Annotated in this window: 47 protein-coding genes (2 of these 47 cut by a window edge); 21 read left to right on the top strand and 26 right to left on the bottom strand. The window is 69.8% G+C overall.

Annotated features, from left to right (window positions below; genetic code table 11):
* Positions 1–765: the 5' portion of a CoA transferase gene (locus E4622_RS11565; RefSeq protein ID WP_134740324.1), read on the bottom strand. Its footprint begins 435 nt before the window's first position; 765 of the gene's 1,200 nt are visible here — the first part of the coding sequence; its start codon is at positions 763–765; its stop codon lies beyond the left edge, outside the window.
* Between the two features lie 189 nt (positions 766–954).
* Here E4622_RS11565 and E4622_RS11570 point away from each other — a divergent pair, with 189 nt between their 5' ends.
* Positions 955–1,635: a GntR family transcriptional regulator gene (locus E4622_RS11570; RefSeq protein ID WP_134740325.1), complete on the top strand. Its 681-nt coding sequence runs from the start codon at positions 955–957 to the stop codon at positions 1,633–1,635.
* A gap of 10 nt (positions 1,636–1,645) precedes the next feature.
* Positions 1,646–2,284, top strand: coding sequence for a DUF2461 domain-containing protein (locus E4622_RS11575; RefSeq protein WP_134740326.1), 639 nt, complete (start codon positions 1,646–1,648; stop codon positions 2,282–2,284).
* Here the strand turns inward: E4622_RS11575 and E4622_RS11580 are convergent, their stop codons facing one another.
* The 3 genes from E4622_RS11580 to E4622_RS11590 form a co-directional block, all read right to left on the bottom strand.
* Entirely contained in the window at positions 2,285–3,058 is a 774-nt protein-coding gene (locus E4622_RS11580; protein ID WP_134740327.1) for a hypothetical protein, read from the bottom strand.
* On the bottom strand, positions 3,055–3,540 hold the full coding sequence (locus tag E4622_RS11585; RefSeq protein WP_134740328.1) for a SigE family RNA polymerase sigma factor: 486 nt from the start codon (positions 3,538–3,540) through the stop codon (positions 3,055–3,057). The genes E4622_RS11580 and E4622_RS11585 overlap by 4 nt, the downstream gene beginning before the upstream one ends.
* Before the next feature lie 213 nt (positions 3,541–3,753).
* On the bottom strand, positions 3,754–4,206 hold the full coding sequence (locus E4622_RS11590; protein WP_134740329.1) for a nuclear transport factor 2 family protein: 453 nt from the start codon (positions 4,204–4,206) through the stop codon (positions 3,754–3,756).
* A gap of 117 nt (positions 4,207–4,323) precedes the next feature.
* Between E4622_RS11590 and E4622_RS11595 the strand changes: the two genes are divergently transcribed.
* Complete coding sequence (locus tag E4622_RS11595) at positions 4,324–5,175, top strand: hypothetical protein (protein WP_134740330.1); 852 nt, start codon at positions 4,324–4,326, stop codon at positions 5,173–5,175.
* Positions 5,176–5,394: 219 nt separating this feature from the next.
* Here the strand turns inward: E4622_RS11595 and E4622_RS11600 are convergent, their stop codons facing one another.
* Positions 5,395–5,853 (bottom strand): Rrf2 family transcriptional regulator, encoded by a 459-nt coding sequence (locus tag E4622_RS11600; RefSeq protein ID WP_134740331.1) that lies wholly within the window; start codon positions 5,851–5,853, stop codon positions 5,395–5,397.
* A gap of 192 nt (positions 5,854–6,045) precedes the next feature.
* On the opposite strand from E4622_RS11600, the gene E4622_RS11605 reads away from it, so the two are divergent.
* On the top strand, positions 6,046–7,905 hold the full coding sequence (locus E4622_RS11605; RefSeq protein ID WP_134740332.1) for an acyl-CoA dehydrogenase: 1,860 nt from the start codon (positions 6,046–6,048) through the stop codon (positions 7,903–7,905).
* Positions 7,906–7,955: 50 nt separating this feature from the next.
* On the opposite strand, the gene E4622_RS11610 is transcribed toward E4622_RS11605, so the two are convergent.
* Positions 7,956–10,133 carry a glutamine synthetase III gene (locus E4622_RS11610; protein ID WP_134740333.1) on the bottom strand — a complete coding sequence of 726 codons (2,178 nt, stop codon included), beginning with the start codon at positions 10,131–10,133 and terminating at the stop codon, positions 7,956–7,958.
* Positions 10,134–10,190: 57 nt separating this feature from the next.
* Positions 10,191–11,078: a LysR family transcriptional regulator ArgP gene (locus E4622_RS11615; RefSeq protein WP_134740334.1), complete on the bottom strand. Its 888-nt coding sequence runs from the start codon at positions 11,076–11,078 to the stop codon at positions 10,191–10,193.
* 69 nt (positions 11,079–11,147) lie between these two features.
* On the opposite strand from E4622_RS11615, the gene E4622_RS11620 reads away from it, so the two are divergent.
* From E4622_RS11620 to E4622_RS11635, 4 genes are all read left to right on the top strand, one after another.
* Entirely contained in the window at positions 11,148–11,747 is a 600-nt protein-coding gene (locus E4622_RS11620) for a LysE/ArgO family amino acid transporter (protein ID WP_134740335.1), read from the top strand.
* A gap of 32 nt (positions 11,748–11,779) precedes the next feature.
* Positions 11,780–12,595, top strand: a complete 816-nt coding sequence (locus tag E4622_RS11625; RefSeq protein ID WP_134740336.1) for a maleylpyruvate isomerase family mycothiol-dependent enzyme — start codon at positions 11,780–11,782, stop codon at positions 12,593–12,595.
* A complete protein-coding gene (locus tag E4622_RS11630) occupies positions 12,592–13,518 on the top strand; it encodes an oxidoreductase (RefSeq protein WP_134740337.1) in 927 nt (308 codons plus the stop codon). Before E4622_RS11625 ends, E4622_RS11630 begins: the two co-directional genes overlap by 4 nt.
* A gap of 68 nt (positions 13,519–13,586) precedes the next feature.
* The gene (locus tag E4622_RS11635; protein WP_134740338.1) at positions 13,587–14,276 is read left to right on the top strand and encodes a hypothetical protein; all 690 of its coding nucleotides are present in this window, start codon (positions 13,587–13,589) and stop codon (positions 14,274–14,276) included.
* Here E4622_RS11635 and E4622_RS11640 read toward each other — a convergent pair.
* The 3 genes from E4622_RS11640 to E4622_RS11650 all read right to left on the bottom strand — a co-directional run bounded on the left by E4622_RS11640 (position 14,273) and on the right by E4622_RS11650 (position 18,161).
* Positions 14,273–15,109 carry an alpha/beta hydrolase gene (locus E4622_RS11640; RefSeq protein ID WP_134740339.1) on the bottom strand — a complete coding sequence of 279 codons (837 nt, stop codon included), beginning with the start codon at positions 15,107–15,109 and terminating at the stop codon, positions 14,273–14,275. The genes E4622_RS11635 and E4622_RS11640 overlap by 4 nt on opposite strands.
* 85 nt (positions 15,110–15,194) lie before the next feature.
* On the bottom strand, positions 15,195–16,793 hold the full coding sequence (locus tag E4622_RS11645; protein ID WP_134740340.1) for a PQQ-binding-like beta-propeller repeat protein: 1,599 nt from the start codon (positions 16,791–16,793) through the stop codon (positions 15,195–15,197).
* A gap of 72 nt (positions 16,794–16,865) precedes the next feature.
* Positions 16,866–18,161: a M20/M25/M40 family metallo-hydrolase gene (locus tag E4622_RS11650; protein WP_209021885.1), complete on the bottom strand. Its 1,296-nt coding sequence runs from the start codon at positions 18,159–18,161 to the stop codon at positions 16,866–16,868.
* Positions 18,162–18,373: 212 nt separating this feature from the next.
* Here E4622_RS11650 and pgm point away from each other — a divergent pair, with 212 nt between their 5' ends.
* On the top strand, positions 18,374–20,020 hold the full coding sequence (gene pgm / locus E4622_RS11655; RefSeq protein WP_134740341.1) for a phosphoglucomutase (alpha-D-glucose-1,6-bisphosphate-dependent): 1,647 nt from the start codon (positions 18,374–18,376) through the stop codon (positions 20,018–20,020).
* 191 nt (positions 20,021–20,211) lie between these two features.
* Here pgm and E4622_RS11660 read toward each other — a convergent pair whose 3' ends face one another.
* Complete coding sequence (locus E4622_RS11660) at positions 20,212–22,005, bottom strand: AAA family ATPase (RefSeq protein ID WP_134740342.1); 1,794 nt, start codon at positions 22,003–22,005, stop codon at positions 20,212–20,214.
* A 1,875-nt stretch (positions 22,006–23,880) separates the two neighbouring features.
* Between E4622_RS11660 and E4622_RS23145 the strand changes: the two genes are divergently transcribed.
* Both E4622_RS23145 and E4622_RS11670 read left to right on the top strand, forming a co-directional pair.
* Complete coding sequence (locus E4622_RS23145) at positions 23,881–24,075, top strand: hypothetical protein (protein WP_245155990.1); 195 nt, start codon at positions 23,881–23,883, stop codon at positions 24,073–24,075.
* A 629-nt stretch (positions 24,076–24,704) separates the two neighbouring features.
* On the top strand, positions 24,705–26,828 hold the full coding sequence (locus tag E4622_RS11670; RefSeq protein ID WP_134740343.1) for a KAP family NTPase: 2,124 nt from the start codon (positions 24,705–24,707) through the stop codon (positions 26,826–26,828).
* 242 nt (positions 26,829–27,070) lie between these two features.
* Here E4622_RS11670 and E4622_RS11675 read toward each other — a convergent pair whose 3' ends face one another.
* On the bottom strand, positions 27,071–28,396 hold the full coding sequence (locus E4622_RS11675) for an RNA-binding domain-containing protein (protein ID WP_245156019.1): 1,326 nt from the start codon (positions 28,394–28,396) through the stop codon (positions 27,071–27,073).
* Between the two features lie 550 nt (positions 28,397–28,946).
* Between E4622_RS11675 and E4622_RS11680 the strand changes: the two genes are divergently transcribed.
* Positions 28,947–30,173 (top strand): hypothetical protein, encoded by a 1,227-nt coding sequence (locus tag E4622_RS11680; protein WP_245155991.1) that lies wholly within the window; start codon positions 28,947–28,949, stop codon positions 30,171–30,173.
* A gap of 225 nt (positions 30,174–30,398) precedes the next feature.
* Here the strand turns inward: E4622_RS11680 and E4622_RS11685 are convergent, their stop codons facing one another.
* The 5 genes from E4622_RS11685 to E4622_RS11705 form a co-directional block, all read right to left on the bottom strand.
* A complete protein-coding gene (locus E4622_RS11685; RefSeq protein ID WP_134740346.1) occupies positions 30,399–31,226 on the bottom strand; it encodes a hypothetical protein in 828 nt (275 codons plus the stop codon).
* A gap of 367 nt (positions 31,227–31,593) precedes the next feature.
* The gene (locus tag E4622_RS11690; protein WP_134740796.1) at positions 31,594–32,358 is read right to left on the bottom strand and encodes an ATP-binding cassette domain-containing protein; all 765 of its coding nucleotides are present in this window, start codon (positions 32,356–32,358) and stop codon (positions 31,594–31,596) included.
* A 2-nt stretch (positions 32,359–32,360) separates the two neighbouring features.
* Positions 32,361–34,235: a branched-chain amino acid ABC transporter ATP-binding protein/permease gene (locus E4622_RS11695; RefSeq protein WP_134740347.1), complete on the bottom strand. Its 1,875-nt coding sequence runs from the start codon at positions 34,233–34,235 to the stop codon at positions 32,361–32,363.
* Complete coding sequence (locus tag E4622_RS11700; protein WP_134740348.1) at positions 34,232–35,116, bottom strand: branched-chain amino acid ABC transporter permease; 885 nt, start codon at positions 35,114–35,116, stop codon at positions 34,232–34,234. The genes E4622_RS11695 and E4622_RS11700 overlap by 4 nt, the downstream gene beginning before the upstream one ends.
* Positions 35,116–36,348, bottom strand: a complete 1,233-nt coding sequence (locus tag E4622_RS11705) for an amino acid ABC transporter substrate-binding protein (RefSeq protein WP_134740349.1) — start codon at positions 36,346–36,348, stop codon at positions 35,116–35,118. The genes E4622_RS11700 and E4622_RS11705 overlap by 1 nt, the downstream gene beginning before the upstream one ends.
* Before the next feature lie 199 nt (positions 36,349–36,547).
* Here E4622_RS11705 and E4622_RS11710 point away from each other — a divergent pair, with 199 nt between their 5' ends.
* Positions 36,548–38,095: an NAD(P)/FAD-dependent oxidoreductase gene (locus tag E4622_RS11710; protein ID WP_167736055.1), complete on the top strand. Its 1,548-nt coding sequence runs from the start codon at positions 36,548–36,550 to the stop codon at positions 38,093–38,095.
* Positions 38,096–38,195: 100 nt separating this feature from the next.
* Positions 38,196–39,677: an ATP-binding protein gene (locus tag E4622_RS11715; protein WP_134740351.1), complete on the top strand. Its 1,482-nt coding sequence runs from the start codon at positions 38,196–38,198 to the stop codon at positions 39,675–39,677.
* A gap of 9 nt (positions 39,678–39,686) precedes the next feature.
* Here E4622_RS11715 and E4622_RS11720 read toward each other — a convergent pair whose 3' ends face one another.
* Positions 39,687–40,496 carry an endonuclease/exonuclease/phosphatase family protein gene (locus E4622_RS11720; protein ID WP_134740352.1) on the bottom strand — a complete coding sequence of 270 codons (810 nt, stop codon included), beginning with the start codon at positions 40,494–40,496 and terminating at the stop codon, positions 39,687–39,689.
* A gap of 239 nt (positions 40,497–40,735) precedes the next feature.
* Here E4622_RS11720 and E4622_RS11725 point away from each other — a divergent pair, with 239 nt between their 5' ends.
* A complete protein-coding gene (locus E4622_RS11725) occupies positions 40,736–41,995 on the top strand; it encodes a hypothetical protein (RefSeq protein ID WP_134740353.1) in 1,260 nt (419 codons plus the stop codon).
* Positions 41,996–42,110: 115 nt separating this feature from the next.
* Here E4622_RS11725 and E4622_RS11730 read toward each other — a convergent pair whose 3' ends face one another.
* From E4622_RS11730 to E4622_RS11740, 3 genes are all read right to left on the bottom strand, one after another.
* Positions 42,111–43,337 carry an HNH endonuclease signature motif containing protein gene (locus E4622_RS11730; RefSeq protein ID WP_134740354.1) on the bottom strand — a complete coding sequence of 409 codons (1,227 nt, stop codon included), beginning with the start codon at positions 43,335–43,337 and terminating at the stop codon, positions 42,111–42,113.
* A gap of 460 nt (positions 43,338–43,797) precedes the next feature.
* Positions 43,798–45,102: a dihydrolipoamide acetyltransferase family protein gene (locus E4622_RS11735; protein WP_134740355.1), complete on the bottom strand. Its 1,305-nt coding sequence runs from the start codon at positions 45,100–45,102 to the stop codon at positions 43,798–43,800.
* A 1-nt stretch (position 45,103) separates the two neighbouring features.
* Positions 45,104–47,284 carry an alpha-ketoacid dehydrogenase subunit alpha/beta gene (locus tag E4622_RS11740; RefSeq protein WP_134740356.1) on the bottom strand — a complete coding sequence of 727 codons (2,181 nt, stop codon included), beginning with the start codon at positions 47,282–47,284 and terminating at the stop codon, positions 45,104–45,106.
* A gap of 120 nt (positions 47,285–47,404) precedes the next feature.
* Here E4622_RS11740 and E4622_RS11745 point away from each other — a divergent pair, with 120 nt between their 5' ends.
* Genes E4622_RS11745 through E4622_RS11765 form a run of 5 tightly spaced genes read left to right on the top strand, consistent with a single transcriptional unit; the run spans position 47,405 to position 51,671 of the window.
* A complete protein-coding gene (locus tag E4622_RS11745) occupies positions 47,405–47,914 on the top strand; it encodes a VOC family protein (protein ID WP_134740357.1) in 510 nt (169 codons plus the stop codon).
* Complete coding sequence (locus E4622_RS11750; RefSeq protein ID WP_134740358.1) at positions 47,911–48,600, top strand: GntR family transcriptional regulator; 690 nt, start codon at positions 47,911–47,913, stop codon at positions 48,598–48,600. The genes E4622_RS11745 and E4622_RS11750 overlap by 4 nt, the downstream gene beginning before the upstream one ends.
* Positions 48,597–49,058: a (2Fe-2S)-binding protein gene (locus E4622_RS11755; RefSeq protein ID WP_134740359.1), complete on the top strand. Its 462-nt coding sequence runs from the start codon at positions 48,597–48,599 to the stop codon at positions 49,056–49,058. The genes E4622_RS11750 and E4622_RS11755 overlap by 4 nt, the downstream gene beginning before the upstream one ends.
* Positions 49,055–51,082 (top strand): molybdopterin cofactor-binding domain-containing protein, encoded by a 2,028-nt coding sequence (locus tag E4622_RS11760; protein WP_134740360.1) that lies wholly within the window; start codon positions 49,055–49,057, stop codon positions 51,080–51,082. Before E4622_RS11755 ends, E4622_RS11760 begins: the two co-directional genes overlap by 4 nt.
* Before the next feature lie 19 nt (positions 51,083–51,101).
* On the top strand, positions 51,102–51,671 hold the full coding sequence (locus E4622_RS11765; protein ID WP_134740361.1) for a carboxymuconolactone decarboxylase family protein: 570 nt from the start codon (positions 51,102–51,104) through the stop codon (positions 51,669–51,671).
* 130 nt (positions 51,672–51,801) lie between these two features.
* On the opposite strand, the gene E4622_RS11770 is transcribed toward E4622_RS11765, so the two are convergent.
* Positions 51,802–52,674, bottom strand: a complete 873-nt coding sequence (locus E4622_RS11770; RefSeq protein WP_134740362.1) for a helix-turn-helix transcriptional regulator — start codon at positions 52,672–52,674, stop codon at positions 51,802–51,804.
* A 101-nt stretch (positions 52,675–52,775) separates the two neighbouring features.
* Between E4622_RS11770 and E4622_RS11775 the strand changes: the two genes are divergently transcribed.
* Positions 52,776–53,663 (top strand): aldo/keto reductase family oxidoreductase, encoded by an 888-nt coding sequence (locus tag E4622_RS11775; RefSeq protein WP_134740363.1) that lies wholly within the window; start codon positions 52,776–52,778, stop codon positions 53,661–53,663.
* A 65-nt stretch (positions 53,664–53,728) separates the two neighbouring features.
* Here the strand turns inward: E4622_RS11775 and E4622_RS11780 are convergent, their stop codons facing one another.
* The 4 genes from E4622_RS11780 to E4622_RS11795 all read right to left on the bottom strand — a co-directional run.
* Positions 53,729–54,751 carry a LacI family DNA-binding transcriptional regulator gene (locus tag E4622_RS11780; RefSeq protein WP_134740364.1) on the bottom strand — a complete coding sequence of 341 codons (1,023 nt, stop codon included), beginning with the start codon at positions 54,749–54,751 and terminating at the stop codon, positions 53,729–53,731.
* 83 nt (positions 54,752–54,834) lie between these two features.
* The gene (locus E4622_RS11785; protein WP_134740365.1) at positions 54,835–56,295 is read right to left on the bottom strand and encodes an NAD-dependent succinate-semialdehyde dehydrogenase; all 1,461 of its coding nucleotides are present in this window, start codon (positions 56,293–56,295) and stop codon (positions 54,835–54,837) included.
* Between the two features lie 98 nt (positions 56,296–56,393).
* Positions 56,394–57,635, bottom strand: coding sequence for a Xaa-Pro peptidase family protein (locus tag E4622_RS11790; protein WP_134740366.1), 1,242 nt, complete (start codon positions 57,633–57,635; stop codon positions 56,394–56,396).
* On the bottom strand, positions 57,632–57,671 hold the 3' portion of the coding sequence (locus E4622_RS11795; protein WP_134740367.1) for an NAD(P)-dependent oxidoreductase. 911 nt of this gene lie beyond the right edge of the window; only the last 40 of its 951 coding nucleotides appear in the window; its start codon lies off the right edge, out of view; it ends in the stop codon at positions 57,632–57,634. Before E4622_RS11795 ends, E4622_RS11790 begins: the two co-directional genes overlap by 4 nt.

Raw genomic sequence — 57,671 nt, forward strand, 5'->3', positions numbered from 1 at the left:
GTCCTGGTTGGCCGCGATCAGCACCATCTCGCCGTCGGCGGTGGGGTAGACGTTGCTCGGCGAGACGTTCGGCAGCGTGGTGCCCGTGCGCTCGCGCTGGTAGCCGGCGACCTGCCACTCGGGCACCAGCGACTCCATCATCGCCAGCACGGCCTCGTAGATCGCGGAGTCGACGACCTGCCCGCGGCCGGTGCGCCCGCGCTGGTGCAGTGCGACGAGAGTGCCGAGGCAGGCGAAGACGGCCGCCAGCGAGTCGCCCAGGGAGATCCCGGCGCGAGCGGGCGCCCGGTCGGGGTCGCCGGTGACGTAGCGGATGCCGCCCATGGCCTCGCCGATCGAGCCGTAGCCGGCGCGCGACGCGTAGGGCCCGGTCTGCCCGAAGCCGGTGACGCGGGTGATGACCAGTCCGGGGTTCGTCTCCCACAGGGTCTCGGGCGCCATGCCCCAGCGCTCCAGCGTGCCGGGCCGGAAGTTCTCGATCAGCACGTCGGCCTCGGCGATGATCCGCCGGACGAGGTCCTGGCCGGCCTCGGTGCGCAGGTCGGCGGTGACCGAGAGCTTGTTGCGGGCGACGACCGGCCACCACAGCGACGTGCCGTAGGGCTTCTCGCGGCCCCACTGGCGCATCGGGTCGCCCTTGCCCGGGTCCTCCACCTTGATCACCTCGGCCCCGAAGTCGCCGAGCAGCTGGCCGCAGAAGGGCCCGGCCAGGAGCTGGCCGAGCTCGACGACGCGGAGGTCGTCCAGGGGAAGGGGCTGGTCCATGAAGGTCCTGTCTCGTCGGGGACGTGCAACTTGCATACAACCCGGGCCGTGGGCTGGGTCACACACGGCGTCGTGCGGCGAACCTAGGACCGCTCCGCGCCATCGGTCAATGGCTTGTCTCAGAAGTTGCATACAATTAACGCTTGCCCGGGTTTTGTTACGGCCCCGCGCTGATAGCCTCGCCGCACCATGACCGAGACCACCCCGGCGACCGCCGAGACCGGCACCGGCGCCGCGGCCGACCACGCCTACCGACTGGTGCGCGAGCAGATCCTGTCCGGGCAGCGCGCCGGCGGGGAGTGGCTGCGCGAGGGCGACCTCGCCGACCACCTCGGCGTCAGCCGCACCCCCGTCCGCGAGGCCCTGCGCCGCCTCACCGCCGAGGGCCTGGTGCGCTACGAGCGCAACCGCGGCGTGCAGGTCCAGGCCTGGAACGCCTCCGACCTCGACGAGATCTTCAGCCTCCGCTCGGTGCTGGAGCCGTGGGGCTGCCGGCTGGCGGCGACCAGCGGGCTGGCCGACCTGGCGACACTGGACGCCCTGGCCCACGAGATGGACGAGAGCGTCGCCGGTCGCTCCCCCGACCTCGACCGCCTCACCGAGCTCAACAACCGCTTCCACCGGCTGGTGCTCGAGGGCTCGGGCAACTCCCGGCTCCCGGGCCTCATCGCGTCGGTGGTGCAGGTGCCGCTCGTGTGGCGCACGTTCTCCCGCTACCCGCCGGAGGCCCTGGCGCGCAGCCTGGCCCACCACCACGAGCTCGTCTCGGCCCTCACCGCCGGCGACCCCGACTGGGCCGAGTCGGTGATGTGCAGCCACGTGCGGGCCGCGTGGTCGTCCATCCGCGAGGGCGTCGAGGCCACGTCGTAGCCTCGTCGGCGTGGAGTTCACCGGTTTCCCCGTCGCGGCGTTCGACTTCTACGACGACCTCGAGGTCGACAACACCAAGTCCTACTGGGCCGCCCACAAGGGCGTCTACGAGGAGGCGGTCCTCGCGCCGATGAAGGCGCTCACCGCCACGCTCGAGCCGGAGTTCGGCGCGGCCAAGATCTTCCGGCCCTACCGCGACGTGCGCTTCGCCAAGGACAAGACGCCCTACAAGACCCACCAGGGGGCCTTCGTCGCCTCGGGTCCGGCGACCGGCTGGTACGTCGAGATCGCGCCGCGCGGCATGCGGGTCGGCGCCGGCTTCTACGACGCGTCGGGGCCGCGCCTGACCGCCGTACGCGAGGCGGTGGCGGACGAGAAGACGGGCCCGGCGCTGAAGCGGATCCTGGCCAAGCTGGAGAAGGCCGGCTTCGAGATCACCGGCGAGCGGCTCAAGACCACGCCCCGCGGCTACGACGCCCAGCACCCGCGCATCGACCTGCTGCGCCACAAGACGCTGACGGCGGGCAAGCCCTACGGCTTCGCCGACTTCATCCACACCGCCGAGCTGCTCGACCACGTCCGCGAGGACTGGCGCGCGCTCAAGCCCCTGGTGTCGTGGCTCGAGCGCGCGTTCGCCCGCGCCGACTGATCACTCGAACCAGATGCCGCTGAGCGCGGCCCGGCGCAGCTGCGCCACGGTGAAGGGCGGCTCGTCGGCGAGCAGCTCGGAGCCCTTGCTGGACGCCGCGTTGTGGGAGACGACCATGACGTCCCAGCCGTCGGCGGTGTAGGCGGTCACGAAGCGCGAGGAGACCCCGCCGTCGACGGCCGGCCCGGTGTTGACGTAGGTCGCGACCCAGGAGCCGTCCGGCCCGGGGACGCACCCGCCGAGGCCACCCTGCTGGCAGCGCTTGCGCGGGCCGGCCGCCGTGCCGATCTGCTCGCCCGTGTCGATGCTGTAGGGCAGGGAGTACTCGGCCGGCGTGATCCCGACGCGCACGGCGAAGCCCTGCCACTGGAAGTCGACGATGGGCGCCTCGTCGACGACCTCCTTCTGGGGCAGCTCGGTGATCTCGCCCGGGAACAGCTCGGCGAACGTCGCCGGCACCTGCGCCTGGGTGACGGCGAGGGGGCGGCGGGTCGGCGCGGTGGGTGTCCTCGGCTCGGGCGTCGGCGTGGGCGTGGGGTCGGCGGCGACCGCGCCCTGGCGCGGCACGGACCCGTCGGCGTCCAGGAGCTGCGGGACCACCGCGGCGCTGGCCGCGACGAGACCGACCACGGCCGCGGCGGCGATCCCGCCACCGACCCGGTGGCGGCGGCGCAGGCGGCGACCGCGCGCCGTACCGCCGGTGACGAGGCGGTCCACGTCGGGCTCGAGCAGCGACGCCGCCCGCTGGAGGGTGCTCGTGCTGTCGTCGTTCATGTCGTGCTCCTGTCCCGCGCACGGGCGAGCGCCCGCATGCTCCGGTTCTTCACGGCTCCGGGAGTGAGACCCAGCTGGTGCGCGACGTCCTCGACGCCGAGGTCCTCGACGAACCTCAGCACCAGCACGGCGCGGTCCAGCGCCGACAGACCACCGAGCAGCTCCTGCAGGTCCAGCCGCAGGTCCGCCCCGCCGCTGGGGTCGGCGAGCGGCGCGTCCGGCAGGTCGGCGTACGGCACCTCGCCGCTGCTGCGACGCCGGCGCCCGCTGATGAAGGTGCGCGTCAGCGTGGTCTGGGCGTACGCCGCCGGGTTGTCGATGCGGCCGCCGAGCGGTCGCCGCCACCGGGCGTAGAGCTTGGCCAGCGTCTCCTGGACGAGGTCCTCGGCCGTGTGGGCGTCGCCGCACAGCAGGTACGCCGAGCGGTACAGCTGCGCGGCGCGCGAGCGCGCGAACTCCTCGAACTCCGCGTCGGTGGCCATGTCACTCCTGGTCGGGCCCACGGTGGGCCCTCACCCTCTCCGACGCGGGTCGGGCCGTCCAGGTCACACCCGTTCCACCGTTTGTCCGGCGTGCTCGTGCTGGTGGAGTTTCACCGGGTACCCGGTGAAACTCACGCTTCCCGTATGAAGCTTCGTACGGGAAGCGTGAGTTTCGTGACGGCGGTGTGACGGGTGGGGCGGACTCGTGCGGCCTCAGGCCTTGGTGAAGCTCGCCATGGTGCGGTCGGGCTCCCAGAAGGCCTTCATCGAGGCGACGGTGCCGTCGTCGTGGACGACGTAGACCATGATCAGGTCGGTCGTGGTGTGGCTGCCGTCGGGGAACGCCGTGCGGATCGAGCCGATGTTGGCGCAGGTGTTGCTGCCGGGGTTGGCGAAGGAGTCGGTGATCGTGAACTCGAACGTCGCGATCGGAGCGATCGCCTGCTCCCAGAAGGCCCTGATCCCGTCGTGGCCGCGGTGCCCCTTGCCCTCGGGGTCGAACATCGACGGGCCGACGGGGTCCTCGAGCACCGCGTCGGGCGCGTAGACGGTGAGCCACTCCTCCAGGTCGCCCTTGGCCACCGCGGAGTAGGACCGCTGGGAGGCGGCACGAGCCGGGTGCGGGTCGTTCGGGGCGTTCCAGATGATGGCGTCCGACGTGATCATGGGGGCATCGTAGGCGGGAACTGAAACACGTTCTAGTGTGCGGCCCTTCCGCCAGCGGCCCTGCTGCCGACACGAGGGGTTCACCTGCCGCTCACTGCGCTCGGTCACCCTGGCGGCATGGCCAAGCGCTCGGCATACCTGCACGTCGGCCTCGACGACCGCTCCGGCGACATCCTCGAGCCCGCCCTCCAGCGGCACGCGCACGCGCTGTCCGCGCTGGGGGTGCACGCGCCGGCCGCCTCGACCGACGAGATGTTCCGCGCCGCGATCGAGATCCTGCGCAGCCACCGCACCTGGGGCTACCGCCGCAAGGAGGTCGAGGGCGCGTGGGCCGGCATCTGCCGGCGCGGCCAGCGCGGCACCGGCACCCTGGTCTTCTCGCAGCCGCTGCTCGCCGAGGCCACCACCGACCAGATCGAGCTCCTCCTCGACGGCCTGCGCGGCTTCAAGCGCCACGTCGTCATCACCGTCGCCGCCCCTGACACGTGGACGCCCGGCGATCTCGACCTGGGGCCGCTGCTGGACCGCTGGATCACGGCCGTCGGCCGTCCCGACCGCGTGCACGTGATCGTGTCGCCGCCCGTACGCCGCCCGGCCACGACCTGGAAGGCCTTCGGCAAGGTCGTCGGCTTCGGGACGGCGTCACTGTCGCTGGACGGCGTCGAGGTCTCCACCGTCGCGCGCCCGCCGCGCCTGGTCTCGACCGAGCGGCACGCGGCCCTGCGCGACCTCGGCCGCCGCTGGGCCGGTCAGATCGTCAGCCGCGACGTCGACGTCCGCGGCGACCTCGCGGACCTGGTCCCCGCGGTCGCGCCCGCACCCGACCCGGTCTCGCTGATCGCCCCCACCGACGAGGCCCTCGCCGAGGCACTGCGCGCCGTCGAGCGGCTCGAGCGCCGCAACCGGACGCTCGAGACGCGGGTCGGCGAGCTCGAGCAGCCGCGGCGGCGCTGGGGGCGCAGCGCCTGACGCTCGGTGGTCGAGCCACCCCGGTGGTCGAGCAGCGAGCGCAGCGAGCGCACGTCGAGACCCCGTGCGTCGAACGGCTTGCTTGCGGCCGCTTGCGGGCTGGCGTCACCGCATAGGTCGGTGGATTTCGACGCGCTCGCGCGACTTCGTTCCTCAGTCGCGTCGCTTGCTCAATCTCCCTGACCCCACGCCGTGCGCTCGTTCCTCGCGCACGGCTGGTCAGTGAGGCTGCCAGGCGTCTTCGTCGGCGGTGCGGGAGGTGACGGCCTTGGGGAGCTTCTGGTCGGCGAGCTGCTGGATGGAGACCTGCTCGAAGACGTCGCGCAGCGAGCGGCGGGCGGCGATCCAGACGTGCTGGAGGACCTCGGCGGAGGCGTTGTAGCTGACCGCCTCGGGGCGCAGGCCGTAGACCGAGACCAGGGGGCCGTCGACGGCGCGGATCACGTCGGCGACGCTCACCTCTCCGGGCGGGCGGCCCATGCGCCAGCCGCCGGACTGGCCGCGCTGCGACATCACGATGCCGGCGCGGCGGAGGTCGGCGAGGATCGCCTGGAGGAAGCCGTGCGGGATCTCCTGGAGCTTGCCGAGCTCCTCGGCGCTGACCGCGCGCCCGTCGGCGCGCTGGGACATCTCGATCAGCGCTCGCAGGGCGTAGTCGGACTTGGCGGAGACACGCATAGGGCGAGTGTGTCAGATATCCCTATCCGAACACTGCACCAACAGGCCTTCGGAGCATCGGGAGACGCCGGTCACGCCCCCCAGCGTTCGCTTGCGCCGCTCAGTCACGCTGCCTATCATCATGTTACCGGTCAGTAGCGAACGCTGCCCTGCCAGAGCCGGGCACCCCGAGATCACAGAAATGGTGGGCCAGTGAGCCACTACAAGAGCAACCTGCGCGACATCGAGTTCAACCTGTTCGAGGTCCTCGGCCGCGACGAGGTCCTCGGTCAGGGCCCGTTCGCCGAGCTCGACGGCGAGACCGCGCGCTCGGTCCTCGTCGAGGTGGAGCGCCTCTCGCGCGAGGACCTCGCGGCGTCGTACGAGGACAGCGACCGCAACCCGCCCGTCTTCGACCCCACCACAGGCACCGCGGACCTCCCCGAGTCGTTCAAGAAGAGCTACGCGGCCTGGATGGACGCCGAGTGGTGGCGCCTGCAGCTCATGGAGGAGCTCGGCGGTCAGCCCGCCCCCTCCAGCCTGCTGTGGGCGCTCGGCGAGATGGTGCTCGGCGCCAACGCGCCGGTGTGGATGTACGCCGCCGGCGCTCCGTTCGCCAACATCGTCTACCGCAACGGCAACGAGCGGGACAAGCGGATCGCGCAGCTCATGGTGGAGCGCCAGTGGGGCTGCACCATGGTCCTCACCGAGCCCGACGCCGGCTCCGACGTCGGCGCCGGCCGCGCCAAGGCCACGCTCAACGACGACGGCTCGTGGAACATCGAGGGCGTCAAGCGCTTCATCACCTCGGCCGAGCACGACATGAGCGAGAACATCATGCACCTCGTGCTGGCCCGTCCCGTCGGGATCGACGGCGTCGGCGGCCCGGGCACCAAGGGCCTGAGCCTCTTCCTCGTGCCGAAGTTCCACTTCGACCACGAGACCGGCGAGCTGACCGGCGAGCGCAACGGCGCCTACGTCACCAACGTCGAGCACAAGATGGGGATCAAGGTCTCCAACACGTGCGAGGTCACGTTCGGCGACGCAAACGTCCACGGCGGCGAGCCCGCCAAGGGCTGGCTGCTGGGCGAGGTCCACGACGGCATCGCGCAGATGTTCCAGGTCATCGAGAACGCCCGGATGATGGTGGGCAGCAAGGCCATCGCCACCCTGTCGACCGGTTACCTCAACGCCCTCGACTACGCCAAGGAGCGCCGCCAGGGCGCCGACCTGACGCAGTCCGGCGACAAGACCGCCCCGCGCGTCACGATCACCCACCACCCCGACGTGCGCCGCTCGCTGATGACGCAGAAGTCGTTCGCCGAGGCGATGCGCTCGCTGGTGCTCTACACGGCCAGCTGGCAGGACAAGGTCATGCTGGCCGAGCACGCCGGCGAGCGCGACGAGCTGGCCGAGAAGGTCAACGACCTGCTGCTGCCGATCGTCAAGGGCTACGGCTCGGAGCGCTCGTGGGTCCTGCTGGGCACCGAGTCGCTGCAGACCTACGGCGGCTCGGGCTTCCTGCAGGAGTACCCCGTCGAGCAGTACGTCCGCGACGCCAAGATCGACACCCTCTACGAGGGCACCACGGCGATCCAGGGCCAGGACTTCTTCTTCCGCAAGATCGTCAAGGACCAGGGCAAGGCGCTGGGCCACCTGGCCGGCGAGATCCAGTCGTTCATCGACTCCGAGGCCGGCAACGGTCGCCTCAAGGTCGAGCGGGCGCTGCTCGCCACGGCCCTCGAGGACGCCAACGCCATCGTCGGTCACATGATCAACGACCTGATGTCGGCCGAGGGCGAGATCCGCAACATCTACAAGGTGGGCCTCAACACCACCCGCCTGCTGATGGCCCTCGGTGACGTCGTGTGCGGCTGGCTGCTGCTCAAGGGCGCCGAGGTCGCACTGGAGAAGCTCTCGGGCGACCCCGGCAAGGACAAGGCGTTCTACGAGGGCAAGGTCGCGGCCGCGCAGTTCTTCGCGCAGACCAACCTGCCGCGCCTGACCGCCGAGCGCGCCATCGCCGAGAGCATCGACCTCTCCCTGATGGACCTGGACGAGTCCAGCTTCTGACTCACCGACCGCTGACCCGCCCGACACCTTCGGGCGGGTCAGCGGTCATTTCAGAGGATGTAGAGCATCTCCTGGTACGTCGGCAGGGGCCACAGGTCGTCGGCGACCAGGGCCTCGAGCGCGTCGGCTGCGGCGCGGGTCGCGGCCATGGCCGGCAGCACGCTGTCGCGGGCGAAGGTCGCCTCGGCGATCCCCTCGTGGTCGTGCAGGCCGCCCAACGCCGTCGTCAGGTCGGCGAGGCCGGACCGGAGGTCGGCGACCAGCGTCGTGACCGACTCGAGCATCGTCCGGTCGCCCTCGATGCCCACGGCCGCCAGCGCGGCGATGTTGGCGGCGAGCTCGGTCTGGTAGCGCGTCGCGGCGGGCAGCACCGTCGTGGTGCCCATCTCCAGGGTCAGGTTGGCCTCCACGTTGATCGAGAGGACGTACTGCTCCAGCCCGATCTCGTAGCGGCTGTGCATCTCGCGCTCGCTGAAGACGCCGTACTTGGAGAACAGCTCGATCGCCTCGGGGGCGATCAGCTCGGGCAGGGCGTCGACGGTGGTGCGCAGGTTCTTCAGGCCCCGCTGCTCCGCCTCGACGGGCCACTCCTGGGAGTAGCCGTTGCCGTTGAAGATGACCGCGCCGTGGTCGGCCACGATCTCGGCGAGCAGGGTCTGGACCGCCTCGTTGAAGTCGGTGCCGGCGGCGACGGCCGCCTCGAGCGACGTCGCGCAGTGGTCGAGGGCCTCGGCCATGATCGTGTTGATCATGACCATCGGGCCGGCGACGGTCTGGTTGGACCCCGGCGCGCGGAACTCGAAGCGGTTGCCGGTGAAGGCGAACGGCGACGTGCGGTTGCGGTCGCCCGGGTCCTTGGTGAGGTTGGGCAGGGTGTCGACGCCGATGGTGAGCGTGCCCTTCTCCTTGGAGCGGGTCGCACCACCCTTGGCGATCTGGTCGAAGACGTCGGCCAGCTGGTCGCCCAGGAAGATCGAGATGATCGCGGGCGGCGCCTCGTTGGCGCCGAGGCGGTGGTCGTTGGACGCCGACGCGACCGAGACGCGCAGCAGACCGCCGTACAGGTGCACCGCGCGGATGACCGCGGCGCAGAAGACGAGGAACTGGGCGTTGTCGTGGGGGTTGTCGCCCGGCACGAGCAGGCTTCCGAGCTCGGAGTTGCCGAGGGAGAAGTTGACGTGCTTGCCCGAGCCGTTGACGCCGTCGAAGGGCTTCTCGTGGAAGAGGCACTCCATCCCGTGCTTCTTGGCGATGGCCTTGAACGTCGTCATCAGCAGCTGCTGGTGGTCGGAGGCCTCGTTGGCCCGCTCGAACATCGGCGCGACCTCGAACTGGCCGGGCGCGACCTCGTTGTGCCGGGTCTTGGCGGGGATGCCGAGCTTGAAGAGCTCCCGCTCGGTGTCCATCATGAAGCCGAGCACGCGCTCGGGGATGGCGCCGAAGTAGTGGTCGTCGAACTCCTGGCCCTTCGGCGGCTTGGCGCCGAAGAGCGTGCGACCGGCGTTGAGCAGGTCGGGGCGGGCCAGGAAGAAGTGGCTGTCGACCAGGAAGTACTCCTGCTCGGGGCCGCAGTAGGCCACGACGTTCTCCGGCTCGTCGTGCCCGAAGAGCTGGAGCACGCGCTTGGCGTGCACCGCCATCGCCTGCTGCGAGCGCAGCACCGGCGTCTTGTGGTCCAGCGCCTCGCCGGTCATCGAGATGAAGATGGTGGGGATGCACAGGGTGTTGCCGTTGGGGTTCTCCAGCACGTAGGCCGGGCTCATCACGTCCCAGCCGGTGTAGCCACGCGCCTCGAAGGTGTTGCGCAGGCCGCCGTTGGGGAACGACGACGCGTCGGGCTCGCCCTGGATCAGCGTCTTGCCGGAGAACGACGCGAACGCCGTGCCGTCGCCGACCGGGTCCAGGAAGCTGTCGTGCTTCTCCGCGGTGAGGCCGGTCAGCGGGTAGAAGACGTGGGCGTAGTGGGTCGCGCCCTTCTCCATCGCCCAGTCCTTCATCGCCGAGGCGACCGCGTCCGCGACGAGGGGGTCCAGCGGCGTGGACTTCTCGATGGTGGCGAGGACGGACTTGTAGACCGACTTGGGCAGCCGCTTCTGCATCACGCTGACGCTGAAGACGTTCTCCCCGAAGATCTGGCCGGGCTCCTCCCCCGGGTCGAAGCTGACCGCCGGCGGCACGAAGGCCTCGACATCCTTGATGGCCTGCAGGCGTACGGCGTTTCCAGACATGGGAGCAAACTAGCCAGCAGAAAAGACAGGGGAAGTCGCCCATGTTTCCGGCATGTTTCAGGATCGACGCAGGCCCGCTCGGGCGGCGGCGCGCACGGCGTCGGTCAGCCGGTTGAGCGCGGGGCTGTCGAGACGCCACCGCTGCCAGTAGAGGGGTACGTCGAGGCGGCTGCGGGCCGACAGCGCGACGACCCGCCCCGAGGCGAGGTCGGGCTCCGACTGCGGCTCGGGCAGCATCCCCCAGCCGAGGCCGAGCCGCACCGCCTCGTGGAAGTCCGCCGACGTCGGCACCCGGTGCACGACCGGCGGCGGCGCGGCCGACCCGGTCCGCTCGACCAGGTGGTCGTGCTGCAGGGCGTCCTTCTCGTTGAAGACCACCACCGGCATGTGCGCCCAGTCGAAGGAGCGACCGCGGCGCCAGCGCTCCGCGAAGTCCCGCGCGGCGACCGGCCGGTAGCGCAGCACGCCGAGCTGCTCGGAGACGCAGCCCTGCACGGCACGCGGCTCGGAGGTCACCACGGCGAGCACGTCGCCGGTGCGCAGGAGGTCGGCGGTGTGGGCCTGGTCGTCCACGTGCAGCGTCAGCACCGCGCCGGGCCACGCCGCCACCTCGGCCAGCACCGGACGGAACCAGGTCGCCAGCGAGTCGGCGTTGACCGCCACGGGGAGCGCGAGCCGCTCGCGGGCGCCCTCGTCGAGCGCGTCGCGCGCCTCGTCGTAGAGCAGGCGGGTCTGGCGCGCCAGTCGCAGCAGCGTCTCCCCCGCGGCCGTGGGCCGGCACGGCGTCGTGCGCTGCACCAGCACCTGCCCCGCCGCCGACTCGAGCGCCCGCACGCGCTGGCTGATCGCGCTGGGGGTCACGTGCAGGTGCCGGGCGGCGGCGTCGAACGTGCCGTGCTCGACGATCGCGACCAGGGCGGCGAGCTGGGCGGGCTGTGGCTCCATGAAGCGATGCTAATGATCATCCAGGATCTTTCACTGGTCTGATGGTGCGCCAGCACCTAGCGTCGTCCCGTGCTGCACTCCGCCTCCGCCGGTCTCGTGACCGGCCTGACCCTGATCATCGCCATCGGCGCGCAGAACGCGTTCGTGCTGCGGCAGGGCCTGGTACGGCAGTACGTCGGTCCCGTCGTGGCCGTCTGCGCGCTCTCCGACCTGGTGCTCATCGTCGCGGGCGTCAGCGGGATCGGCAGCGTGGTCGAGGAGGCGTCGTGGGTGCTCGACGTGGTGACGTGGCTCGGCGTCGCCTTCCTCACCTGGTACGGCGTGAGGTCGCTGCAGCGGGCCCGGCGCCCCCAGTCGCTGGCCGCCGCGCGGGCCGGCGCCCCGAGCCTGCGCCGCGCGGTGGGCACCGCGGTGGCGCTCACCTGGCTCAACCCGCACGTCTACCTCGACACCGTGCTGCTGCTCGGGTCGATCGCGACCGCGGAGGGCGACGGCCGGTGGTGGTTCGCGGCCGGCGCCGGAGCCGCCAGCGTGCTGTGGTTCACCGCACTCGGCTTCGGCTCGCGCTTCGCCGAGCGCCTGTTCTCCACCCCGCGGGCGTGGCGGGTGCTGGACGTCGTCATCGGCCTCACGATGCTCGCCATCGCGCTCCGCCTGGCGCTGGGCTGACCCGCCGGGCGGCGTTCACTAGGCTGCGGCCCATGACCGACCAGGAACGTCTTGCCGGGTACGTCGAGGTGTGGTGGGAGGCGATCCACGACCTCACCGCCGTCCTCGAGTCGCTGAGCCCCGAGGAGTGGGACCTGCCCACCGACCTGCCGGGCTGGGACGTCCGCGCCGTCGCCGCCCACATCGCGCACCTGGAGGGCATCCTCGCGGGCGCGCCGGAGGAGACCGCCGAGGTCGGTGAGCCGGCGCACGTGACGGGGTTGATGGGGCTCTACACCGAGATCGGCGTGGTCAACCGCCGTGGCGCCGACCCCGACGCGCTCATCAACGAGATCCGCGCCGCCGCGACCGCCCGGCACACGGCGCTGCTGGCCGACCCGCCCACCGACGGCCAGGCCAAGCCGGCCGTCATCTTCGCCGGCGTGCCGTGGACCTGGGAGACCCTGCTGCGCAACCGCCCGCTCGACGTGTGGATGCACGAGCAGGACGTACGCCGCGCGGTCGGCCGGCCCGGCGGCATGGACGGTGCGCCGGCGCGGCACACCGCGGAGTACCTCGCCGAGAGCCTCGGCTACGTCCTGGCCAAGAAGGCCGGCGCACCCGCCGGCTCGACGCTGGTGCTGGAGATGGCCGGCAGCGAGCCGTTCGCCTTCGCCGTCAACGACGCCGGTCGCGGCGAGCGGCTCCCCGCACCGCCGCCCGAGCCGACCGCCTGCCTGCGCATGGACCGCGCCAGCTTCGTGGTGCTCGCCGGCGGCCGCCGGCCCGCCGAGCCCGGCGCGGTCGAGGTGGTCGGCGACACCGATCTCGGCAGCCGGGTCGTCGGCGCGATGGCGACGACGCCATGAGCGCCTGGCGGCTCGACGACATCCCCGACCAGACCGGCAGGACCGTGCTGGTCACCGGCACGACGGTCGGCGGCCTCGGCCACCACACCGCCCTCGAGCTGGCCCGGCGTGGCGCCCGGGTGATCCTCTCGGGGCGCTCGGAGGCCAAGCTCGACGAGACCGAGAAGGAGATCCGCGGCGAGGTCCCCGACGCGCTGCTCGACAAGCTCACCGTCGACCTCTCCGACCTCGGCTCGGTGCGGGCGGCGGGCGAGCGCGCGACGGCGTTCGGGCCGATCGACGTGCTGGTCAACAACGCCGGCGTCATGGGCACGGCCTACTCCCGCACTGCCGACGGCCTCGAGCTGCAGCTGGCGACCAACCACTTCGGGCCGTTCCTGCTCACCGGGCTCTTGATGCCCCAGCTCCTCGCGAGCGGCGATGCGCGGGTCGTCAACGTGTCCTCGATCTTCCACCGCTTCGCCAAGGCGGCGCCGCTCGGCGACCCGCACGTGCAGGAGGGCCGCTACTCCAAGTGGCCCGTCTACGGCGCGAGCAAGCTGGCCAACCTGCTGTCCACCTACGAGCTCGAGCGCCGGGCCACCGCGGCCGACCTGCCGCTGCACGCCTACGCCGCCCACCCGGGCTTCGCCGGCACACACCTGGCCGCCAACGGCCAGTACGGCCGGTCCTCGGGCGGCATCGCGACGATCCTGGACGCGGCGATCCGCGCGGTCTCGCAGTCGGCGTCGGCCGGCGCCTGGCCGAGCCTGATGGCGGCGACCGCCGACCTGCCCGGCGGCACCTTCTGCGGGCCCAGCGGCCTGGGCGAGATGGCCGGCGCGCCGCAGGTCGTCACCAGCGACAAGGCGTCGCGCGACCCCGAGTCGCAGCGACGGCTGTGGGAGCTCAGCGAGCAGACGACCGGCATCTCCTACCCCTGACCAAAGTCGCAACAGGTCCGACCCCGGGCCGATGCGGCGACCCCGGCGGGCGACCTAGCGTCGTGGCCATGCCCACCGACGCGCCGCTCCAGACCTGGGAGCTGCGCGTTGACGGCCGCGCCCACCGCGTGGAGGTGCGCGGCTCGGTGTCGCGACGCATCCAGTGGTGGGTCGACGGCGACCTGGTGCTGGACAAGAAGAGCGCGGACGACAAGCCGCGCCTGACCGCCCCTGACCGGCCGGAGGTCGGTGCCCTGTCGCTGCGCTTCAGCGGCCTCGGCAAGCCGCGCCGGGCCACGGTCACCCCGCAGGGTCAGCTGACCGGCATCGACCTGGACCCCGAGGAGGACAGCCCGGCGGCGGCGTACGAGGACCGCGTGCGGGCGAACCCGCGTCGCTACGCGCTCGTGCAGACCGCGGGCGGCGTGGCCGCGGTGGTGGTGCCGATCCTGGTGACCCTGCTGCTGGCGCGGGTCGCCTTCTCGATCGACTGGCCCGACTGGGACCTGCCGAGCATCCCCTGGCCGAACCTGCCGTCGCTGCCGTCCATCCCGCTGCCCGACCTGCCGGACCTGCCCGACGTCAGCCTGCCGGGATGGCTGGAGTGGGCGCTGGACAACGCCCACTTCGTGTGGCCGGTGATCCTCGCGTTCGTCGTGGCCCGCGGCGAGATCGCCCGGCGCCGCAAGCAGGACGAGCTGCGCGCCCGGGCCCGCGCGGAGGCGCAGGACCGCGACGACGGCGAGGCCTCGTCCTAGGAGGTCGCGAACGCCTTGGTCAGGAACGGCACGGCGAGGGCGAGGACCTCGTCGGGGGACTGGGTGTGCGGGTAGTGCCCGACGCCCTCGAGGACGACCAGCTCGCCGAGCCCGTCGGGCAGGTCGGCCACGACCTTCTCGCCCTCGGCGACCGGGTCGGCCCAGTCGGGGTCCACGCTGCCCTGGACCACGAGGACCGGGCACGCGACCTTCGAGAGCATGGCGCCGGCGTCGGCCGGGTCGGTCTTGGTCATGGCCTGCAGCGCCTTCATGCGCCCGGGCTCCGAGAGCTTCGCGTCGATGCGCGCCAGCTCGGCGTCCCAGTCGGCCGGCTTCACGGGGATCGCCAGGTCGAGGTACTTCTTCCAGCTCGAGAGCCGGCCGAAGATCATCGTGCCGAGCAGGCGCAGGGAGCCCTTGCGGAAGCGCGGATTGGTGAACATCGCGCCGAGGGGGATCTTCTGCGCCCGGGTGAACGGCGCGAGCTCGATGAGGCCCACGACCAGCTCCGGCGCCGTGGCCGCGGCGACGGTCGCGGCGCCGCCGCTGATGGACTGGCCGATGATCACCGCCGGGCCGCCGAGGTGGCGCACCAGCGCGACGAGGTCGCCGCCCATCGCGGTGCGGCTGTAGTCGTCCCAGCCGAGGCTGGAGTCGCCGCTGCCCCGGATGTCGAGGTTGGCGACCCGGTAGCCGGCCTGCACCAGCAGGGGCACCAGGAACCGGTAGGAGTGACGCGAGTCGCCCATGCCGTGGGCGAGCACCACCAGCGGGCCCTCCCCCGTCACGTCGTAGGCGAGGGTAAAGCTGTCGATGGTCAGCGTGTCGGTCATGACGGCTCCTGGGGCTTGGCTCGTTGGATTAGCCCTAAAGTTAATGTCGTTAGCCAAAACTGTCAAGAGGAGTCGAAGGATCGGCCTAGCGGCGGTCGCGCACGCGCACGAGCCCGGCCAGCGTGGCGACGTACGCCGAGCCGTCGGGGGCCAGCGTGACCGCGGAGTAGTGGTTGTTGAACATCGAGCCGATGCCCGTGCGCACCGACCAGACGGTGCGGCCGGTGCGGGCGTCGAGGGCGGTGAAGTACCACGCGTTGACGCCCAGCAGGCTGGAGCGCTTGGTGTAGGCGTAGACGAGGCCGGTCTCGAGCGAGACCTTGGCGACCGACGTCGGCGCGACGGCCTCCGAGGTCCAAGCCAGCTCGCACTCGCCGTCGGCGACGTCGACGCGCGCGAAGCCGCCCTGCGGCGTGAAGCCGAGCAGCGTGCTGAGCGGGTTGCGGTAGCCGTGGTTGTTCTCCACGATCACCCCGTCGCCCACCGAGACCAGGGAGTTGTCGGTCGCGCTGGCGCCGTCGGCGAAGACCGCGCGCTGGCAGACCAGGTCGCCGTCGTCGGTGTCGTAGAGCTGCACCCGCATGCGCGGCTCGGCGTTGTCGGTGATGGCCACGAGCCCGCCCGGCAGGATCGTGGGGGTGGTCCCGCTGCCGCGGCTCAGCTGGCCGGGCTTGGTCTTCGTGCCGCGGTCGTACGGCGCACGCCAGCGCACCGCGGGCCGCCGGGCGCGGTCGGCGCCGAGCCGGTAGAGGGCGTCGACGGTGACCGCGTAGACGCCGCCGTCGCGCCCGACCGCCAGCGAGTTGGAGATCTCCTCGCCCAGGTCGAGCACGGTGACCTTGCCGGTGCCGTTGTCGACGAAGCCCACCCGTCCGTCCTCGGTCGCGTACCAGATCCGGCCCTCCCAGTCGGGCATCAGCGCGACCAGGCAGTCGTCCTCGGGCACCTGCTTCGTGAGGTCGTACGTCGCCTGCACGGTGAGGTCCGGCTCGCCGTCGCCGTCGGCGGTCGTCACCACCACGATGGTGCGCTCGGTCGTGGCCGCGACCGCGCGGTCCTGGTCGTCGAGGAAGAAGTAGGAGCCCCCGCAGAGGTCCTCCCACCGCCGCTTGCCGTTGCCGTTGTCGCGGCGGGGCGGCAGGTCGAGGGTGTCCTGCGGGCGCATCGACTCGGGGTCGATCACCTGCAGCACCGGCCCCGACCAGCTCCCGCACATCGCCACGAGCCGCTGGTGGGTGTCGAAGGCGAGCGTGGCGCACTCCTTGACGCCGTACCAGGCGGTGTCGACCTCGGGGGACTCACCGAGCGGCCCCGGACCGGCGTACGCGTCGGAGGACCAGCCGTCGTTGTGCATCGAGCTGCTGCCGTTGGCCGCGAGCCGCGGGTGCTGCGGCACGTCGAGCTCGATCGGCCGCGGGATCGCCGGGCGCCCGGTGTAGCGCGGTGCCGTCATCGCCCCGATCCCCGGCGGGACCGGCAGGTAGCCGTCCGGGACCAGCACGACGATCCCGACCAGCGCGACGACCGTCGCCGCCCAGATCGCGACCACCCGCCGCGTCGGCCGCAGCCAGTGTCGCACTCGGGGGTGAGCCAGCGCGGCAAGGGCGAGCAGCAGCATCAACGGCCCCACCGCCCACACCAGCACGCCCACCGCGACGAGCGCGGCCGACCGCTGGAACCTCACGGATGCAGCGTAGAGGGGTCACCGCCGTGGGTTGAGGAGGGACGAAGTCCCGTCTCGAAACCCCCAGAGCCGCTACGGCACGTCGTACCCCAACGTGAACGCACCAGACCCGGAGTAGGCGTAGACCCGCCACCGGTAGGTGCCGGCAGCGGCGGTGTAGGTGACCTCCTCGTCCGCACCCGAGCTCTCCGACGCGGCGACGTTCGACCACGTGCCGGAGGAGCTGCGGCGCTGGAGGTAGAGGTCGAAGTCGGTGCCGCTCGGGCCGTCGAGGCAGCCCTTGACCACTCCCGCGGCGGCGGTGAAGCCGCTGGTCGTGGGCTGGTACGACGTCGCGCGCGACGCGAGCGTGCCGCGCGCCGTCGCCTCGGCGCAGACGGGCGCGGGCGGCGGGACGTCGCCGACCTCGGCGACGGTCCACACGGCGTGCGCGATGGCGTCGGCGTTGCGGTCGAGCGCGGTCGTGCTCAGGTTGGCCAGAGTGTCGCAGGAGGAGTGGTAGCAGGGGTCGTAGGCGGCGGTCGTCCCGCCCCAGAGCTGCACCTGCGCGGCGGTCTTGCGGCCCTCGGCGCCGGTGAACGTGCCGCCGGCCGGGATGCCGTACTGGATGAACGGGCCGTAGTCGCTGCGCCCGTCGAAGTCGGTGCCGCGCGTGGGCACGCCGATGCCGGTGAAGTAGTCGGCGAGGACCTGCTCGAGCCGGGCCGAGCCGGACGGGCCGGGGCCCGAGCCGGTGCCGTCGGAGTTGTCGCCGTCGTAGAGGAAGTAGCCGGGGTTGGGCGAGGCCACCATGTCGAAGTTGTAGTAGGAGTCGATCTGCGAGCGCTGGGTCGCGGTCAGGCCCTGCACGTAGCGGGTCGAGCCGACCAGGCCCAGCTCCTCCGCGCCCCACCAGGCGAAGCGGACGTGCTTGGTCGGCGTCTCGCCGCTGGCCGCCAGCCGCAGCGCCACCTCGAGGATGGCCGCCGAGCCGGACCCGTTGTCGTTGATGCCGGGGCCGGCGGTGACGCTGTCCAGGTGGCCGCCGACCATGACCGTGTTGGCGGTGTCGCCGCCCGGCAGGTCGGCGATCAGGTTGTATCCGGTCCTGCCGTTGTAGGTGAAAGCGACCTTCTGGGTGGTGTAGCCGGCCGCGTCGAGCTTGCCCCTCACGTAGTCGACGCTGGCGTTGTGGCCGCTGGTCCCGTGGGCCCGGTTGCCGCCGTTGGCCGCGGCGATGTCGGAGAGCGCCCGCAGGTGGGCGGTCACGTTGGCGACGGCGATGTCGGGCCCGTTGCTCTCGAACGCCTGGGCGGGGGTGGTGGCGCCGGGCAGCAGCAGGCTCCCGGTCAGTGCGGTCGTCAGGCAGACCAGCCGGATCATCCTCATGCCAGGACGCTAGGGACCGCCGCCGTCCGCGATAAGCGGGGAAACCCTCGCGTCGCCGTTGGTTGAGGAGGGACGAAGTCCCGCCTCGAAACCCGGCGACCCCACCGCCACCGGTGGTCGAGCAGCGAGCGCCAGCGAGCGCACGTCGAGACCCCCGCACCCAACCGCCACCGCAACCCCCCAGCCCCGCCCGAGCAGGCATGATGTGCGACATGGCCGACTCTCGCGCGGGAACGCCCGCCCAACCGCAGGACCTCGTCGACGTCGCGCACCTCGTGACGGCGTACTACACCGAGGTGCCGGACCCCGACGATGTCGACCAGCAGGTCGCGTTCGGGACGAGCGGCCACCGCGGGACCAGCCTGCGGACCAGCTTCAACGAGACCCACATCCTCGCGACGACGCAGGCGATCTGCGACTACCGCAAGGACCAGGGCTACACCGGCCCGCTGTTCATCGGCCGCGACACCCACGGCCTGTCCGAGCCGGCGTGGGCCACCGCGCTGGAGGTGCTGGCCGCCAACGACGTCACGGTCCTGGTCGACGCCGACGACCGCTACACGCCGACCCCGGCGGTCTCGCACGCGATCATCCGCGCCAACCGCGGCAAGCCGCTGGACCAGCCCGCCGGCCTCGCCGACGGCATCGTGGTCACCCCCTCGCACAACCCGCCGAGCGACGGCGGCTTCAAGTACAACCCGCCGCACGGCGGCCCCGCCGACTCCGACGCGACCGCGGTCATCGCCAAGCGCGCCAACGAGCTGATCAAGGCCGGCCTCGACGGCGTACGCCGGATCCCGTTCGCCCGCGCCCGCGCCGCCGCGTCGTCGTACGACTTCCTCGGCACCTACGTCGACGACCTCCCGCAGGTCGTCGACCTCGCGGCGATCCGCGACGCCGGCGTGCGCATCGGCGCCGACCCCCTCGGCGGCGCGAGCGTCGACTACTGGGGCGCGATCGCGGACCGGCACGGCATCGACCTGACCGTGGTCAACCCGCTGGTCGACCCCACCTGGCGCTTCATGACGCTCGACTGGGACGAAAAGATCCGCATGGACTGCTCCTCCCCCAACGCGATGGCCTCGCTCATCGCGCGCAAGGACGAGTACGACATCGCGACCGGCAACGACGCCGACTCCGACCGCCACGGCATCGTGACGCCAGACGCCGGCCTGATGAACCCCAACCACTTCCTGGCCGTCGCCATCGGCTACCTCTTCGGCGGCGCCCGCCCCGGCTGGCCCGACAGCGCCCGCATCGGCAAGACCCTCGTCTCCTCCTCCATGATCGACCGCGTCGCCGCGTCGCTCGGCAAGCCGATGGTGGAGGTGCCGGTCGGCTTCAAGTGGTTCGTGCCCGGCCTGATCGACGGCTCGTTCGGCTTCGGCGGCGAGGAGTCGGCGGGCGCGTCGTTCCTGCGCACCGACGGCGGCCCCTGGACCACCGACAAGGACGGCATCATCCTGGCCCTGCTGGCCTCCGAGATCCTGGCCCGCACCGACCGCACCCCCAGCCAGCACTACGCCGACCTGGTCTCCCAGCACGGCGACCCCGCCTACGCCCGCATCGACGCCCCCGCCACCCGCGAGCAGAAGGCCAAGCTCGCCGCCCTCTCCCCCGACGACGTCAGCGCGACGTCGTTGGCGGGCGAGGAAATCACCGCCAAGCTCACCGAAGCCCCCGGCAACGGCGCCAAGATCGGCGGCCTCAAGGTGACGACGGAGTCCGCATGGTTCGCGGCGCGCCCCTCCGGCACCGAGGACGTCTACAAGATCTACGCGGAGTCGTTCCAAGGGCCCGAGCACCTCGCGCGCGTGCAGGAGGAGGCCCGCGAGCTGGTCGCGGCGGCGCTGGGCTAGGGGATGCTCACCTCTGGGTGCTGACGTACCGCGCAATGACAAAGGCCAGGGCCTCGCACACGACCCAGCTGGCGCCCATCACTCAAGTTGGAAGCGTCTGGTCGTCCGCCGCAACATTCGATGGTTCCTTATCTCTGAATGCGGTCAGACCATGACTAAACGCAGAACAGTTGCCATCGCAGGCGACGGAACTACTGATCGTGGCGGAGACACGCCGCTATTGACGAGACTAGCTCGACAACGTCGCGACTTATCTCTGCGCGCGGGATATTCTTCGCCAGCGAATGGGCGTTGACTGTCTTAGCGTCGCGAAACTGAAGTTGACTGTTTATCTGACGAAGTACAGCCTTCGCATCTACCAGAGCAATTCGACCTTCGACAGTTTCCCACGTCTTTGCGAACTCTTTGGCTGAGCTTACCAAGATAGTTTTGTCCGCGCTACCGGCAGTGGAACTTCCTTTGAGTTTGCGTTCAGCCATGCGTTGTGCTTGTAGATCGTCGCGCGCCTCGTTTTCGAGACTGGCTATCGAATCTTGCAAAAGGGTTTCCGCGTCGGATGGAGACAAACCAGAGACTTTTGCTATTGCTCGCGCGTTGAGTAAGTAGTTCTCTAGCTCGCGGCATCTCCAAATATGGACGTGCGCGCCTGCAGCCGCCAACGCAGCCGTCTCGAGGCGGACCGCCTCGGAACTACGCATATCGCCGTCCAGCACGACGATGGTCTCGACTGTACTTCCCAAGGCAGACATCGTCTCCGCGAAAGCGCCAGCAAGCGCGTTCCGGCTGAATCCTCCGAGCGGAATCGTGGCATATCCATCTGAGGACGCCACGTCACGAACACCAAGCTGGCGCGCCATATGCGCAATTATCGGCACGTCGTCGCCCTCAACGAAAAGAGCGAGGTTGCTGCGGAGAGCTCGGCCCACACCCAATTCGTAGCCGCTGCCAAGCCGCCGCCCCATCAGTCCAAGGGCGCCGTCACTGCGAGGGCGTTCAGCGGTCCGCCGTGAACGATCGATCCAAACGGCGCTGCCAGGCTCAGCCTCGGCCAAGATTTCGACGCTATGCGTCGCAAGGACGGTCTGCTGCCCGGTGGCGAACAGCGCCCTCGCCAACCGACGCTGCAGATCAGGGTGCAGGAAAACATCGGGTTCATCCAGAAGAACCACTGGCGCCGTCCGCTGCCCCCAGATGTGGAATAGAGCCTGAAGCCAAATTTGAATACCGTCTCCCGCCCAGGTGATCTCGCGCTCCCGCCTGGTTCCTTCTTCTTCGTAGTACAGGTCAAGGTCGTCCTCAGTGGTTCCCATTGCACGATGGAGACTGAGGTTAGAGACCTCAGGGGTGCGCTCGTAGACGTATGCTCTGAAGTCGTCCCACTCTGGAGTCGCCAGCCGATACAAAGCATTCCTGAAGTATCGACTGGAGCGCCGACTCGTTTGATGGCGTCGAAATGTTTCATCGCCCACATAACTTTCGCGGTCATCCAGAGGCGTAAGTGTGGGAACCACAGCAATCTCAGGAACCAATTCCTGCGCAGCCTTCCGCGGCTGCATGATCTGACCGCCATCAGGCGGAAATACGAAGAACGTTCCGTTCGGCGGCCGATCGTACTCATCTGCCTCTCGAATATCTTCCCACGAAGCTATGAGTCGAACGCCGCTGGTCAGAAGGAGTTCGATCCGGGTTTCAACGGGAAGGAAGTCGTGACGAATGTTCTCGTGAGCGAATGCCGAGTTCTCGACGGCAGCCGCACTAATTGACCATCCAGCGACACCTCGACCTTCCACCTCGCCTGAACTATTCGGTCTTGCCCGCCTGGCGGCCGGAAGCATGGCCGCCAGAAGTCGGAGGGCCCCTAAGGCGGTTGACTTTCCGGCATTATTCGCACCGACCAGAACGTTGGTGTGCCTAAACGAGATTGTGTGATCCGCGAAACCCTTGTAGTTTACAAGTTTTAGAGACCGGAGTTTGATGTCGCCCATCCTCGTATCCAAGCAGAAATCGGGTGAGCACCACGTACGGCTCGCCAGACATGCGAACTTCGCCTCGTCGCACCGGTTCAAGTTGCGTTACCGTACCGACGGTGCGACGAACCTGGTTCGGGTGACTCGTGCGTCCTAGTGATTGATGAAGAAGAGATGCCGACCGAAATAATGCATGGCATGGTCAAACTGACGCCGAGTCGCCAAACTTGGCGACGCAGGCCCAAGAGGCGCTGGGCATCCCGCGGCCGCCGAAGCTCTGATTGACACGACGCGTCGCCAATTGCCGGGTAGCCCATTTGACTGGGCCATGGCGTACCAAGCGCACTACCAGTCGTGGTCCGTTTGGTCATCGGTTTCCGGAATTGTGGTGCCAGCCTGCGCTGGCGGCCAACCTCCCCGTGCGCGCTTTATGTCAAGGTTAAGGAAGTGCTTAAGCATCGAAAGCGCGTCACTCGTTCCTGTATGCCGTCGCCGAAATGTTCGGGCTCGCCGACTCATCCCCGTGGTGGGTGTACCTGGTCGCCAGTAGTCCAGGTGTGGAAAAGGGAAAAGCCGACGCCATCTCTCGTGTGGCGCATCGGCAAAACGGTGAATGGGCACATCCAGAACTCCCACTCCGAATTTTGGTGCGACTGGCCCGCCTACAGGGTCGCCTTCGATTAGGTTCCTCGTGGGAAAGTACAGATTGGTCCATCGCGTCGAACTGAACACCGCCGCCGAGTTGGCAACTTTCATTGACCGGATCACGCCCGCCCCTTCGATGTTGGCGCGGTATAACACATCCCCGGACGTGTCCGGCGCAGGAGGACATGTGGGGTACTCCCGTTCTGCTTGCCGTTCTGCCAGAGTGAACTCGCCGCGGTTCAAGAGGAGATCGGCGTTCGCGAGCGGAGAGCCAAGCGTGATTAGATCGGTCACGAGCCAAGGGACGCCTCGAGCTCGATTCTCCATCCACAACCGCAATTGCGCCTGCTGAAAGGCGTCCAAGTGTTTTCGCTTTGGTGTTGTACCCAGCGCAGCCGCAGCTTGAGCAAAACAATCTGCCTGGGGCTGAGGACCAAAACAGCGGGGATTTGGTTCCCGAAACTCGTCGTATGCCTGCCGCAAAATGTCGTAGCCGATAACGGAACCGAGACTATGGCCGACTACGACGATGCGCACGTAATTTCCTTCCGTATGAAGTCTGCGCAATAGCTGCACTCCGGCGCTTCGAATGGCGTTCCTACCAGCGACGGAATGAGGTTGAGGTGTCAGGTATCGCTCGGCGTCGACCAACGCGCGGCGAATGAAGCCGCCCGAGACGGCGTTTGCGGCCAGGACCAGAAGTAGAACTGCGAGGGCTGTCAGGAGCGCGACTCGGGTTTCCGGTTGGGGGAGATCTTTTCCCAGGATTGCCGACACGAGTGCAATGCCGAGTGTCAAAGCCAAAGTGACCAGGGCAACGACCGCGACGATGGCTAAGGATCGAAGGACTCTGAGGTGAGGTCGTAGGAGACTCATCGCACCTTCCTGACTTCCAGAAAAGACCAAACGCCAGCTCCAAGCGAGAATTTCCCTAACCTTGCCGGGTGGCATTTGGTGAGCCCAGTACAGCTCGAAGAAGTCAGTGGCTGGGCGCCTTCGTGCCTTAGAAGGCAACGTTAGTCGCCGTAATTCTGCCGATTGCGATAAACGATCAGGCTTATTGTGGTAGAAGCCGAGGCCGAGACCATTGACGAACCGTCTAAGCGTATCCATGGGACTTTGCTCGCCTATACCATGGATCACGATGATGGCTTGCCGTTCGGCTTTTTGTAACCCCATGAAATCGAGGCTATCGGTTCAAGGTGAGGCCTGGCGATGTTCTGCTCGTTACGGTTCGTGCCCGGACCGATGGACGGCCCGTTCGCATTCGGCCTTGAGGAGTCGGCGAGCGCGTCGTTCCTGCGTACCGACGGCGGTCCCTCGACCACCGACAAGGGCAGCCCGCTCCTGGTGTTGCTCGCCTCCGAGATCCTCGCCCGCACCGGCCGCAGCGCGAGTGAGCAGTACGGCGATCTGGTGGCTCAGCACGCCGACGTCGACTAGGCGACTCGACGCTCCTGCCGACCGCGAACAGGAGGCCCAGCTCGCGTCTCTCCCCCCGCCGACGTCAGTGCTACGTCGCTAGCCGGCGAAAGCCACGCCAGGCTCGCCGAGGCCCCGGGAGCGGCGCGAAGATCGGCGGCCGCAAGATGACGACGGAGTTTGCGTGGTTTGGCGCACGCCTCTCCGGCACAGAGCACGTCTACAAGATCTCCGCTGAGTCGTTCCAAGGTGCCGAGCACCTTGCGCGTGCAAGAGGCGGGGCGCGATGTCGTGTCGGCGGCACTGAAGTAGGGCCGCTAGAAGCCTTTGCCATGCTCCAAGGCGAAGGGTGGGCAAGCGTACTTCTGTTGCGCTTTCTGGAGCCCATTTCGCTCACCTGACGTCCCCAGTCGAGACCGAGCGTCTCAAGGACGCGCTCGTTCTCATCGTGCGGGCGTGGGATTGGTGCCCCTCAGCGCTCCGCCGCCTGGACGACGACCTTTCGCGAGTACTGTGCATCTGGCTCGACGACATTTGCCCCAACGGCATCGACCACAAGGTATGCGTCCGCGCACAGTCGCCTACTGGGTCCCCTGGGCAATGTGCGGTGCGAGTGACGGGTGTGACCGACGGGCGAAGGAGCACATTAGATGAATGATTCCAAGTGGGCCGACCGGCCACTATCTGCCATCGCCGAGGACACCCTCGACCGAGACAACTATGCCAAGGCAGCCGCCGACCTGATCGTGAGCACCTTCTCCTACGACCTCAGCGTCGTGTTCGGGCTCAGCGGGCCATGGGGTAGCGGCAAGACGTCCTTCATCGCGATGACCGAGGAACACCTGCGCACCACTCACCCCGATTGGCACATATCGCACTTCACACCATGGGCCACAAGCGACGAGACCGGTCTGATCGCCGAGTTCTACGCGTCCTTGGCGCGGGGGCTGCCCGTCAAGAAGTCCAGACACCTCCGCGCGGCCTTGGCCACCGCCGCAATGTTGGCGGCGCCTACCGCCAACGTCATCCCCGTTGCCGGAGCCACGGCCGCAGAAATTGCCCGCGCGGGCGCGCAAGCGCTTGTGAAGGCTAGACCCTGGCAAGACGTTTTCAAGGAGGCATCGGAAGAGATCGAGAAGCTCCGACGTCCAATTCTGATCGTCGTAGATGACGTCGACCGCCTTCACAGCAACGAACTCATGACACTGCTCAAAGTCGTACGCCTCCTTGGACGTTTCCCCGGCGTTCAGTACCTGTTGGCATACGACGACGACACGCTCCACCGATCGCTTACTCACGCCGGCGCAGCGCAACCGCTCGATGGGTCCGCTGAACGGTTTATGGAGAAGATCGTTCAGTACCCAGTCCTGGTTCCGCCGCTACTGCGCCATCAGCAAGTTACGCGGCTCCACGCTGGCCTCAAGCGCACGACACGTACGGTGGATACCTCCACGGCGGGAGCTCAGACGGACCGGATCGACGCGCTTATGCAGTGCTTCACTGGCCTGTTGCGGACCCCCCGCGCAATCGACCGTTTCATCGCCCAACTCGAACACCACATTCCGTTACTGCCTCCTGGCGAGATCGACGACGAAGACGTCATCCTCTTGACGCTGGTCAGGGTGGCGTTCCCCGGCCTGTTCAACGACCTCCCAAAATTCCGGGAGCCTCTCGTCAGTGGGCACACTGGCCAACTCGCAGTTGGCCGCAGTATCGATCGCGTGAAGTTCGACCCAGTGGTGCTGCTGACCAAGATCCCCGCCGAGCACGCCGACACCGGCCGGCTCCTCCTCGCATCCCTCTTTCCTCGACTGGAGTGGCCTGACACGCACGTCATCGACGTCTCCTACCCGAGCGCGACCGGGAGAGGCGTTGGTTCAGACGGATACTTTGACCGGTACTTTGCGATGGCGATCCCCAGCCACGATATCTCCGACCAAGAGGTTCGCGAGGCAGTCGTCGCCGCCACCCTGAATGACCCTTCACCATTGACGACACTGCTAACTCAGCCCAACGACGACCGAGCCCAGCTGGCGATCACTAAAGCCAGCGGCGACGACAACACCCCAGCAGCGACCGAGGCCAGGCTCAACCTCGCCACTACCCTCGCCGCGATCGCTAGCCAACTCCCTGAAGACCCGTTCACGGCCTTCGGCCGCGTGGGGCAAATCGTCGCCTGGACGGGAAACCTCATCGGATCCCTCGCCGGCACCGCCACTCATGCGGAAGCTAAGTCGATTCTCAATGGCCTGAACGCCACCGGCCTCGCCGTGCGCGCCATGTCGCACGTCGAGGACGCCGCCCGACGCATCGAGAATCCCAACGCCGGGAACTGGGTTTTCGACCTCAACGAATGGCTCGTCGAGCAGGCGATTGGCGATTTCGTGCAACACCTCAGCGAAGGCGACGCAGCTTCACAACACGTCCCGCAGGGCGCACTTCGCCACTACGCCATCAAGCATGGCCACGAACTTGAACTCCGTGCCAGGATCGCTGAACTCATCGGGACCGGGGCCATCACGATCGCGGACCTTGCTGCCCGTTTCGTTCCCGCGCACGGCAGCCATAGCGGGGCGGGCTACTGGACTCTGTCCGAAGATGTCGATCAGGAATCGTTCGACAAGCTAGCCCCGCCGGAAGACGACCCCTGGTACTCCTCACCAAAGGAAGCAGTCGACATCCACGACCTTGGCTGGCTAAACCGCCGCAAGTTCGCTGCAGGTCGGTTCACCCCACCGACCTCGACCCTCGCGCCCGCCGAGCCCACCGCCTAGCGGACGCGACCTCCGGATCCGACGAGCCTCGGAAGCACATACGCCACATAGCGGATGAACTCGCGTCTACTTCCCGCGCAACGAGCAGGCCCGATCGTGTCTTGGATGCGGAGTGCCGACGTAGAGGCGGCCTTACGTCCGATCGTGCCCGTGCCGAGTGGTCCGCGACAGGCGTTATCCCGCCCCATGCGCCGAGTCGGGCGGGCCCCGACTGCTGCTGACCTTGCACTTGCCTGGATGCGTCACTCAGAAAGGCGACTCCTGAGGCTGCTTGCGTGTCGCACGTCCTCGGCAGCGACAGACTCATCGTCGTCGACCCCAAGGTCGAGGTACAGGACTCGCAGCTGATCGCGGACCAACCGAGCGATGTCGGCGATGTCTTCTGGCCGCTGAAGCTGGAAGCTCCACGTCCTCATATCCTGTGGGACAGGCCGGTCCACGCGATCAAAGTCGAGCGCGAAGCTTAAGCCGTCACCTCGTTGCGACTCGACCCAACAGACCAGATTATCAACGTGGCTGGGGGCGCCGCCTGCAAGCTGGACTATCGCCGGAGTCATCTCAAAGATGATGGTCTCGAGGGTGCACAGGAGCACGAGAGCGACCTCAGCCCGACCGACCCTCGGTGCCTGCGCGTCGCCCAGTCTTGGCAGGCGCAGGTGAGCCTCGAGCGCGAACGCGACCTGGTTCCCGCTTCTTTGCACCGTCATGACGATCTGCTGCGACTCCGGCAGCCCGGGGCGGACTCCGGTCACCCGGTAGCGGGTCGAGGACCACTCCCGTCCGTCGAGGTCGGTCAGCAGACTCGCGGCCGACGCTCCACGCCCCAGATTTTGCAGGCCCAAGCGAACGATGGTCGAGTCCTGGAGAGCTTGATCTAGAGCGTCACGAACCTCACGGCCGAACACGAGCGGTGCAGAACCGAGCGGGCGGGTATAGACGGCAGTGGCTGCTCTCACGACCAAGTCAGCAGCCGCGGTCCTGTCTTCCCCGTCGAGCATCCTGCTGGCGAAAACGTTCGAGACGGCAAACATCGTCCCTGACGGGCGGGCGCTGGAAGTGCGCCGTTCGACCAAGAGCAGTATTTGGTCGTGCGTGGCCGCGCACGACTGTCCGTAGTTGCGGACGAACACTTGGCCCTGCTTCACCACTGGCCACAATGCAGGATCGGCCTCAACACGGACGACCAAGATCACCTTGTCCTTTCCAGGGATGGCGACCGTCGTGATCTCGGGCGTGATCCGAGGACTGAGGGTGCCGTGGCACGCCTCGAGGAGCGAAACGCCCTCGCCAGCGTCGACGCCGGGAGCGGACTCAAAATCCGGTTCGTGTTCGTCGACACCGACCAGAATGATCCCGCCAGCCGCGTTTGCCATGGCAGCGATTGCTGTCGTGACGTTGTGTCGGGTCCGCTCGCGCTTGAGCTCGAGAGTTGTGTTCTCAATGAACAGCCGGGTGCGCCGCTGCTCGTCCAAGAATCCCCTCAGCTGATCCGCACCAAGCTCCTCTAGAGGGGCGGTGTAGATCGTCCAGCCCAAATTCGTCACCTTCGTACTCTCACACGAGGGCATCGTCACGGTCCCGTCATTCCCGCAACTTGGCGGCTGCCCAGGCGGGCCCGCCTCGCTTGAACTACTCACTGCGGGGGCGGCGAGCCGCGGCCAGGACACCTCACCGCGTAGGTGCGGTCGATGACCACTACAGGTGATGGACCGTTCCAACCACACTTGATGACGCCCGCGCAGCACAGCATTCCTACCTGGAAGCAAACTAGGCCGTTGAACCGAAGTGCAGTTGAGAGAGGATCCGCTTGTGATGGGAATCGACCTGTTGGCGGCGTACGGGCGGAATGAGCCATGCTGGTGCGGTTCACGTCGAAAGTACAAGTCGTGCCACGGAAACCAACGACCGTCATCTCAGCCCGGCGCTCCGTTGCCACCAGACCGCGAGGGCAGCAGGTTCCTGAGTCCGTCAACGTCGCTGGCGACCGGTGCCCTCGGGAGAATGATGCCCGCCGGCACGGGAATTACTCTCCCCGCGGATGGCCCGGAGCCGACAGCGATCTCCTACACGAACTGGGAGGCCGACCTTGGGTCCGCGTTGGACGGCGACGGGGACGCGATGAGCATCGAGTCTCTCGGTGGATTGCGTGTAGAGGTCCTGCGACGGCTTGCAGGGCTACCGGCCAGCGAGGATCCGCCGTCCGACCAGATCATACAAGCCGTATATCGCCTCGCTGCCGAGACGGTGCGCACAGTCGCGCAATTGGTAAGACAGACACCGCGGCCAGCAATGTTATGGAACCAGGAACTGGACGTCGCCCAATTCCTGGGCCGCACGTTGCTCCTCGCGGACCATGTCTTGTACCCGGACCACGTCTTCGACAGTCTGCGTCGCGAGCCAAGCGCGCGCCAGCTGAAGGAAGACGCGACATCCGAATTGATGAACGCGGAACTTCTTGCTAGCGGTATCGCCATCCCGGTGCCGGCGGGCGTGGCGATGGCAACCCAGGGGCGGGCGGCTCAGGAACTAACCGCAGGCGACTTGAAAACCCCAGAACTGGTCGCGTGGGTGCACAGTCAACTGATCGTAGAAGGACCGACCGCCCGGGAGGCACTGTTTGTGCGTGCGGCTGACGACCTTGCGCAGGACGCTGCGAACTTTTGGCTGCATGGCCACATCGATAGAGGCTCCATGGACCACGAGACCGGGCGCTTCAAAACCTCAATGCTGCAGCCGTATGACCCCGGGTTCGATTACGAGCCGTGGATCAACCAAGTCAAGAATTCAGCGATCGGCGCATTGGTGCAGCGTACCCACGAGCGCATAGTCGCAGCTGATGTCTTCGGTGCCGAGTACGTCTCAGCATCGCTGTTCGAGGCACGACTGCTTCGCACCCGGGAGCGTACTGCGCGGATCGGACCGGCCCAGGCTGCGCTTTGGGCCGACATCCCGGAACTGACAACTATGCGAGGCCCTGACCTGGCCAAGCTCTTGACGAACGAAGGTGCCATTGAGGACCTGCGCCGTCAGGTGCGCGCAGCGTTGAAGACGGCCCGCACCGATGCCGAAAACATCGACGCGATCACCGAACTCACTCATCAACTGGAAGCCGCATCCCTCAACCTTCAGAAGAGATCGAGAACTGACCTAGCTTGGAAGGCCGTCATACCCGGCGGCCTATCAGCGGCATCCATGGTGCTCGGCACCGTCACCGGGGGGCTGGTCGCGGCGAGCGGCGGTGCGTTGGGTGCGCTTGCCACGCTTGCGCCGTTCCTGGGCGATCGTATGAACACCCGCAGAGACGCGGCGTATCTCTTCGTTGCTGCCCGTCGAGGCCGCCAATAGCACATGCCCCGAGGCTGAATGTCCGAATGGTGCATATTGCGCGTGGGCGCAGTGCCGGGACATGCCACCGACTCAAGGAGTTGCGCGGGCCCGTGCCATATGGCGCATATCGATGACCCCAGTGGGGTCCGAAATCGACGCGATTCGCCCGTCTGAGTGGCGCGCATGCTTCGGCGAACAAGCTCGAGGCACCTGCGTCTCGGCCACGCTGTGCGGGGGCCCTCTTCAGCGGTGGCGGCCGAGGAACTCCACGATCGCCTCGAGCGCCTGGCTCTGGACGCCGTCAACCTGGGGGACGCCGTGCTGGTCGGACTCGGGGTAGATGTAGCCGTGGACGTCGTGGTCCCAGGTGCGCCACTCGGCGTCGGCGCGCTTCTCGGCCAGGAGCTCGTAGGTGAGGCGGAAGATGCCCTGGAGCTCGTCGGTGTCGCGGCCGATCACCAGCACCGGGATGTCGACGCCGTCGAGACGCGCGGAGACCTCGGTGTGGTCGGTGATGCGGGCGCGGGCAAGCTCGGTGCTGCGCATCTCGAGACTCTCGATGTCGCGCAGGCCGTTGACGCTGGTGACGGTCGACTCTGCGGCCAGGCCGAGGGTGAGCACCTCGTGGGAGGCCGGCTCGGCCGCAATGCCGGCGCGCAGCAGACCGCCGTACTGGGAGCAGAGCTTGAAGAGCATCTCGCCGGCATGGCTGACGCCGAGGTGGAAGAGGCGGTCGGCGTCGATGTCCGGGTGCTCGGCGACGTGGCGGAGGACGGAGACCTCGTCCTCGTACTCCAGCGGCGCGCGGTTCATCAGGTCCATGCCCTGGCGGGTCTCGACGTGGAGGCGGCCGCCGTGCTCGTAGCCCAGGTCGACCTCGGTGCGGTAGCGGGCCCAGGCGCAGGCGTAGCCGGCCTCGAGCAGTACGTCGGTGACGTGGCGGAAGCGGTGAACGCGGTCGAGGAGCCAGTCGATGCCGCCGCCGCCGTTGCCGTAGGCGATGTAGACGAAGGGGTGCGGGCCGGGGCCCTTCGGGAGGCGGAGGGCGTAGGGGGTGTAGAGGCCGTCCATGGTCTCGGCTAGGAGGATCTCCGCTGGGCTGTCGGAGTTTGGGAGGTGCTCGACTAGAAGCGGGTCGTGCGCACCGGGGGTCCGTGACATTGGCGTCCTCTCAGTTGCGGCGGGTGGTTTCGAGGCTCGCTGCGCTCGCACCTCAACCACCGGAGTGAGCGGTTGAGGTTGGCGTGCGGGTGCGGGGGTCTCGACGGGCGCTCGCTGGCGCTCGCTGCTCGACCACACCGGTTGGTGGTTTCGAGACGGGACTTCGTCCCTCCTCAACCTCCGGGGGTTGCGTTGGCGCGCAGGTGCGGGGTCTCGACGGGCGCTCGCTGGCGCTCGCTTCTCGACCACCGGTTTCGAGACGGGACTTCGTCCCTCCTCAACCTCCGGGGACGACGGAGATGTCGGGGGTCTTCTCGCTTTCCGCGCCGCTCACGGTGCCGCCGAAGTACATCTGGGCGATGTGGGGGTCGGAGAGGATGGAGGCGGCGTCGCGTTGGGTGACGACCTTGCCGGACTCCATGACGATGCCGTCGGTGGCCATCTTCATGCCGAAGCGGACGTTCTGCTCGACGATGAGGATGGTCTTGCCGGCCTCGCGCAGGACCATGACGGAGTCGTAGAGGGCCTGGAGGGCCTTGGGGTCGAGGCCGAGCGAGGGCTCGTCGAGGAGCAGCAGGACCGGGTCCAGCATCAGTGAGCGGGCGAACTCCACCATGCGGCGCTGGCCGCCGGAGAGGTTGCCGGCGTTGTCGTTGGAGCGGTCGGCGACGATCGGGAACAGGTCGGCGACGGCGTCGTAGCGCTTCTTCACCAGCGCCTTGTCGCGGCGGATGATGTAGGCGCCGAGCATGACGTTCTCCCGCACGCTCATGTTGGCGAAGAGCGCGTTGGACTGCGGGACCTGGGAGATGCCCTGGTGCAGGATCTGCGAGGTCGACATCTGGTCGATCCGCTCGCCCTTGAGGCGCACCTCGCCGAGGCGCGGGGTGAGCAGGCCGCTGACGGTCTTGAGGACCGTCGACTTGCCGGCGCCGTTGGGGCCGACGATGCAGGCGCAGCCGCCCTCCGCGACGGTGATGTCGACGCCCTGGAGGACGTCGCCGCCGCCGTAGCCGGCGACGACGCCGGAGATCTCGAGCATGTTCACGGGGTGCCCGCCTTCTCCTCGAGCTGGAAGTCGTCGCCGAGGTAGGCGTCGATCACGGCCGGGTCGTTCTGGATCTCATGGGCGTCGCCGGTGGCCATCCGCTTGCCGCGTGCGAGCACGTGGATCGGGTCGCACAGGCCCAGGATGAACGGCATGTTGTGCTCGACGATGAGGAAGGTCTTCCCGTAGGAGTTGAGCTCGCGGATCATCTCCGACATCCGGTCGATGAGCACCGGGTTGATGCCGCCGGCGGGCTCGTCGAGCAGGATCACCTTCGGGTCGAGCATCAGGATCTGCGCCAGCTCGACCAGCTTCTGCTGGCCGTAGGACAGCGCGTGCGCCTTCTGGTCACGGAAGGCCCGCATGCCGACGTACTCCAGCAGCTCCTCGGCAGCGCGGCCCTCGGCGCCGCTGACGGCGACCTTGCCGAGCCCGGCGACGGAGAAGGAGCGCTGCGCGGCGACGACGTTCTCGAGCACGGTCATCTCGCCGAAGAGGCGGGTGAGCTGGAAGGTACGACCCAGGCCGCGGTGGGCCCGCGACCAGGACGGCAGCCTGTCGATGCGCTCGCCGGCCAGCCAGATCTCGCCGGAGTCGGCGGCGATCGTGTTGTCGATGAGGTTGAAGATCGTGGTCTTGCCCGAGCCGTTGGGTCCGATGAGGCCGGTGATCGACCCCTCCGGTACGGCGAACGACGCGCCGTCCACGGCCTGCACGCCGCCGAACGCCTTGCGCAGGTCCTTGACCTCCAGCAGGGGCCGGTCGGGGATCTGGCTGCGGTCGACGAGCTGCACCCGGTCGGTGATCGAGGCGAGGCTGCCGCCGGAGCCGATGCGGGCGCCGACGAGGCCGGCCTTGCCCGCCGTACGACGCCGCATGAGCAGCGACTCGATCGCCGGGAGGATGCCCTTGGGCAGGAAGATCACGACCACGACGAGCAGACCGCCGAAGAGGAACAGCCGGACGTTGCCGCCGCCGAGGTCGTTGTTGGCGTACTCGTTGAGGTACTCGATCAGGAACGCGCCGATGACCGGGCCCCACAGCGTGGCCTTGCCGCCGATGAGCAGCGAGAGGACGAGCTGGACGCTCAGCAGGATGCTGAACATGCCGCGCGGGTCGATGAACGTCAGGTAGTAGCCGTAGACGCCGCCGGCCATGCCGACGAAGAACGTGCTCATCACGAACGCCGTGATCTTCTGCACCGGCAGGTTGATGCCGATGGTGGCGGCCTTGGTCTCGTCCTCGCGGATGGCGATGAGGCCCATGCCGAGCTTGGTGCGGCGGATCCACCACGTCATCAGCAGCTGGGCGCCGAGGATCGCGCACAGGACGTAGTAGAACGGCCAGTTCATGATGTCGCGGTCCCACGTGGGCAGCGGCAGGGTGAGCCCGGCCGTGCCGTTGGTGAGCGAGACCCAGTTGACCGCGATCACCTGCACGAGGAACAGGAAGGCGACCGTGATGATGACGAACGCCGGCCCGCGCGAGCGCAGCGAGACGAAGCCGAGCACGAGGGCGACCAGGCCGGCGACGACGCCGGCGGCCGGGATCCACCACCAGACGGTGACGTCCTCGTTGCGCGCGGCGAGCACGCCGACGGTGTAGCCGCCGAGGCCCAGGAAGGCACCCTGGCCCAGCGAGATGTAGCCGGCGAAGCCGGAGATGATGTTGAGCCCGCTGGTGCCGACCGCGAAGATCAGCGACAGGATGATCATGTTCTGGTAATAGATGTCGTCGCTCAGCACCGGGTAGGCGAGGAGCAGGACACCCGCGACCAGCGCGATCGCGCGGCCGATCCAGATCGGCTCGAGGAAGCTGCGCTTGCCCTCCGTGGGGGCGGACTGCTCCGCCGTGTCGGTCGTGGCGGTCATGCCATCACCGCGTCTTCCCTCATGCGCGTGCCGAGCAGCCCCTGAGGGCGGACCAGCAGCACGGCGAACACGATCGCGTAGGGCACCGCGGTGGCCCACGACGGCGACACGTAGGCCGACGTCATGGTCTCGGCGACACCGAAGAGCAGCGCGCCGAGCACGGCGCCGTTGAGGCTGCCCATGCCGCCGAGGACGACGATGGCCAGCAGGCGGGCGATCCACTGGTAGTGCGAGCCGGGCACGAACGGGTAGAGGATGCCGGTGATGGCGCCTCCGGCCCCGGCCGCGGCGATGCCGAGCGCGAAGACCAGCGCGGCGACCGAGGTGACCTTGATGCCGACGAGCTCCGCCGAGGACGGGTTGATCGCGGCGGCCCGGATCGCGCGGCCCAGCCAGGTCTTGGTGAGGATCGCCCACAGGGCGACCAGCACCAGGACCGCGACCAGACCGCCGTACAGCTGGGCCTTGGGGAGGTAGAGACCGGCGAACGCGAACGACTCGTCGCCGTACGACGGACGGATCGCGGTCGAGTTGTTCCCCCAGATCTCCCCCATCGCTCCTTCGACCACCAGCGCCAACCCGAAGGTGAGCAGCACCGTCGAGGCCATGGGCGCCGTGCGGATCGGCGCCACCAGGACCTTGTAGGTGACCCACCCGAGCGCGCCGATGACCGGCGTCGTGATCAGGATCGCGAGCAGCGGGTCGATCCCGAGCACGTCCCAGAGGGTGTAGGTGATGAAGGAGGCCAGGACCAGGAAGGCACCGTGGGCGATGTTGATCACCCGCATGACGCCGAAGATCAGCGTCAGCCCGCCGGCTGCGAGGGCGTAGACGCCCCCGAGCAGGATCCCGAGGAGGAGGTTCTGGAGGAACTCGGTCATCAGCCGGCGCCACCCGGGGTCCAGCCCGGCTTGATCTCGGCCGTGGAGGCGTCCGGCGGGAGCACGATCTGCGCCTTGCCGTCCTGCCACTGGCCGATCAGGAAGTCACCGGTCGGGCTGCCGTCGTCGTTCCAGGACAGGGGGCCCAGGATCGTGTCCACCTCGTTCTCGCGCAGCCAGTCGGCCATGGCCTCCTGGTCCTCGATGTCCCCGACGGCCTCGACGGCCGCCTGCAGGACCTGCGCCGCAGCGTAGGCGTCGGCGGCGTCCTCGGGGACCTCGGCCGTGCCGTACATCTCCTCGTACTTGGCGACGAACTCGGCGTTGCCGGTCGTGTCGGCGTCCGGGGAGTGGCTGACGGCGTAGAGGACGCCCTCGGTGTTCTCCGCGCCGATGCCCTCGACGTACTGCTGACCGAACGACGGCGCGTTGGTCTCGTAGAACATCTCGGGCGTGAAGTCGGCCTTGAGCATGGAGCGGGTCAGGCCGATGCCGTCCTCGAACTGCGCGCCGTGGACGACCAGGTCGGGGTCGGCGCTCTTCATGGCGTTGACGATCGTGTCGAAGTTCTTCGTGTCGATCGCGTAGGTCTCCTCGTAGACGGTCTCGATGCCCGCCTCCTCGAGGATCTTCTGGATGCCGGCGACGTTGGGCGCGGCGAACGGGTCGTCGAGGGTGGGGTAGGCCGCGGTCTTGGGGCGCTCGGCCTCCGGGAGGGCGGCGACGTACTCGGCGAAGACCTTGCCCTGCTTGTCGGAGGTCGACTGCTGGGCGAAGAAGAGGTACTTGAAGTCGCGGCTGAACATGTCGGGCGACCCGCCGGCCGGCTCGACGTAGAGCATCTGGTTCTTCTCGGCGACCGCGGAGGCCGGCAGGTTGAGCAGCGAGGAGAAGGTCCCGAGGAGGAGGTCCACCTTGTCCTGCGCGATCAGCGCGTTGTAGTCCGAGACGATCGTGTTCTGGTTGGAGGCGTCGTCCTTGATCTTGAGCTCGACGTCGCGGTCGAGGAGACCGCCGTCGGCGTTGACCATCTCCTTCCAGACCTGGTAGCCCTGCTCGGCTGCGGTGCCGGGCTGGGAGAACTCACCGGTCAGCGGCAGGGAGCTGCCGATGACGATCGCGCCGTCGGAGTCACCGCCCCCGGAGTCGCCGCCGCAGGCGGCCAGCGCGACGGCCAGCACCCCTGCCGTGGTCGTGGCCAGGACGCCACGGCGGATCGAGACGTAGGACATAGTTCCTCCTCGGTGAAGCACACCTTCGTGTCGCAATCGATTGCGGCCAGGTCAGTCTTGTGAGTGGGACCACACCTGTCAAGCATCTGGGCGCAATCCGTGCGGAATGGTGACCTGAGCGCGACTGACGCCGCGGCGCCCGCGTCGTGCTCGGTTGCAGAAGGTTGCAAACGGTTGTAGTGGCGTGCCACTCTCCCCCATGCCCGAAACCCTGCCCGACGCCGCCGACGTGGTCGTCGTCGGCGCCGGCCACAACTCGCTGGTCTGCGCCGCCTACCTCGCCCGCGCGGGCCTGGAGGTGCTGGTCCTGGAGGCCAACCCCACGCCCGGGGGCAACACCCGCACCGAGCCGCTGACGCTGCCCGGCTTCGCCCACGACTCGTGCAGCAGCGCGCACGTGCTCATCCAGGGCAACCCGCTGGTCCGCGACGACGAGCTGGGGCTCGTGACCGAGCAGGGGTTGTCCTACCTGACCACCGACCCCGCCGTCGTGCTGCCGCAGCCCGACGGCGACGTGCTCGTGATGCGCCCCGACCTGGAGGGCACCTGCGCGGAGATCGCGCGCTGGTCGCCCGAGGACGCCGACGCCTTCCGGACCCTGGTCACCGAGTGGCGCGGCGGGCTCGCCGCCGCGCACGGGCGCTGGAGCTCGCTGCTCCCCCAGCCCGACGACGAGGCGTCGCGGCGCTACCTCGCGCTGCGCGAGGAGTCGGCCTGGGACGTGGTGCACGCGCGCTTCACGCACCCGGTCGTGCGCTCGTTCATGCTGTGGATGGCGATGGCGACGATCCAGGACCCGCGCCGACCGGGCACCGGATTCCTGCCCTCCTCGCTCGCGGCCGGCCGGCTCGACTTCGGCTGGACCACCCCGCTCGGCGGCAGCCAGGCGCTGCCCGACGCGCTGATCCGCATCATCACCGCGCACGGCGGGCGCGTCGTCTGCGACGCACCCGTCTCGGGCGTGGAGGCCGACGCCGACGGCGTACGTCGCGTGGTGGTCGCCTCCGGGGAGTCCGTGCGCGTCGGGCGGGCGGTCGTCGCGGGCGGCCACCTCGCCAAGCTCGGCGGGATGCTCACCGGCGTCGCGCCCACCCCCGACCTCGTGCAGGCCGCCGAGACCTGGCGCCCCGGGCTCTCGGTCTTCGCCGTGCACGCCGCCCTGCGCGCCGACCTGACCTTCGGCCCCGACGCGATCACAAGCGCGGCGGCGGGCTACGGCACGTCCGACGGCTTCGCGCGCCACCTCGACCGCCACCACGCCGGCGAGCTCGACGCCGAGGACCCGTGGCTGCTGGTGGTCAACCAGACCGCGGTCGACCCGTCCCGCGCGCCGGCCGGCCAGGCGACGTTCAAGATCCTCACGATCGCGCCGTACACGCTCGCCTCCGGCGAGGACTGGGCCGACGTCAAGGACGCCTACGGCGCCCGGCTCCTCGAGATCGTGCGCGAGCGCTGCGGCGGCCTGGCGCCCGAGGACATCCTGGCGCTGCGCTGCGAGTCGCCGGTCGACGTGAGCCTGCACAACCCGCACAACGTCGGCGGCTCCTGCCACGGCGGGGAGTTCCTGCTCGACGGCCAGGTCGTCCCGGGCTGGCTGCGCTACGACACCGACGTACCGGGGCTGTTCCTCACCGGCGCCACCACGCACCCCGGCGGCTCGGTCTCGGGGCGGCCCGGTCGCAACGCGGCGCGCACCGTCCTGACGTCGCTGGGGCTGGACCCGCTGGACGTGATGGGACCCGGCTGACCTGCGACTTCATCCGGGAAGTGCCCCCACCGGGTGCCTGCGTCCCCTACGGTGGACCTCGTCATCCAGGGTGCGGTGCTGAGGGCGTGAGGGGTGCTGGGTGCAGGGCTCCTCCGACAGCTCCGACCTGTGGAACCTCACGCTGCAGCACTCGCCGATCGGCATGGCGCTGGTGGCGCCGGACGGTCGCCTGCTGCGGGTGAACCCGGCGATGGGCGACATGCTCGGCTACGACGTCGCCGAGCTGTCGCAGCGCGGCTTCCAGGAGATCACGCATCCCGACGACCTCGCCGACGACCTCGCGCTGGTGCAGCGCTGCCTGGCGGGCGATCTCGACTCCTTCCGGCTGCGCAAGCGCTACCTGCACCGCGACGGCCGGGTGGTGTGGGGTGACCTGTCCGCGGCGCTGGTGCGCGGAGCGGACGGCACGCCGCTGCACTTCATCTCCCAGATCCTCGACGTCACCGAGCAGCAGGAGCAGCAGGAGCGGCTCACCGCCGCCAACGCCGACCTCGAGCGCGAGCGGCAGGTGCTGGAGGCGATCTTCGAGACGGTGGGGGTCGGACTGCTGCTGATCGGCCGGGACGGGCGCTACGAGCGGATGAACCGCCGGCACGCGGAGACCATGCTGCTGGCGTTCCCCGACGGCCACGACGGGATGGCGGGACAGCTCGGCGCCGTCTACCAGCTCGACGGGCGGACCCCGATGACCCAAGAGGAGATGCCGTCGTACCGCGCCACCCAGGGCGAGGAGTTCGACGACTACGCCTACTGGGTCGGCGACGACCCGCTCACGCGGTCCGCCTACTCGACGTCCGCGCGGCAGGTGCGCAGCGCGGCGGGCGAGAAGCTCGGCGCGGCGCTGGCCTACCAGGACATCACCGACCTGATGCGGGCGATGCAGGTGAGGGACGAGTTCGTGTCGTCGGTGTCCCACGAGCTGCGGACGCCGCTGACCTCGGTGCTCGGCTACCTCGAGATCATCGGCAGCCGTCAGGACCTGCCGGCCGACGTCACCGCGCAGCTGCGGGTCGTCCAGCGCAACGCCGCGCGCCTCGAGACCCTGGTGTCCGACCTCCTGCACGTCGGCGAGCTGGGCGAGGGCCGGCTCCCGCTGCAGCGCGACGCGGTCGACCTCGCCGCCGTCGTACGGCACGCCGTCGAGGCCGCGCGGGCCCTGGCCTCCCGCTCCGGGGTGACGCTCGAGCTCGACGCACCCGAGCACCTCGGCGCGCTGCTCGACGAGCAGCGCATCCGCCAGGTCGTCGACAACCTGCTCTCGAACGCCGTGAAGTACAGCCGGTCCGGCGGCTCGGTCTCGGTCGCCCTGCGGCGAGGCGAGGACAGCGACGAGCTCGAGGTGCGCGACACGGGCATCGGCATCGCGCCCGGCGAGGTCGACCACGTCTTCGACCGGTTCTTCCGCGGCGGCGAGGCCCTCCAGCAGCAGATCCCCGGCACGGGCCTCGGCCTCAACATCGTCGGCTCGATCGTGTCCGCCCACGGCGGCGAGGTCTCGCTGAGCAGCGAGCTGGGGGTGGGCAGCACGTTCCGCGTCACGCTGCCGCACCGGGACGGCTGAGCGCTGCCCTCAGGCATCGGGTGCGCTCAGCTCCGCCACGACACCGGCGTGGTCGCTGGTCCACACGCCGTCCCTCGGCGCGTCGAGCAGCAGGTCGCAGGAGTCGATCCGGAGGCTGGGGCCGTGCGGCCCGCAGCGCACCCACACGTAGTCGATGCGCCGCCCCGTCTCCCTCGGCCAGCTGCCGGTCGTGACCAGCGGGTTGGTGGCGCTGAAGGTGTGGCCTGACTCGCCGGGGTGCGCGGTGGACCAGGCGTCGAGGTAGGCCACGCTCGCCCCCTCCAGGGACTGCAGCCCCGCCCAGAAGCGCATGCTCGCGGAGTCGGGCGTCGCGTCGAAGTCGCCGGCGAGCACGACGTGGCCTCCGCGCTGTCGCCGCAGCTCCTCGAGGCGGGCCGCCATGCCGACCGCCTGGAGCTCGCGCTCGCGCTCGTGGCCCAGGCGGGACGACGGCTTCGGACTGGCGAACCACAGCGCGCCGTACGGCGGCGGCGCCTCCACCCGCGCCGCCAGGAGTGACCCGGGGAACTCGCGCGGGTCGACGCGGTCGGTGACCAGGAAGTCCTGCTCCACCACCTCGACCAGCGGCCACCTGCTGGCCAGGGACATGCCGGTGCCGTCGCTCTCGCGGCGCCACTGGTGGGCCACGTACAGGTCCGGGCCGAGCAGATCGGTGACCTGGTCGTCGTGGTCGGTGACCACGGTCTCCTGGAGCGCGAGCAGGTCGGGTTGGAGCTCGGTCAGCGTCTTGCGCAGGACCTCGCGGCGGGCGGCCCAGTCACCGTGGCGCGCCCAGATGCTCATGGTCACGACCCGCATGCGGTCACCACCTCCGTGGCTGCGTGCTCATGACGATCGCCGAGATCGTCGTCGCTCGTCCGGTACCCGGCGTGCGGGCTCCGGAGTCTCACGAATCTGTCCAGAGCGAGCTCGCGGTTCAGCAATCGCGGCCCCACGGTGCGCCCAGGCCCGTAGTGTCACCGCGCGGAGCAAGGCGGACCAGTTAGTCGTCGGAGCATCCTGGCGGTCTGTTCGTCAGGAACAACAAGGAGCCCAGGATGGACAACGAAGTTGAACTGCTGAGTGACGGCGACGGCCTCGCCGTCATCGGAGAGCCAACGGCCGTCCAAGGCTTCCTGGCAACCCTGGGCTTGCCCTCGACCGAGCTCAAACTTTCGCGCCTAAGCGCGGTTCTTGGCATGGGATCGGCCGGCCTGCAATCAGCCACGGCACACATAGCCGCCGCGCCGGCGGTCGACTCTGCTCGCTGGGTGCGGCTGACTGAAGAATCTGCGCGCAAGGTCAACGAATTCGGCTTGATGCCCACCTCAGAGTCCGGGGTCAGTCACGCGATGATCGGCAAGCCTGGCGCCATCCAGTCGTGGATCAAGCTCGACAAGGGGCCGGGGCAACTCCCGGCGAACCCCAGGATGCTCGCTGGGACACCCGCGCTCATGGCCCAGCTCGCGATGCAACAGGCCATGAACGAGGTCACGGACTACCTGGCTGTCATCGACGCCAAGCTCGACGACGTCCTCCGAGCCCAGAAGGACTCCGTGCTTGCGCAGATGATCGGCACCGGGCTGCAGATCGACGAGGCCATGACCATCCGTCAGCACGTCGGGCACGTCAATGAGGTGACCTGGTCCAAGGTCCAGGCCTCCGCAGGCACCATCGCAGACACCCAGGCGTACGCCCTGCTCCAGCTCGACGCGCTTGCAGAGAAGCTGGAGCGAAAGTCGACGATCGCAGACCTGATGAAGACGGCCAACGACACCGCCGCCAAGACTCGAGACTGGCTCGCAGTGCTAGCGCGCTGCTTTCAGCTGCAGGACGCCATCGCCATCCTCGAGCTCGACCGCGTTCTCGAGACCGCACCCGACGACCTCGCAGGTCACCGCCTAGGACTGAAGGCCGCTCGCCACGAACGTCTTGACACGATCGCCCGCAGCACCGAGCGGCTCCTGACTCGGATGGAGACTGCTGCCGCGACTGCCAACTCGAAGGTTCTCTTCAACCCGATCCAGTCGCCTGCCGTCGTTCAGGCAAGCACCAGCGTCACAACGTCCATCGGTGACTTTCATGAGCGACTCGGCATCGACACGGCCGAGCACAACGTCGAGGCGCGGCGTTGGGCTGTCGCCGCGGCAGAGGTACGCGACTTGGCACGCGCAAAGGGAGCCGACGCTGTCGACACCGGCAAGCGCCTGGGCGTGGAGACCCGACAGCGTGCCGGATCAGCCACAGGCAAGATTGCCAACCGAGTCGCCGATCGCGCTCGACGTCGACGAGAGCCGAAGGACGACACGCAAATCTAGGCAACCCGGGAGCATTTCGCGACCTCCCCGGCGTAGCCGTCCACCCCGCTTTCGACTGGACTGAGTGAACGCGTCGTACGCCGCGAACCGAGATCACCTCCCTACTCGTGGTGCCTCACTCCCGCTTGTGGAAGGAGACCTTGCCGCCGGGGTGGTGGGTCATGACGTAGCCGGGGTGGTGGGCCAGGGGGTGGTGGCCGGTGCAGAGGAGCCCGCCGCGCTCGACCGAGGTGCTGCCGCCCTGGGACCAGGGGTCGAGGTGGTGGGCGTGACACCACGCCGAGGGCCGGTCACAGCCCAGGGCGATGCAGCCGCCGTCGCGGACGGCCATCGCGATCCTCTGGGCCTTGGTGTGGAACCGCATCCTGCGCCCGACGTCGAGGACCTGGGACTTCCCACCCAGGACGACGGGGATGACACCTGCCTCGCACGCCATGCGCCGGGCGAGGCCGGGGCTGATCGGGGTGCCGGTGTCGAGGTGTGCTGCCTTCAGCCCACCCATGAGGGTCTCCAGGGTCATGGTGACCACGACGGTGGCGTCCATCCCACCGGCTTGCGGGAGCTTCTTGGTGGGGAAGCGGTTGAGGTACTCGATGAACGCGAGCCCCATCCCGTGCGGGGTCGAGCCTTCGCCGCCTGCTTTGGGTGCGGCGAGGGCGTCGAGTGGCTTGCGGAGCTTGTCGGCCTGATGGGTCGGGATCGAGAACCGGCCGTGGGTGGTGCCGTGGCCGTCGTCGTGCATCGTGAACCTGGCCTTGGCCTCGGCCTTGCGCTCCTGTGCCTCGAGCTGGCGGGCGGTCTCGGCTTCGCCGACCTCGGGGGCGAGGACCTCCAGGACGTGCAGGCCCAGGACGCGAAGGCGCTTGGCGTCGAAGTGCGCCGCCTCGGCGAGGAGGTGGTCACGGGCCTGGTCCTTGACCGTCGTGCCGACGTCGTCGGGCAGCGCGTCGACTGCTTCGACGATCACCTTCGCCTGGTCGGCGAGGATGTGGCCCTTGGCGAGGCTCTCTTCGACCGGGGCATGGCCGTCGAGGGCTTTGGCGAGCTTCATCTTCGACGCGGCGTCGCGTTGGGTCAGGTGGGTCTGGTTGGCCCAGTAGACCGCCGTCGACGTCGCGCCTTCGGAGGTGCCCACCTCGCAGCGATCGGCGTGAGCGGCCAGGCGGAGCTCGAGCTCATCTGCCTGGGCGTTGAGGCGGGTCGTCTCGACGAGAGTGTCGGCGGCCTCCTCGGGGGTCATGGACCACAGCGGGGTCTCGTTGAGCTCGGCGAGCTCGGCCCGGAGGCGCGCCACCTTCTGCGCCACGGGGTGGCTCGGCGGGTGGGTGGCGGGGCTGCTCATGGGTCTACTCAAGCAGCCACCACCGACAGTGAGGGGCCGAAAAGACCGGTTATCCACAGGGTGTGGAGGGTAAGTGGCCTTCTTTCTCTGATTTTACTTTAGGCCCTTGGGTTGGGGTGGTTTCGAGGCTCGCTGCGCTCGCGCCTCAACCACCGGAAGCTGGCAGCGGCGCGCGAGCACTGCCCACCTCGTCCCCGTCAATGCCAACCACCGCGACCACCGCGGCGCCGTACGGCGCCACCGATTCACCACAGGAGGTGACCAGAGGTGCGGGGTCTCGACGGGCGCTCCTCGCTGGCGCTCGTCGCTGCTCGACCACCGGAGGTGGTTTCGAGACGGGACTTCGTCCCTCCTCAACCACCGAACTCACCCCCGCACCCGAGCGCCTGCCTCGACGCATGGGGTCTCGACGGGCGCTCGTCGCTGGCGCTCCTCACTGCTCGACCACCGGCGGTGGGGGTCAGGCCAGGGCTCGGGCCGGGTGCTCCAGGAGGTCGACGAAGGCCTTCAGCCACTGGGCGGCGACGACGCCGTCGACGGGGCGGTGGTCGACCGAGAGGGTGACCTTGAGGGTCTTGCCGACGACGAGCTGGCCGTCCTGGACCACGGGCTCGTCACGGACCGCGCCGACGGCGAGGATCGCGGCGTGGGGCGGGTTGATGATGGCGGCGAAGTCCTCGACGGCGTACATGCCGAGGTTGGTGACGCTGATCGTGCCGCCCTCGAGCTCGTCCTGCTTGAGCTTGCCGTCGCGTGCCCGGGTCGCCAGGTCCTGGACCTTCGCGGCCAGGGCGCGCACCGTCAGCGACGGGACGTCGCGGACGACCGGGGTGACCAGGCCGCGCTCGGTGGCGACGGCGACCGCGATGTCGACCGAGTGCGGGCGGCGTACGGCGTCGTCGGTCCAGGTCGCGTTCATCTCCGGGACCGCCAGGTGGGCGCCGGCCACGGCCTTGAGGACGAGGTCGTTGAGGGAGATCCGGACGTCGGCACCCTCGTTGATCTCGGAGCGCAGCGCGACCAGGCGGTCGGCGCGGATGGTGGCGCGCAGGTAGAAGTGGGGCGCCTCGCGCTTGCTCTGCTGGAGCCTCGCCGCGATCGCTTCCCTGAGTCGGGTGTGGGGGATCTCGTCGTAGCCGGTCGAGGTGGAGGCGGAGGTGGTCGCGGGCGTTGGTTTCGAGACAGGACTTCGTCCTTCCTCAACCAACGGGGCCGCGGCTTCGGTGATGCGGGCGGCGAGGGCGGCCTCGACGTCGCGGCGCAGGACGCGGTTGCGGGGACCGGTGCCGGGGATGTCCTCCAGCGCGAGGCCGGCGTCCTTGGCGATCTTGCGGGCCAGGGGGCTGGAGAAGATCCTTCCGACGGGGTTTGGTTTCGAGACAGGACTTCGTCCTTCCTCAACCAACGGCGTACGTCCTTCCTCAACCACCGGCGCCTCGACGTCGGCCATGACCGGGGCGCCGGACTCGGGGTCCTGGTCGATGCCGAGGTCGCCGAGGATCGCGCCCAGGTCGGTGATCTCCTCGCCGACGGCGGCGAGGACCGCGATCGGGGCGCCGACGTCGGTGAGCTGACCGCCGGGGACGAGGAGCTTGAGCAGGGTGCCGTCGGAGTCGGCCTCGATGTCGACGAGGGCCTTCTCGGTCTCGACGGTCGCCAGGGCGTCGCCGGCAGAGAAGGTGGCGCCCTCGGCGAGCAGCCACTCGGTGAGGACGGCCTCGGTCGCGGCGGCCGCGACCTCGGGCATGCGCAGGACGGTCGCCACGTCAGTACCCCGCGATCTCGGCGAGGGCGGCGGCGACCTCGTCCTTCTGGGCGATGGCCGCGCGCTCGAGCACCTTGCTGATGCTCGGCGACGCCTCGGCGCCGGTGACCCGCCACACGGGCGCGTCCAGCAGGTCGAAGAACCGGCGGTGGATCTCGTCGGCCAGCCACCCGCCGTAGGACGTGCCGACGGCGCCCTGCTCGGCGATGAGCACCTGGTTGGTCTTGGTGATCGAGGCCTCGATGGTCTCCCAGTCGATGCTCGCGCGGTCGAGCCAGCGCAGGTCGATGACCTCGGCGTCGACCTGGTCCTGCTCGGCGACCGCCTCCATGACGTACGGCGTCATGCCGAGGTAGCTGATCACGGTGAGGTCCGAACCCTCGCGGCGCACCGCGGCCTTGCCGACGGGCAGGCAGTAGTCGTAGTCGTCCACCGGGCCGGGGCCGCTAGAGGTGTAGAGGTCGACGTGCTCGAGCACGACGACGGGGTCCTGACAGCGCAGGGCGGCGTTCATCAGCCCCACGTAGTCGTACGGCGTGGAGGGCGCGACGATCCGCCAGCCCGGCGCCGTCGCGAAGACCCCGGCGGGGTCCATCGAGTGCTGCGAGCCGTAGCCCGTGCCCATCGCGACCTTGCTGCGCAGGACGAGCGGCACCGCGCCGTCGCCGCCGTACATGTGCCGGGCCTTGCCGATCTGGTTGAAGAGCTGGTCGGCGGCGACCCACATGAAGTCGGCGTACATGAACTCCACGACCGGCGTGAAGCGGCCGTCGAGCGCGATGCCGCCGGCCAGGCCGGCGAAGGCGTTCTCGCTGATGGGGGTGCCGAGGATCCGGCCCGGGAAGCGGTCGGGCAGACCGCGGGTGGCGCCGTTGGTGCCGCCGTTGAGGCGGTGCACGTCCTCGCCCATGACGACGACGCCCTCGTCGGTCTCCATGCGGCGCGCCATCACCCCGGCGACGGCGTCGATGAACTTCGTCTCCTGCACCGGTACGGCGTGACCCTGCGGGTCGACCACCGGGGCGTCGTCGAACTCCGAGAGATCGCCCCGCACGCCGACGTCCACCCACGCGGGGTCGGGCCACTCGTCGGGGCGGATCCGGCGCTGGCCGGGCTTGCCGCCGGGCAGCGGCTCGAGCACGACCGAGCCGACCTCCTCGAGGACGGCCTTGGCACGGGTGACCGCCTCCGCGGTCTCCTCGGCGCTCATGATGCCGCGGCGCTGGAGGTGACCGGCGACCTGCGCGAGCGGGTCGCGGGCGCGCCAGGCCTTCTCCTCCTCCTTCTCGCGGTAGCCGAACGCGCTGCCGGCGAAGCCGCCGTTCTGGTGGAAGAAGCGGTAGGTGTCGACCTCGACGACGGTGGGGCCCTTGCCGCTGCGCATGTGCTCGACGGCCTCGGTCATGGCCAGGTGGACCGCGAGCGGGTCCATGCCGTCGACCTTCCAGCTGGCGAGGTTGAAGCCCAGGCCGCGCGCGGACAGCCGCGGCTCGGCGGTGGCCTCGCGGACGTTGGTGGAGACGGCGTACTGGTTGTTCTCGATGAAGAAGCAGACCGGCAGCGCCCAGGCGCCGGCGAGGTTCATGGTCTCCAGGGTCGAGCCGATGTTGACCGCGCCGTCGCCGAAGTAGGTGACCGACACCGCGTCGGTGCCGTCCTGGCGGTGCGACCACGCGAAGCCGGCCGCCTGCGGCACGCCACCGCCCACGATGGCGTTGGTGCCCATCGCACCGGCCGCCTTCCACTGCAGGTGCATCGACCCGCCGCGGCCGTGCGTCCAGCCGCGGTCGAGGCCGCAGATCTCGGCGAGGGTCTTGAGGAGCACGTCACGCACGTCGTCGCTCGGCGCGGCGAGCGGGTCCAGTCCCTCGGGCGCGACGTGGTGCAGCGCCTTCGCGAGGAACTGGTGGTGCCCGCGGTGGGAGCCGTTGACGGAGTCGGCGCTGGTGAGCGCGAGCACCGAGCCGACGGCGCCGCCCTCCTGGCCGATGCTGGAGTGCGCGGGGCCGTGGATCAGCCCGGCGGCGGCCAGGTCGAGCACGTACTGCTCGAAGGTCCGGATCCACACCAGCTGCGCGTACATGGTGCGCAGCAGGGTCGGGTCGGCGGCGTCCCAGTCGTCGGTGGTGGCGACCAGCTCGACCCAGGGGGCGGCGGGGGCCAGGGGAAGGTGCTCGGGCATGACGTACTCCTTTGTCCGTCGCTCACCCTGACACCGATTGGATCCAAAATCCAGACTTCGTCACCCTTTACAGCGGGATTGCCTCCATGGTTGGCTGCTTGGGATCCAGAAGGGGGTCGCATGGCACTGCCCGGACTGCGGCGACTCGACCACGTCGGCTTCACCGTGCCCGACCTCGACGAGGCCCACGCCTTCCTCGTCGACGTGCTGGGCTGCGAGTACCTCTACTCCCTCGGCCCCTTCCAGCACGACGACAGCGACTGGATGGCCGACCACCTCCACGTCCACCCCCGCGCGGTCATGGTCGAGAACCGATGGTTCCGGCTGGGCGACCAGACCCTCCTCGAGGTCTTCCACTACACCTCCCCCGACCAGGCCGACGCGATCCCGCGCAACAGCGACATCGGCGGCCACCACCTCGCGCTGTACGTCGACGACCTGGAGGCCGCCGTCGACCACCTGCGTGCCGCGGGGGTCCGGGTGCTCGCCGGCCCGACCGCCAGCCGCGGACCGGCCGAGGGCAACCGCTGGATCTACTTCCTCGCGCCGTGGGGCATGCAGATGGAGCTGGTGTCCGCGCCGGGCGGCAAGGCCTGGGACCGCGAGCACGCCGGGGAGAATGCCCCATGACCATCGACTCCGGCACCCCGTCCGCGCGCGACACCGTCGACACCGGCGGCGCCGCGAGCGCCCGCGTGGCGGCGTACCTGCGGGCCGCGATCCTCGGCGGCGAGCTGCGGCCGGGCGACCGGATCCGCCAGGAGGACATCGCCGCCCGCCTCGGCGCCAGCCGGCTGCCGGTGCGTGAGGCGCTGCGCATGCTCGAGGCCGAGGGACTCACCGAGCACGAGGCCAACAAGGGCGCGCGCGTGCCGCGGCTGACCCAGCACGAGGTCGAGGTGATCTACCGGATGCGCGAGCGCCTGGAGCCGCTCGCCCTGGTCGAGAGCCTGGGTGCGCTGGCCGAGGTCGACCACGAGCGCCTGGCGGAGGTGCAGCGTCGCATCGAGGAGAACGACGACCTGGACCGCTTCCTCGAGCTCGACCGGGAGTTCCACCTGCTGACCTACTCCGGCTGCACGATCGACCCGCTCAACTCCATGGTCACGCGGCTGTGGAACTCCACCCAGCACTACCGCCGCGCCTACGTCGCCCTCGGCGGGCAGTCCCGCATGTGGGTGGTCAACTCCGAGCACCGCCTCATCCTCGACGCCGTCGTGCGCCGCGACGCCACCGACGCCGAGCGCTTCCTCGGGGGCCACATCCGGCGCACCCGCATCGAGCTCGGGCACCATCCGGAGGTCTTCGCCCCGTGAGCCAGCGCCTCACCGTCAACGGCCGACCGCGCGAGGTCGAGGCCTCCGAGGACACCCCCCTGCTCACCGTCCTGCGCGACGAGCTCGGGCTCGTGGGCTCCCGCTTCGGCTGCGGCCAGGGGCTGTGCGGCGCGTGCTTGGTGCTCCTCGACGGCGTCGCGGTCCCGTCGTGCCAGACGCCGCTCTCGCAGGCCGCCGCCTCCGCGGGGGTCGTGACGGTCGAGGGCCTCTCCGAGGGCGGTACGCCGCACCCGGTGCAGACCGCGCTCCTGGAGGGCCAGGCCGCGCAGTGCGGGTTCTGCATCTCCGGGATCGTCGTGCGCGCCGCCGCCCTGCTCGCCACGAACCCGTCGCCCACGGGTGACGAGGTCGCCGAGGCGCTCGAGCGCAACCTGTGCCGCTGCGGCGTCCAGCGCCGGATCATCGACGCGGTCGTGGCCGCCGGGAGCGCGCCGTGACCTCGTCGGCGGTCGCGACCGTGCCGCTGCACATCACCGGCAACCCGCGCCTCGGCACCTGGCTGTCGGTGGCCGACGGGGTCGTCGTGGTCCACGTCGGCAAGGTCGAGCTCGGGCAGGGGATCCTCACCGCGCTGGCGCAGATCGTCGCCGACGCGCTCGGGCTGCCGGTGGCGGCGCTGCGGATGCGCGCGGCCCACACCGCCGACGGTCCCGACGAGGGGCTCACGGCCGGCAGCCTGTCCGTGCTCCAGGCCGGACCGGCCCTGCGCCACGTGGGCGCGGTCGTGCGCACCCTCACGGGCGGACCCGCCGGCGACCTCACCGACTACGTCGCCAGGATCGCCGCCCTCGACCCCGCCACCGACCTCTGCGAGGTCGCGCCCGCCGCCGCCGGCCCCGCGGTCGCGGTCGGCCTCAGCGAGGACCGCCTCGACCTGCCCGACAAGGTGCTGGGCCGACCCCGCTACCTCGCCGACCTGCGGCCCGAGGGGCTGCTGCACGGCCGGGTCCTGCGCCCGGCCGCCCCCGGCGCCTCGCTGGTGTCGCTCGCGGACCTCGACCTGCCCGGCGTGCAGGTCGTGCGCGACGGGTCGTTCGTCGGCGTCGTCGGCGAGCGCGAGGCCGACGTCGACGTCGCGATCGCCCGGCTCGCCGCCGCGGCCACGTGGAGCGAGGGCCACGAGCTGCCCGACGAGGACGACCTGTCCGCCTGGCTGCGCGCCGGCCCGCACGACGAGATCCCCGTGCTCGACGAGGACGGCCCCTCCGCGCCGGGCCACGTGGCGACGTACTCGAAGCCGTTCCTGGTGCACGCCTCGATCGCGCCGAGCGCCGGGATGGCGCGCTGGACCGACGACGGGCTGCACGTGTGGAGCCACAGCCAGGGCATCCACGGGCTCGGGCTGGCCGTGGCCGCCGCGCTCGGGCTCGAGCCCGACGCCGTGACCGTCGAGCACGTGGAGAACGCCGGCTGCTACGGCCACAACGCCGCCGACGACGCGGCGTTCGACGCCGTGCTGCTCGCGCGCGCCGTGCCTGGTCGCCCGGTGCTGTCGCGGTGGTCGCGGACCGACGAGCTGACCTGGGGGCCGCTCTCGTCCGCGATGACCGCGACCATCGGCGCCGACCTGGTGGACGGGCGCATCAACGGCTGGTCCTACGACGTGTGGAGCCTCGGCCACACCGCTCGGCCGGGATACTCCGGCGCCCCGGGCCTCCTCGCCGGCGCCCACCTGGCCGACCCGGTCACGCTGCCGCCGCCGACCGACCCGCCGCCCGTGGCCGGCGGGGGCACGACCCGCAACGCGATCCCGGGCTACGAGGTCGGCCCGCGCCACATCGCGGGCCACCGCCGCACGAACACGCCGCTGCGCACCTCGGCGATGCGGGCGCTGGGTGCCTACCTCAACGTGTTCGCCATCGAGTCGTTCATGGACGAGCTCGCGCTGGCGGCCGGCGCCGACCCGGTCGACTTCCGGCTCGCCCACCTCGACGACGACCGCGCCGCCCACGTCGTACGGCGTGCGGCCGAGCTGGCCGGGTGGGGCGGGACGCTCCCCGACGACACCGGTCGCGGGCTGGGCTTCGCGCGCTACAAGGACAAGGGCGCCTGGTGCGCCGTCGTCGCGGAGGTCGCGGTCGACCACGCGGTGCACGTGCGGCGGCTGACGGTCGTCGCCGACATCGGGCTGGTCGTCAACCCCGACGGCGCGCGCAACCAGCTCGAGGGCGGCGCCACGCAGGCGACCAGCTGGACCACGACCGAGCGGGTGCGCCTCGACCGGCGCCGGATCACCAGCGACGACTGGGAGACCTACCCGATCCTGCGCTTCGCCGACGCCCCGCTCGTCGAGGTCGAGCTCGTCGAGGGTGACGCGCCCTCGCTCGGCGCCGGCGAGGCCGCGCAGGGCCCCACCGCCGCCGCGATCGCCAACGCCGTGCACGACGCCCTCGGCGTACGCGTGCGCGACCTGCCCCTCACCGCCGACGCCGTCGTCCGGGCCATCGAGGCCGCGGAGTAACGCCCACCCAGGAGAAGTCATGCCCCGGATCAGCTACGTGCCCATGGACCAGATGACCGAGTCGATGCGCGAGGAGATGCGGCGCTGCGCCACGGAGGGCACGCCGCGGCCCGAGAGCTCCGCCGTGCGCGCGCACGCGCCGGAGGTCTTCGACACCTTCAAGTCCTACTGGGAGGCGACGTTCCGCAAGGGCGTCCTCGACCACGCCACCAAGGAGCTCGCGCGGCTCTACATCACCAAGACGACGAACTGCCAGTTCTGCGGCAACCAGCGCTCGACGTCGGCCGGACTGCCGGAGTACGCCGCCGACGACCTGCTCAACTTCGAGTCGTCGCCGGCCTACGACGACCGGCAGAAGGCCGCGCTGGCCTACGCGCAGGCCATCGCCTGGGGCGAGGAGGACCTCGACTCCCTGTGGACGCGCCTGCACGTGCACTTCACCGAGCCCGAGCTCGTCGAGCTCGGCTGCTTCGTCGCCCTCACCTTCGGCCAGCAGAGCTGGATCCGGCTGATCGGCATCGGCCACCAGGAGTACGACGTCGACGGCATCGACGCCAGCACCGGCCTCGCCCCCGGCATCGCCCGCTGACCTCGCTGGTCGAGCAGCGAGCGCCCGTCTCCGTCTCCGGTGGTCGAGCAGCGAGCGCCAGCGAGCGCCCGTCGAGACCCCCCGCACCGGTGCAGGGCCTCAGCCGCTCACACGTGCCCGACGCCCTGCCTCACTCACGGGGTCTCGACGGGCGCTCGTCGCTGGCGCTCCTCACTGCTCGACCACCGGAGGCGGTGAGGGAGCCCAGGAGCGCGAGGCGGTCGGCGGCCTCGGTGCCGGGCTCCGCGTGGTGGACGACGAGGAGCTGGCCGTCGGTGCCCTCGATGGCCAGCTTGGAGAGGAGCAGGGCGAGCTCGCCGACCTGGGGATGGGTCATCCGGACGCTCCTGCTCTGCACCGGCCGGACGTCGTGGCGCGCCCAGGCCCGCCGGAACTCCTCGCTGCCGAGCGACAGCTCGCCCACGAGCCGGACGACGCGGGGGTCGTCGATGTCGTCGCCGATCCGGCCGCGGAAGCCCGCCACCAGGCGGGGCACCATCCGCTCCCAGTCGGGGAAGCGCTCGCGCTCGGCGGGGTCGAGGAAGAGCGAGCGGATCCGGTTCTCACCGACCCGGAGGGCCGGCGAGAGCGCCCGCGCCAGCGAGTTGGTGGCGAGGACGTCGAGGAAGCGCCCCTCGACGTACGCCGGCAGCCCGATGACCTCCAGCAGCTGGGCCGTGACCGTCGGCACGACCTCCTGCCGCGGTCGCCGCGCCCGGGAGCGGGGCCGGGCGGCGCCCAGCCCGAGCAGGTACTCGGTCGCCGTCGGCTCGAGCTGGAGCACGCGCGCGATCGACTCCAGCACCTGGGCCGACGGGTTGCGGTCGCGGCCCTGCTCGAGGCGCAGGTAGTAGTCGGCGCTGATGCCGGCGAGCATCGCGACCTCCTCGCGCCGCAGGCCGGCCACCCGACGTACGCCGTGCACGGGCAGGCCGACGTCCTGGGGCGCCACGAGCTCGCGGCGCGCCCGCAGGTAGTCGCCCAACCGGTTGTCCTGGCTCACTCCTCCACGGTAGCCGCGCGAGCGCGGCGGTCCCTGTCCCTGCCACTCCCAGGATCGGCAGGGGACTGGGTGTCCTTGCGGGCGCGGCGCACAGTGGAGGCATGACCAGCTCCGACACCACCCCCGACACCACGACCCTCCCCGGCGGCACCTACCGGCTCGGCGACCTCACCGTGACCCGCGTGGGCTACGGCGCCATGCAGCTCGCCGGCCCCGGCGTCTTCGGCCCGCCGGCCGACCGCGACGGCGCGATCGCGGTGCTGCGCGAGGTCGTCGACCTCGGCATCACCCACATCGACACCAGCGACTTCTACGGCCCCCACGTCACCAACGAGATCATCCGCGAGGCGCTGCACCCCTACCCCGAGGACCTGCACCTGGTGACCAAGGTCGGCGCCCGGCGCGACGCCGAGGGCGGCTGGCCGCACGCGCGTACGCCGGACGAGCTGCGGCAGGCGGTCCACGACAACCTCACCCACCTCGGCCTCGAGGCCCTCGACGTCGTCAACCTGCGCCTCGGCGGGCTCGACTCCCCCGAGCCGGGCTCGCTCGCCGAGACCTTCGGGACGCTCGCCGAGCTCCGCGAGCAGGGGCTCATCCGGCACCTGGGCCTGAGCACGGTCACCGCCGAGCAGGTCGCCGAGGCGCAGGGGATCGCGCCGGTGGTCTGCGTGCAGAACCGCTACAACGTCGCGCACCGCGAGGACGACCACCTGGTCGACCTCCTGGCCGAGCAGGGCATCGCCTACGTGCCGTACTTCCCCCTCGGCGGCTTCTCCCCGCTGCAGTCCGCGGAGCTCTCCGCGGTCGCCGACCGCCTCGGCGCCACGCCGATGTCGGTCGCGCTGGCCTGGCTGCTGCAGCGCTCGCCCAACATCCTGCTGATCCCCGGCACCTCCTCGGTCGCGCACCTGCGGGAGAACGTCGCCGGCGCCGGGCTCACCCTGACCGCCGACGACCTCGCGGAGCTCGACCGGATCGGCGGTTGAGGAGGTGGCGCGAGCGCGTCGTGGGTTGAGGAGGTTGCGCAGCAACCGTCTCGAAACCGTGTGAGTCAGGCGCCGCGCGGCGCCGCCGTCGACCCGCGCACCACGAGCGTCAGCGGGAAGAGCACCGAGCGCACCTGGCGGTCGGGCTCGGCGATCGACTCGAGCAGCAGCCGCGCGGCCTCGGCGCCGATCTCCTGGTGCGGGATGGCGATCGTGGTCAGCGGCGGGCGCAGCTTGTCGAGGAACGGCATGTCGTTGAAGCCCACGACGCTGACGTCGCCGGGGCAGTCGATGCCCCGCTCGGCGAACACGTCGTAGCAGCCCAGCGCGATCAGGTCGTTGCCCGCGACGACCGCGGTGAACCCGAGGTCCTGGTCGAGCAGCCCGCGCAGCGCGGAGGCACCCTCGGCCTCGCTCCAGTAGCGGCAGGTCGCGACCAGCGCCGGGTCGTCGTCGAGGCCGAGGTCGCGCACCGTGCTGCGGAACGACCGGGCGCGCACGACCCCGGTCGAGGTGTTGGGCGGCCCGGCGAGGTGGGCGATGCGACGGTGCCCGAGCGAGGCGAGGTGACGCACGGCCATCTCCAGCCCGGTGGCGTCGTCCGGGACGATCGAGGGGATCTCCAGCCCGTCGGGTCGGCGGTTGACCATGACCATGCGCACGCCCTGGCGCTGCAGCTGCTCGAGCAGCGGGTGCTCGACGAGCGCGGTCGCGACGATCAGCCCCTCGACCTGGCGCGAGAGCAGCGACTCCACCTGCGCCCGCTCGCGGCCGGGGTCGTTGTCGGTGTTGACGATCAGCCCGCTGAAGCCGGCCGCCTCGAGCACCCGCTCGATGCCGCGCACGATGGGCGGGAACAGCGGGTTGGTCAGGTCCGGGATGACGATGCCGACGGTCGTGGACTTGGCCGTCTTGAGGCCGCGGGCGATCGGGTTGGGGCGGTAGCCGAGGGTCTCGGCCACCTTCATCACCCGCTGCGCCGTCACCGCGTTGACCAGTCCCCGCGTCGCGGGGTTGAGGGCTCGCGACGCCGTGGCGGCGTGGACACCGGCGGCCTCGGCGACATCACGGAGCGTCGGAGTCTGCACAGCGGCATCCTAGGCGTCCGGTCGCCGCTCGCTGGAGCCCCATGAACACCCGGCACCGCTCCGCGAGTGGCGACGGCGCGCGCCTACCAGGTGACGGCGACGTACTTGGACTCCAGGTAGTCGAGCATCCCCTCGTGGCCGCCCTCGCGGCCCACGCCGGACTGCTTGGTGCCGCCGAACGGCGCGGCCGGGTCGGAGACCAGCCCGCGGTTGAGGCCGACCATGCCGGAGTCGAGCGCCTCGCTGACGCGCATGCCGCGGGCGAGGTCGGAGGTGTAGACGTAGGAGACCAGGCCGAACTCGGTGTCGTTGGCCATCCGCACCGCGTCGGCCTCGTCGGTGAACGTCACCACCGGGGCGACCGGGCCGAAGATCTCCTCGCCCAGGATGCCCGCCGTGCGCGGGACGTCGAGCAGGACCGTCGGCTCGTAGTAGTAGCCCGCGCGGTCCGGCCGTCCCCCACCGAGGACGACGCGGGCGCCCTCGGCGACGGCGCCGTCGACGAGCTCGGCGACCTTGGCGACGCTCTCCTCGTTGACCAGCGGGCCGACCTCGGTCTCGTCGGCGGTGCCCGGGCCCACGCGGAGCGCGCCCATCCGCTCGGCGAGGCGGCGGCTGAACTCGTCGGCGACGTCGGCGTGGACGTAGAAGCGGTTGGCGGCCGTGCAGGCCTCACCGGCGTTGCGCATCTTGGCGATCATCGCCCCGTCCACGGCGGCGTCGAGGTCGGCGTCGTCGAGCACCAGGAACGGCGCGTTGCCGCCCAGCTCCATCGAGCAGTTGATGACCTGGTCCGCGGCCTCGCGCAGCAGGACGCGGCCGACCTCGGTGGAGCCGGTGAACGACAGCTTGCGCACGCGCGGGTCGTGGAGCATCGCCGAGACCACGGCGCCGGAGCGGCGGGCGGGGAGCACGTTGACGACGCCCGCCGGGACGCCGGCGTCCTCGAGGATCTTGGCCATCAGCAGCGCCGTGAGCGGGGTGTCGCTGGCGGGCTTGAGGACGACGGTGCACCCGGCGGCGAGCGCGGGGCCGATCTTGCGCGTGGCCATGGCGGCCGGGAAGTTCCACGGCGTGACCAGCACGCAGATCCCGACCGGCTGCTGCAGCACCACGATCCGGTTGGCACCCGACGGCGCGGTCATCACCGAGCCGGAGGCGCGCACGGCCTCCTCGGCGTACCAGCGGAAGAACTCGGCGGCGTAGGCCACCTCGCCCCGGGCGTCGGTGAGCGCCTTGCCGTTCTCGAGCGAGATCAGGTGGGCGAGCTCGTCGGAGCGCTCGCGCATCAGCTCGAACGCCTTGCGGAGGATCTCCGAGCGCTCGCGCGGCGCGGTCGCGGCCCAGGCGTCGGCCGCGGCGGCGGCGGCGTCGACGGCCGCGATCGCGTCGTCCACCGAGCCGTCGGCCACCGAGGCGATGACCTCGCCGGTGGCCGGGTCGTGGACGTCGAAGCGGCTGCCGTCGGAGGCCGGCACCTGCGCGCCGCCGACGCAGAGGTCGAGCGGCAGGTCGGGGATCTGGTCGAGGCTGAAGTCACCCATGGGAGCGGGCCTTTCGAGAGAGGTGGTCGGTGCGGTTGCGGGGTCTCGACGGGCGCTCGTCGCTCGCGCTCCTCGCTGCTCGACCACCGGAGGACGGGTCAGTAGGGGTTGGTGACGACGAGCTCCTGCGACGGGAAGAGCGTGAGGATCTTGGGGCCGTCCTCGGTGATGACGATCTCCTCCTCGATGCGGGCGGCGGAGTAGCCGTCGCTCGCGGGGCAGTAGGTCTCCAGCGCGAAGACCATGCCGACCTGGAGCTCCACCGGCTCCTTCATGGAGTTGAGCCGCGAGATGATCGGCCGCTCGTGCAGCCCGAGCCCGAGCCCGTGGGCGAACTGGAGCCCGAACGCCTCCATCTCGCTGCCGAAGCCGAACTCCTCGGCCTTCGGGAGCAGGGCGGCGACCTCGTCGGTGCCGACGCCGGCCTTGATGCCGTCGATGCCGCGGTCCATCCACTCGCGCGCCCTCGTGTAGGCGTCGCGCTGCGCGGGCGTGGACGAGCCCACCGCGAAGGTGCGGTAGTAGCAGGTCCGGTAGCCGTTGAACGAGTGGATGATGTCGAAGAAGGCCTGGTCGCCGGGGCGGATGATCCGGTCGGTGAAGTTGTGCGGGTGCGGGTTGCAGCGCTCGCCGGAGATGGCGTTGACGGCCTCGACCTGGTCGGAGCCCAGCTCGTAGAGCCGCTTGTTGGCCAGCGCCACGATCTCGTTCTCGCGCACGCCGGGCTTGAGGGCCTCGAAGATGTCCTGGTAGACGCCGTCGACCATGGCCGCGGCCTGGTTGAGCAGGATGATCTCGTCCTGGCTCTTGATGCAGCGCGCGTCCAGCATCAGCTGCTGGGCGTCGACCACGGTCAGGCCCTGGCGCTGCATCTCGAACAGGAACGGCGGCTCGACGATGTCCATGCCGATCGGCAGGTCGGCCACGCCGGCCTCGACGAGCAGCGACTTGATCTCGGCGACCGCGGTCTCCATGAGCCCGACCGAGGGCGCCACCGCACCGCGGAAGCCGAGGAAGCCGGCCCGGTAGTTCTCCTCCGGGACCCACTGGGAGTGCAGCTTGTGGTGCTTGACCGCCGACCCGAAGTCCCACAGGACCGGGTCCTTCCCGCGCGCCAGCAGGGCGTAGCGGATCATCTTGTCGCCCAGCGCCCCGCCGATCCAGGTCTGGGTCGTGTAGCGGATGTTGTAGAAGTCGAAGAGCAGGAAGGCCCCGCACTCGCTGGACTCCAGGGCCTGCTTGGCCCGGTCCAGCCGGTAGGAGCGCAGCCGGTCGAAGTCGACGCGCGACTCGTAGTCGACCCCCATGTGGCCGGGGGCCGGCAGGGGGATGCCGCTCATCCGCCGAGCCCGTCGTCGACCGCCACGTCCTCGGAC

The organism is Nocardioides sp. 503, assembly GCF_004522095.1.
Lineage (GTDB): Bacteria > Actinomycetota > Actinomycetes > Propionibacteriales > Nocardioidaceae > Nocardioides.

Excerpts from the sequence above, each read along its gene's own strand:
- E4622_RS11700 (WP_134740348.1), bottom strand. The coding sequence starts at position 35,116 with ATGACCGAGTTCCTCCAGAACCTCCTCCTCGGGATCCTGCTCGGGGGC.
- E4622_RS11635 (WP_134740338.1), top strand. The coding sequence starts at position 13,587 with ATGCCCACCGACGCGCCGCTCCAGACCTGGGAGCTGCGCGTTGACGGC.
- E4622_RS11580 (WP_134740327.1), bottom strand. The coding sequence starts at position 3,058 with ATGAACGACGACAGCACGAGCACCCTCCAGCGGGCGGCGTCGCTGCTC.
- E4622_RS11790 (WP_134740366.1), bottom strand. The coding sequence starts at position 57,635 with ATGAGCGGCATCCCCCTGCCGGCCCCCGGCCACATGGGGGTCGACTAC.
- E4622_RS11710 (WP_167736055.1), top strand. The coding sequence starts at position 36,548 with ATGCCCGAAACCCTGCCCGACGCCGCCGACGTGGTCGTCGTCGGCGCC.
- E4622_RS11610 (WP_134740333.1), bottom strand. The coding sequence starts at position 10,133 with ATGTCTGGAAACGCCGTACGCCTGCAGGCCATCAAGGATGTCGAGGCC.
- E4622_RS11595 (WP_134740330.1), top strand. The coding sequence starts at position 4,324 with ATGGCCAAGCGCTCGGCATACCTGCACGTCGGCCTCGACGACCGCTCC.
- E4622_RS11615 (WP_134740334.1), bottom strand. The coding sequence starts at position 11,078 with ATGGAGCCACAGCCCGCCCAGCTCGCCGCCCTGGTCGCGATCGTCGAG.
- E4622_RS11705 (WP_134740349.1), bottom strand. The coding sequence starts at position 36,348 with ATGTCCTACGTCTCGATCCGCCGTGGCGTCCTGGCCACGACCACGGCA.
- E4622_RS11680 (WP_245155991.1), top strand. The coding sequence starts at position 28,947 with ATGAGCATCGAGTCTCTCGGTGGATTGCGTGTAGAGGTCCTGCGACGG.
- E4622_RS11630 (WP_134740337.1), top strand. The coding sequence starts at position 12,592 with ATGAGCGCCTGGCGGCTCGACGACATCCCCGACCAGACCGGCAGGACC.
- E4622_RS11640 (WP_134740339.1), bottom strand. The coding sequence starts at position 15,109 with ATGACCGACACGCTGACCATCGACAGCTTTACCCTCGCCTACGACGTG.
- E4622_RS11650 (WP_209021885.1), bottom strand. The coding sequence starts at position 18,161 with ATGAGGATGATCCGGCTGGTCTGCCTGACGACCGCACTGACCGGGAGC.
- E4622_RS11775 (WP_134740363.1), top strand. The coding sequence starts at position 52,776 with ATGACCAGCTCCGACACCACCCCCGACACCACGACCCTCCCCGGCGGC.
- E4622_RS11785 (WP_134740365.1), bottom strand. The coding sequence starts at position 56,295 with ATGGGTGACTTCAGCCTCGACCAGATCCCCGACCTGCCGCTCGACCTC.
- E4622_RS11660 (WP_134740342.1), bottom strand. The coding sequence starts at position 22,005 with ATGGGCGACATCAAACTCCGGTCTCTAAAACTTGTAAACTACAAGGGT.
- E4622_RS11685 (WP_134740346.1), bottom strand. The coding sequence starts at position 31,226 with ATGGACGGCCTCTACACCCCCTACGCCCTCCGCCTCCCGAAGGGCCCC.
- E4622_RS23145 (WP_245155990.1), top strand. The coding sequence starts at position 23,881 with ATGGACGGCCCGTTCGCATTCGGCCTTGAGGAGTCGGCGAGCGCGTCG.
- E4622_RS11585 (WP_134740328.1), bottom strand. The coding sequence starts at position 3,540 with ATGGCCACCGACGCGGAGTTCGAGGAGTTCGCGCGCTCGCGCGCCGCG.
- E4622_RS11725 (WP_134740353.1), top strand. The coding sequence starts at position 40,736 with ATGGACAACGAAGTTGAACTGCTGAGTGACGGCGACGGCCTCGCCGTC.
- E4622_RS11720 (WP_134740352.1), bottom strand. The coding sequence starts at position 40,496 with ATGCGGGTCGTGACCATGAGCATCTGGGCGCGCCACGGTGACTGGGCC.
- E4622_RS11730 (WP_134740354.1), bottom strand. The coding sequence starts at position 43,337 with ATGAGCAGCCCCGCCACCCACCCGCCGAGCCACCCCGTGGCGCAGAAG.
- E4622_RS11675 (WP_245156019.1), bottom strand. The coding sequence starts at position 28,396 with ATGCCCTCGTGTGAGAGTACGAAGGTGACGAATTTGGGCTGGACGATC.
- E4622_RS11670 (WP_134740343.1), top strand. The coding sequence starts at position 24,705 with ATGAATGATTCCAAGTGGGCCGACCGGCCACTATCTGCCATCGCCGAG.
- E4622_RS11690 (WP_134740796.1), bottom strand. The coding sequence starts at position 32,358 with ATGCTCGAGATCTCCGGCGTCGTCGCCGGCTACGGCGGCGGCGACGTC.
- pgm (WP_134740341.1), top strand. The coding sequence starts at position 18,374 with ATGGCCGACTCTCGCGCGGGAACGCCCGCCCAACCGCAGGACCTCGTC.
- E4622_RS11765 (WP_134740361.1), top strand. The coding sequence starts at position 51,102 with ATGCCCCGGATCAGCTACGTGCCCATGGACCAGATGACCGAGTCGATG.
- E4622_RS11570 (WP_134740325.1), top strand. The coding sequence starts at position 955 with ATGACCGAGACCACCCCGGCGACCGCCGAGACCGGCACCGGCGCCGCG.
- E4622_RS11745 (WP_134740357.1), top strand. The coding sequence starts at position 47,405 with ATGGCACTGCCCGGACTGCGGCGACTCGACCACGTCGGCTTCACCGTG.
- E4622_RS11750 (WP_134740358.1), top strand. The coding sequence starts at position 47,911 with ATGACCATCGACTCCGGCACCCCGTCCGCGCGCGACACCGTCGACACC.
- E4622_RS11625 (WP_134740336.1), top strand. The coding sequence starts at position 11,780 with ATGACCGACCAGGAACGTCTTGCCGGGTACGTCGAGGTGTGGTGGGAG.
- E4622_RS11740 (WP_134740356.1), bottom strand. The coding sequence starts at position 47,284 with ATGCCCGAGCACCTTCCCCTGGCCCCCGCCGCCCCCTGGGTCGAGCTG.
- E4622_RS11590 (WP_134740329.1), bottom strand. The coding sequence starts at position 4,206 with ATGATCACGTCGGACGCCATCATCTGGAACGCCCCGAACGACCCGCAC.
- E4622_RS11695 (WP_134740347.1), bottom strand. The coding sequence starts at position 34,235 with ATGACCGCCACGACCGACACGGCGGAGCAGTCCGCCCCCACGGAGGGC.
- E4622_RS11600 (WP_134740331.1), bottom strand. The coding sequence starts at position 5,853 with ATGCGTGTCTCCGCCAAGTCCGACTACGCCCTGCGAGCGCTGATCGAG.